We start from the raw sequence: 57,671 nt of genomic DNA on the forward strand, positions 1-57,671 counted from the left end.
GAGCGAAGTTCCTCCAGGCGATACGTGCGAAGGGCTTCCTGAGTCGACTCGCGCTCGCGAAGCGCTCGGACGCGTCAATCGAGGGATTCGACTTCGACCGGGATGCGGTCCCCACCGTCGTCCGCGACCCAGTCGGGAACGGCCTGCAACCTGACGGCCGCACTCCGACGGTCGGATTCGACCCGCCATCGGACCCCGAAGACCTCGACGCGTGGGGGACCCGCGAGCTCGGTGACGTCGAATCGTACGTCGATGACGTGGTGGCGGCAGCGCGAGGCGACGACCCGGTCCCGGCGCTGCTCGAACTGATCGAGACGGACGAGGACGAGGAGTTCGACGAGTTCCTTGACGACCAGACCGACGACGACAGTGGTGAGGCACCCGGACCGGAGGGGAGGGCTCCGGTGACGGACTGACAACGGCGAGTCGAGCGAGACCGACGGGAACGCGACTGCAGCGGCGACGGATTGAGGACTGCGACGCTACACGACGTGTGGCCGTGCCCCGTTCTTTACTTGTGGGACGGTCGACCGTGTGCGTATGCGAATAGCGTTGATCTCGGACGTCCATGGGAACCTGCCGGCGCTCGAGGCGGTGCTCGACGACGTCGACGACGACGACGCGGTGGACGCGACGGTGTGTGCCGGGGACGTCGTGGGGTACGGGCCGTGGCCGAGCGAGTGCGTCGAGCGCGTCCGCGAGACGTGCTCGGTGGTCGTGCAGGGGAATCACGACCGGACGGTGGAGACGCCCGCGGAGTACAGTCACAACGAGATGGCGATGCGGGGTCTGGAGTACGCGAAGCGCGAACTCTCCGACGCGCAACGCGAGTGGCTCGCCGCGTTGCCGCCGCGGACGACCATCGCTCGCGACCGGTTCCGCCTCGTGCACAGTCACCCGGACCCCGACCAGCTCGGTCGGTACGTTCGACCGCGCGGGTTCCCGGAGATGCGACCGTACCTCGACGACCACGACGGCCTCGTGCTCGGGCACACGCACCTCCAGCATCGCGCCAAGGTCGATGGGAAGCTCATCGTGAACCCGGGAAGCGTCGGCCAGCCGCGCGACGGCGACCCGGACGCGGCGTACGCGGTGCTCGACGTCGAGGACGCGACCGTGGAACTCCGGCGCGTCGAGTACGACGTCGACCGCGTCATCAAGCGCGTCGAGGACGAGGGGCTGCCGCGACGCATCGGGACGCGACTGCTCGACGGGAGCTGAAACCGTCCACGCGAACCGAAGTCGAGAAGCCTTACTGGTGGCCGGCGCGCTCCAGCCGGAGGTATTCGTCGAGGAGTGCGGGGAGGTGCGCGTCGTAGGACGCGCGGACGTCGGCGGTGACGCACGCGTCGCCGCCGCAGGGGTCGGCGATGATGGCACACAGCGGACACTCGACGTCGTCGAAGGCGTCGGCGTCGATCGGTATCGGCTCGACCTCGTCGAGTTGGGCCGCGGCCGTCCGGAGTTCGTCGAGCGAGTACGCGTCGAGGACCGCGTTCATCCGAGCCGCGGCGTCCGGGTCGTCGGCGGTACCCTCGCCGTTCGTCTCTCCGTCGTCGCTCCCCCCGATGTCTTGCTCGGCGAGCCCTTCGCGGAAGGAATCGTCGAGGCCGTCCAGGTTCTTCGCGGCGAGCCCGGAGTCCGGGCCGAGCGCGGCCGTCGGGTCCTCGGCGGCGTCGGGCGTCTCGACGGCGTCGTAGTCGACGGAGTCGAGCGCGGCTTCGAGCGCGTACTTGTCCGGGAATCCGTCGCGGAACGCCTCGCGGACGCGGTCCTCGTACTCGTGCCGGCGGATGAATAGCGTGTTCAGGAGTTCCTTCCCGACGAAGTAGTGCTCCCAGAGCGCCTGATAGCTGTCGACGCCGTCCGGGACGCCCGGATGGTCGACGAGGTCGTCGGTGTCGACGGCGTGATAGTTGAGTTGGCGTTTGGTCTCGTCGCTGGTCGGCTGGAAGACGACCGCGCCGAACGACCCGTGCTGTTCGAACGCCTCGATGAGGACCTTCGGCAGCGGTTCCTTCTCGACGCCGATGAGGTCCTGGTCGGGGACGTCCGTGGTCGCCGCAGCGGGAACCTCGAGGAGTGGCGTCGGTCGGTCGAGCATCGTCTCGGCCGCGTCGATGTCGACGCCGTGCACGCGCTCGCTCAATCGCTGGCGGAGGTCGTCGGCGTCGAGCTCGTGGACGCGCTCGTCGATCTCGTCGTCGAGCGCTTCGAGCGCCTGGAGCGTCGACACGAACACGTGGTCGAGCCACGTGTCCGCGTACGCGTCCACGTCCGTCCCGAGCGCCGCCTGGACGTCGTCGTCCTCGATGGCGTCGGCGTGCGCGAGCAGGTACTCGTCGATGTCCTCGTCCGCGACCCGGTAGCGGTCCTCGAGCGCGCCGGGGTCGATGGGGTCGACGTCGAGACCCTCGACGCAGAGCGCGTCGAAATCGGCGTCCGGGCCGAGCGGCGCGATGGGGTAGGGGACGTCGAGCGTAACCTGGGCGACGGTCTCGGCGACGCTCCGACGCTGCGAGAGCCGGTTGAGTTCGCGCTGTGCGTCGCTGGCCGCCGCGTCGTCGCTGTCGGTGCCAGTGGCGTGACTGAGCGCGTGATAGTACAGGGGGTTGACGTAGAGCGCGCCGTCGCTCTCGGCGTGAACGGCGCCGCGAGCGATCGCCGTCTGCGTCTCGATCTCCGAGAGCAGGCGGTCGTGTATCTCGTCGGCGTCGTGCTCGTCGCCGTACACGGCGTCGAACGTGCTCTGTATCTTCGCGGGGAACTCGGCGTCGTCGTACACCACCGAGAGAATCTGGAGTTTGTCCACGGCCTCCTGGAACGGTTCGACGGCCGCCTCGACGGTCTGAGCGGTGAGCCAGGCGTCGTAGAGCGTCCGCAAGCGGTCCGCCCTGACCGTCGGGTCGTCGAGCGCGTCGTAGAGCGCGTCGATGCTCGCGAGTTTCAGCCGCGAGAGCGAGTTCACGAGGCCGACGGACCACTCGCCGTGCATGAACTCCTCGCGGGAGACGAGCGCGTGGATGAGCGTCATCCCGATGGGGTCGTCGGCGGCCTCGTGCACCCGGAGCGTGTTCGTGGTGTAGTCAGCGCGCGCCATCACGTGCTCCTCGCCGTCCTCGGTGAGCGTCTCCGCCTTGAACGCGTCGCGGAACGCGGCGAACTCCTCCGTCATTCCGTCCGCTCCTCCTCCTCCAGGCGTTCGAGCGCGGCGTACAGGTCCGCGGTCTCGAGTTCATACTCGGTCATGACGTCGTCGAGGACGGTCGCGATCCGGGCGATGTCGTCCTCGTCGAGGCTGCTCTCGGCGGCGCGCGCCGCCGCCGCGGACTTGTACGGTTGTGCGAGGTCCGGTTGGCCGACGCCCCGACTCGCCCCTGCAGTACCCTCCTTCCCGTTCCCGGTCGCCGTGACGCGGTCGTACGGCTGGTCGAGGGTTGCGTCGGGGAGCGCCGCCGGCCCGGAGTGGACGCCGCGGAGGGCGTCCTCGAGCGCGCCGACGAGCTGGTGTTCGACGCGCGCCGGGTCCTTGTCGTCGTCGAGGTACGTCTCGAACTCGGTGTTGGCGAGGGCGTCCTTGGCGATGTCGGGGACGTCCTCGATGTCGGGGATGTCTCGCGTGAGTGCGGGCGTTCCGAACGTGAGCGTCACGATGTCGTCGGCCTGGGCCTCGCTGACGCCGTTGCGCGCGAGGATGTCGCGCCAGACGTCCTCGATGGACCGGTCGTGGTCGTTGTCGGTAGTCATTGGCATACTGTGTTGGTTTCGTGGGGTGACGTGGTGTGATGGCGTGGCGTCGTGTGGTGAGCTGGTGGTGTGTCGTTCGGTTGCGTGGTCGTGCGGTCAGTTCTTGTCACGTTGGTAGAGTGCGGCGAGTTGGACGTGATTCGCGTCCGTGTCGACGGTGACGACGCTGTCGTAGAACGTCATCCGCGCGCTCACGGCCGGGTCGTCGACGCCCTCGGTGTCTGCATCCTTGCGTACGTGGTCTTTGCGTGTGGCGTGACTCGCCTCGGTCGTGAACTCCGCGTAGTCGTCGTAGAGCGCGGCCGCGAGGTACCCGACGAGTTCCGACTTGAACGCGTCCGCGAGTTCGTCGGGTGCATCGACCTCGAGGTTCCGGTACTCGACGTCGGCGAGGACGGCGAACTCGACGTACTGTTTGTCGAACTCGCCGAGGAGGAGCGGCGGCGAGTCGAACGGGTAGTCCGCGAGCCAGTCGGCGTCCTCGTCCGCTGGAGGCCGGCCGAACTGTCGGAACCGAACCGCGACCGCCGGGTCCTCGGCGTCGTCCTCGAGGGTGGCGTGCGACCGGAGTTTGGCGTACAGGCGTGCGGCGCGCGGGTCCGGGTCCTCGTCGTCGAGGACGGCGGACCCGAGGTAGCGCGTCTTCCGGCGGACGTCGTCGCTCGTCGCGTGCTCGAAGTAGCCCGGGGCGAGCGTGCGGATCATCGCGCCGTCGAGCTGGAGTGGGCGTCGGCTCTCGTTCCCGACGGCCTTGACCTTGTTCAGGGCGCCGGCGGTCCGGAGGTCCAGGGCGTCGCTGTCGGTGTTGAGGTACGGGCTGAGGTTGGTGTCGCCCCAGTCCGTGTCGATTCGGTCCTCGAGCGCGCCGAGGACGTCGCTCCCGTCGACGGTGAACTCGCGGTCGTCGACGAAGTCGACGAGGACCGAGAGGACGTCGAACGGCCGACCACCCCCTGGTCGGAGGTGCCAATCGTAGTATTCTTCTCCCTCGTCCCGGACGGTCACGAACCCCATGGCAGCGTCTTGTCGACGGCACGACCTAAAGCTACCTCCCGGTTCGGAGCCGACCGACGACGCGGTCGACCACGCGCTCCGGGACGGGGCTTTTCGGGTCGCGTCGCTCGGTGAGCGCGCACGCTTGGACGGGCCGCGTCCACCTGTCAGTTCGAGCTTGTGCATCGTGTCGAACCATCGCGTCCCCACGACACCCCACCTGGCGTCCACCACCCGACCCAACACAACCATTAAGTGCGGGCCGCTGTCGAGAACGGAAGCGCGACCTGCTCGTCGCCGGACGCCCGAGGTACTTGAACCGAGCGTTGGGGACGCGAGCGAACGCCGGAGCGGTGAACGCGGCGCGTCGACCACGACACGATGCCAGCACCCGACTCGAACCCACGACCGGCCGTGACCCAACGAGCGCTCTCGACGCCGCGTCCGGGGGTGCGTCGCTGATGTACTGCCTCGAGCGCGGCCCCGTCGACGACCGACGACCCATCGCAGTCGTCGCGGCGCTGCACGGCGACGAACCCTGCGGCGCGTACGCCATCGCGGACCTGCTCGCTACCGACCCCGCGTTCCAGCGGCGCGTGAAGTTCGTCGTCGCGAACGAGCGCGCGATGGAAGCCGGCGAGCGCTACGTCGACGACGACCTGAACCGCGCGTTCCCCGGCGATCCACACAGTCGGTCCCACGAGCGCCGGCTCGCCGCCAGGCTCCGCGAGGAACTCGCCGACGCCGAAGTCATCACGTTCCACTCGACGGACGCAGAACCGACGCCGTTCGCGCTCCTCCAGAACCCCAGCGAGACCACCGACGCGGTCGTGCGCGCCACCGGCCTCGAACAGATCGTCGACATCAGCTACGTCGACGGCGGCCTCGAGGACGTCGTCGACGGCGTCGCCGTCGAATGCGGCCCCATGCGCACCCGAGGCGCCGCCGAGAGCGCGCGCGGCATCCTCGAGCGATTCCTCACCGCCCGCGGCGCCCTCCCCGGAGCCGTCGAACCCGTCGACCTCGACGTCTACCGCGTCGACGGCGTCGTCGACCGCGGCGACCTCGCGTTCACCGGCCGGAACTTCCAACGCGTCCACGCCGGCGACGCCTTCGCCGTCGACACCACCGGCGACGACGGCGAGATAACGGCTCCCGAACCGTTCACGCCCGTCCTCATGGCGACCGACGGCTACGACGACATGCTCGGCTTCCAGGCCACGAACGTCGGGCCGCTCAGCGAACTCGAACCGTAGCCGCGTCGGTCGCGAGTCCGAACGAAACCAGTTCGAACGTGACTTCGAGTCATCATGAAAATCGTAAAACTGCCAGTCGATTCGTACGAATATGTTTCTGGATTTTGCTTTACGCCGGGGGTGAAGGGAAGTTCTCGACGCTGAGGGTCCACTCGAGGGAAGACGATGTCACGGGTCGATGGCATATAAAGACAGAGTTGGGTCGGAGGCCGAACGCGAGGACGACTGCGATGGGTGTTGTTCGTCGAATCGTGATGTCCGACGCAGACCCAGAGGTCGAGGACGCGTTCGAACTGATCACGAACAACGCGGTGGAGGCGGTGACGGAGTCCGAACTCCGCGAGCTGGCGGCGGACCCGGAGGGGGAGCGCGCGTACGTCGGCTACGAGCCGAGTGGCGTGCTCCACCTCGGGCACATGCTCACCGCGACGAAGCTCATGGAGCTCCAGGAGGCGGGGTTCGAGGTGGTGGTGCTGCTGGCGGACGTGCACGCGTACCTGAACGACAAGGGGTCGTTCGCGGAGATCCGCGAGACCGCCGAGCGCATGCAGGAGCAGTTCGTCGCGTTCGGCCTGAACCCCGAGCGGACCGAGTTCGTGCTCGGCTCCGAGTTCCAGCTCGACGAGGACTACGTGCTCGACCAACACGAACTCGGTCTGGAGACGTCGATGAACCGCGCGCAGCGGTCGATGGGTGAGATCGCGGGCGACGACGCCGAGCGCGTGAGTCACGTGAACTACCCGCTCATGCAGGCGCTCGACATCAAGTACCTGAACGTCGACCTCGCGGTCGGCGGGATGGAACAGCGGAAGGTCCACATGCTCGCGCGTGACGTCCTCCCGAAGCTCGACGAGCCGGCGCCGACGTGCCTGCACACGCCGCTCATCGCGGACCTCGAGACCGGCATCGGGAAGATGAGTTCGAGCGACGGCGTCACCATCAGCATGGAGGACTCGACGGCCGACATCGAGGCGAAGGTCGAGGCCGGGTTCTGTCCGCCCACCGCGGACCCGGACCCGGAGGCGCACCTGTCGAGCGACGACCTCCCCGAGGGCGTCGAGTCCGCGGACGTCCAGCTCGAGAACCCGGTCCTGCAGTTGTTCGAGTTCCACGTGTTCCCGCGGTTCGACGCGGTGACCGTCGAGCGCGAGGACCGCTTCGGCGGGGACGTGACCTTCGACTCGTACGCGGCGCTGGAGGCGGCCGTCGAAGCCGGCGACCTCCACCCCGACGACTGCAAGAGCGCACTGGCGGACGCGCTCGACCGCCTCGTCGACCCGGGCCGGCAGAAGTTGGCGGCCGCGGACTGAGGCCCGCGGAGCCCTTCGACGCGGCTGTCGCGTCCGATTCGAGCCCGACCGGTCGGGCCGAAGCACCGACGTGCCGGGGCGTCCACAGCGTTCGTATCGGGCCGGGACGAACACCTGCTATCACATCCTTCCACGACTCATGACCCACGAGGACGTTATCGACCGCATCGACGCGGCGCGCGAGCGCGACCGCTCGTTCGCCGGCCTGCAGGCGCGAGCGGCTGCTGCGCGCGCCGCGGCCAGCGCCGACAGGACAGAGACAGCCGCTATCGAGGCCGTCGCCGGGCTGCTCGACGCCGAACTGGACACGCCGGCCGCCGAGAGCGAGCGAATCACGGGCCTCGACGCCATCGCGACGGACGTCGAATCGGCGTGTGTCGACGCGCTCACGGCCGTGCCGCGGGACGACTCCGCGGCGTTGGCGGCGGCGCTCCCGGTGCTCGCGCGAGCGACTCACCGCGGACGCACTGCGGCGGTCCGCGAGGCAGCGGCCGAGGAGTGCCTGCACGCGATGGTCGAACCCGACGCGATACCCGCCGACGCGGTCCCGATCTCCGACCTCGAAGCGGGATTCGCGGCGGGCGAGCGCGACGTCCGCAGGCAGCTGGCGGCGACGCGCCGCGGCGTCGTCGGGAACGGCGGCGTGTTCGAGAAGGCGGCCGGGCAGGCCCCGGAACGCGCCCCGGGGCTCGTCCGCTGGTTGCTGCGGTTCGAGGACTTCGAGCTCGTCGACAACCGCCTCTCGTTCGAGTGGGGGGTCGCGCGGGCGCTGGAGTCGCTGGATGACGAACGCGCGTCGGCGGTCCTCGACGTCGTCCTCGACCACCTCGCTCACGAGAACGCGGACTACCGGCGGACGGCCGCGGGCGCGCTCTCGGAGTCCCACGAGGCGGTGCCCGAGGGGCGCGTTGGGGACGTCCTGGACGCGGTGGGTCGGCGATTCGATGACGAGGCGTTCGGTGTCCAGGAGGACGCGGTGGCGGTCGCGCTGGCGCTCCTGGAGCGCGTCCCCGGGGCAGCGGAGCGCACGTTCGACCGGCTGCGGACCGACGTTCCGGCGGGCGCGGTGGTCGATGGGTTGCGCGAGCTCGACGAGGCCGACCCCGCCGTCCGAGCGCCCGCGGTCGAGTTCCTGCTGGACGCGTGCGACGGCGAGGCGACCGGGCGGAGCGCGTCGCGACTCGGGAACTACCTCCTCGGCGGCGGCACGCATCGCTGGACGGGAGTCGGGCGGGCGCTCGTCGCGGGGGCAGTCGCCGAGGCGGCCGCCGACGACGCGGGTCGGGCACGCGCTTCGAGCCAGGTCGCCGCGCTCGCGCCTGGCGTCGACGGTGACGACGGGAACCGCGTTCGCGCGCTGGCAGCCGTCGCGACCGACGCCGGCGTCGAGCCACTACGGGTGTTCGTCGCGCTCGTTCCACCACCGGAGAGCGTCGACGCCGGCGTCGACCCCGGGGCGTGTCTCCGGGACGTGCTTTCGGCGTGCCTCCGGGCGGCCCGCGCGCCCGACTCGACGACCCGACAGCGCGCGCGACTCGCCGCCGAACTCCTCGCGGACGTCATACGGGCAGCGGAAGGAACTAGCAACGGCGACGACAGCGATCACAGCGAGAGTGAGGCCAGTGACGGCGACGCGACGGCGGCGGTGTGCGACGCGCTCCGTGCGGTCCGGAGTCCCGGGGCCGCGACCTCGGTGTCGGTGGCTGCGCGCACCCGGGTCGTCGCGGCGCTTCCGGTCTCGGCGCGCGTTCAGGACCCGGGGCCGGTCGCCGGACTGCTCGCGCATACGGACGCCACCGTCCGGGAGCGCGCGGTCGACCTCCTCGCGACCGGGCGCGTCGACGCGTCCGGGGACGGGACGGACGAACTGGTCGGGGCGTTCGGCGAGCGACTGACCGGGGACGTCGAGTCGGTCAGAGGGGCGGCGGTCGACGCGGCGCCCGCCGTCGTCGACGGGCTGCCCGCTGGCGCGGCCGGCGGCGTGGTCGACGGGTTGCTGGAGCGGGCGGGGAGCGAGGGCGAGCGCACGCAGCGGCGAGCGATCGCCGCGCTCGTCGACGTCGCGGACGCGGTCCCCGGGGAACGCGTCGAGCAGGTCGCGACCGTCGCGCTCCTCGGCCTGCAGAGCGCGGACACCGACACGCGCTCGGTGGCGGCGGACCTGCTGGCCGCCCTCGGCCCTCGATTGTCGGCCGAACGCGCGCCCGCCGTCGCGGCGGGCGTCGTCGCCGCCACTGAGGCGTACGCGGACGTCGTCTTCGACGGCCTCGACGTGCTCTGGGCGCTCGCCGAGGTACCCGGGACGGGCGACGCGGTCGCTCGTGCGTTCGCTCGAACGCTGGCGGCGAGCCGGGTCGCTCGCGACCACCTCGCGGACGCGTCGGTCGGGTTCGAGGCGACGCCCGCGCAGGTCCGGCGCGTCGTCGACGGCCTCCTCGACCTGGTCGCGGCGGACGACGCCGACGCGAGCGCGGACGCCGCGACCGCGCTCGACGTCGTCGCGACGACCCTCCCGGCGGACCGCATCGACGCGGTCGTCGACGCGCTCGCGACCGCAGCCACCGGCGCGGACGCGGCGGTCCGGTCGGCGGCGTACGACGCGCTCGAATCCGTCGCCACCGTCGCCGCCGACGCCCCCGCGTCCACGTGGACGCCGCTCGGCGCCCTCTTCGGCCACGAGGAGCAGCGGGTGCGTCGCGGAGCCATCAGGGTCCTCACCCGGGTGCTCGACGCTGGCGGTGACCCCTCCGGCGCGGCGGACAGCGCCTGCGACGCAGCCACCGACTCGGCGACGCCGGCCGCGATGTCGGGCGCGGACGGCGACGGGACCGCGCTCGAAGTCGTCCTGGTCGCTGGGCTCTCGGACCCCGCGGCCGACGTCCGCGTCGCCGCGTCCCGCGCCCTCGGCGCGGCCGCGACCGCACCGAACGGGCCGGGCACCGACTGGGCTATCGGCCGGCTCTGTGGCCGCACCGCCGACGACGCGGCGGCCGTTCGGCAGGCCGCAGTCGAGGGCATCCGGCGCGTGCTGGCGGCCGTCGACGCGGCCGCCGCGGACGAGCCCCGGTCGGTCCGGGACGTGCTCGCCGACCGCGTGGCGGAGGACCCGGACGCGGCCGTCCGCGAGGCGGCGGTCGCGGCGCTCCTCGGTCCCGGTGGCGCCATCCTGGACGTCGACGGCGGGCGCGCCCGCCTGGACGACGCGGCGGCCGCACTCGAGGACCACGTGACGTCTGTCCGCGAGACGGCGGTCGAGGCACTCCCGGGGTTCCTCGAGCGGATCGACGCGTCGCTCGGACTGCGGTCGCGCGCGGTCATCCACCTCGAAGAGCGAATCGAAGCCGACGAGTCGTCGACCGTCCGCCGTCGGGCCGCGGCCGCCGCCAGCGACGTCCTCGCGGCCGTCGTCGACGACTACGGCGCGTACGAGTACGGGAGCGACGAACACGTGGGCGAGTACCCGCCGGCGTCGTGGCTTCGGGAGGCGCTCTCGGACGTCGACCCGCGCGTCCACGCGGCGGTCGTCGACCGCCTGCCGGCGTTCGCCCCGACGCTCGACGATCGGACCGCGGGGGTCGCGGTCCGGAAACTCGTCGTCGCCCGACGGGCCCGCGAGGGCTGGCCGACCGACGGGGACCTCGCCGCGCTGACCGCGCTCGTCGACCGCCTCGACCCCGACCGGATGCGGAGCATCGAATCCCACATCGTCGCCGCGCTCAGCGACGCCGAGGGCGAACGACTGAGGACGCTGGCGGTCGCGCTCGCCGCCGCCGTCGAGGGCGAGGGCGGCGTGGAGAACGACGTCGTCGAGACGCTCCTCGACCGCATCGCGACCGCACGGAAACGGACAGGGCATTTCGGGGAACGCGTCCCGTCCCCGCAGGCCGACTCGGCACGCGACGTCCTCGTCGACCTCGTCGAGACGTCTCCCGAGGCGTTCGGGAAGCGCGTCGACGCCGAGACCCTCCGGTTCTACGTCGGACACGACCGCGAGGCGGTCCGGGCCGGCGCCGCCGCCGTCCTCGCCGCCGTCGTCGAGCACGGCGACGATCCCCGGGCGGCCGTCGCGACACGCGACGACCTCCGCGCGTCCCTCACCGTCGACGTCCTCTCGGGCCCGGCTCGACTCGCCGTCCTCGCGGCGCTCGCCGACGGGACGCTCCTCGCGCGCACCCACACCGCCGGAGACGACCGCTGACGGAGCGCCGCGACCCCGGCGCGTCGCTCCACGAACGCGAACCCGCCGTTCGGACCGTCGTCCATATCGAGGGATTCCGCGTCGACCGCCCGGGTCGACCCCCCTGGAGTACTTGAATGGAGCGTTTAGTCGCGAGTGAACACTCGGACCGGGAGGGTGGCGCGAGAGGGTTCGCGTATGTCGACGCAATCGACGACCCGATGCGAGTACTGTGGTCGCACCGACGACGCCGTCTCGACGCGCCGCGGTCGCGGCGCGCAGGCGCTCTGCGACGCCTGCGACGCGTGGATCACCGAGCGAATGGGAGAGATGACCGTCGCGGTCCCAGACGCACCCACTCGCGACAGCCGCGAGCGCGACGCCGACGTCGACGCGGACTCGGGGCGCGTGCTCGCGCTCGACCCCGACGCGGACGCGACGGCGGCCCTGGAGTACTCCAGTGGCGTCAGCTACGAGGTCATCGGCCAGCTCGAGGCCGCCGGCTTCGAGACCGTCGAGGACCTCTGGACCGCCACACGCGACGACCTCCTCGCGGTCCCCCACGTCGAACCGGCGGACGTCGACGCGATACTCGACAGCATCTCGACCCGGCCCACGCGCGGCTTCGTCGAGACCCTCGAGGAACTCGACGCCGAGGACGTCGACGCGCTCGGCGACACCGACGGGGGCCCCGGCGACGATGACGACCCCAGCGACGACGACGCCGAGATACTCTGACTGAACTTTTCCACGTCGAGTTCGACGCGAAAGAGCGAGTGCCCAGTTAGCTTTAGGTGTCAATATGACAAGAATAGAGTGATGCTCGGTCCGCTAGAACGCAGTCACCTCGAGAACAAAGTCCGGATGGTTCCCGAGTACGAACTCGATAGGTTGAGAGACAACTTCCGCTTGAACGGTCACTTCGACGCCATCGACGTGGTCACACGCGAGAAGAACCGTCGAGCGGCAATTCGAGAGGAGGAACGACGACGAGAGGAGGTCCTCAGGAGACAGGAACGGCGAAGCTCGAAAAAATCGGCCGAAACCCAGAGCAGCGAGATATCGCCCATACGGATGGGAGAGGGGCGGACTGGATGGGAGTGTGACGATTGCGGGAACGAACCAGAGAGGAATTATCAGCGTCTGATCTCAGGTCTGAAGGTACACACCGCAGAGTTGCTCGGATTGCTCGATTGGGAGTACACCTACGAAGAGGACACATGGGCGTACGAACAGCATTCGATAATCGAATGCCCGGAGTGCTCCAACTACTACGTCGCCTTCACCGATTGAACCGCTCGGTCGGCCCTCCATCTCAAGCACTCTGTCAAAATTGAGCGGTCGTCGGACGGCTTACGTGTGGCCGCCAGACGAACCGGACTACCTCTCGCGCAAGGTCTCGCCATCGAGCCACTGTTCCAAACTACGGGGCTTGGCCCCGTCGGGGAACGACTATTTAGACCCGGAAACGCCGAAGGCGCGGCCGTGGTGGGCTATCGAACGCAGTCTCGACCCGACTGCGGTCGAATAATCAACCGATCACAGGACATGAACACGCTCTGACTTAAAGAAACTGTTTGGTTACCACCTCGAGACCAGCACCGGGGAGTCGGCGGGCTACGTCTCGTGTATGTCGTGGCACAACCACTTCGAGCCGGAGTGCGAGAGCGGACACGAATCGACCGCGATGCGCGACGACGGCCCCGTCCACCACGGGCAGAGCCGGACGTACGTCTGCCCGGTCTGCGGGCGTGAGGTCCTCGCGTCGAACGTCCCCGGGGAGCGCGAGCCGTCCACGCGCCAGCTCCGCGCCGGCACGAAGCCGGCGACGGACGCCCGGGTCGACCGCGTCGGCGCTCGCGGCAACGGGGGTGGGGTCTGATGCGGACCACCGCGACGGACGCGCCGCGGGACGCCTCGGGCTGGAACTGGGTCGGCGTCGCCCCCGCCGACACCGCCGGCCGCGTGAAGCTCCCGCGTGCGCTCCTCGAGGAGGGCGTGTTCGACCAGCACGACGAGGCCTACTGGGGCCACGAGAAGAACACCGGAACGCTCGTCGTCTCCCCCGCTCCCCTCGAGCTCGAGGACTACCACAGCCTCTCCGAGTCCCGGAGCATCGGGAGCCGCGCCGACGGCCACCGCTGCACCGTCCCCCACCAGTACAAGCCCGGGACCTCCGGGCAGCTCCCCGAGGTCCTCCAGAACCAGGACCCCGCGTTCGACGGCGAGGAGCGCGTGCACTTCGTCTACCACGACGCCGTCCTGGAGCGTGACACCCCGTGGTGCTTCGTACTCCCCGAGAGCGACTTCGAGGAGCGCATGCTCGCGCCCGCCGACTGGCCCGAGACCGTGTTCCCGAAGTCCGAGCGCCTGCTCTGACTGGGGCGCGAAAACTATTTGACTTGTTTGTTTTTAGTATGTCTGCCTGATGGCGACTTTCTGGACACGTGTTCGGATTCGTAGCAATTTAAGCAGGTCCTCCTCATCATTTACTGTATTCGAAATTGCTCGGTCCAGAGACTGAGCAACAGAAGGGTCGGCCTGTTCAACCACGCCATTCCTCTCTAAAAGTGGTATTAGATCTGCAGCATGGGCTTCAAGAAGCGACGGATTACTTCGAGTAGTATCATTAAGGACGTCAACGATATCCGACGGCGAAATATTGCCGCTCTTACTTAATGCAACGAGAGCTTCTGTAATTGCCTCCAGATCGCCATCCAAACTAAGAGTCTCGCCGCTTCGATCTGCACTATTCTCAGTCGGTTCGAGTGCCAAAGCGCACTGCTCTAATCCGCCTTTGATTTTCCTTACTCCGAGCTGGTCGACGACTTGCGGAACCTGTAATAGAATCGCCACATTCTCTGGGTCGTCATGTAGGAGCGAACGAGCAAGTGAAACGACCGACTCGATTTGTTCATTGGTGAGCCAGTTGCGCTCCACGTACCCAGCAAGCACGTTGAGAGCAGTGCTACGGAACCCAGGTTGATTGTCGCCACATGAGATCTGCTCAACCAATGGGTGAACTAGTTGCTGGACGCTTGTTCCTGTCAGTGGTGGGATGCGTTGTTCGGTTTGCTCACGATAAGAGTCGAACTCCCTCGGAATAGAATCATTAAGTAAAGCTATGGTTTGATGTCTAATGTTCGGATTCTCACTCTGGATGCGTTCGACTAATGGAGTTAGCGACGCTGTCGAACCTGTTGCCGGTAATGCCTCAAAGACGTCATCAGGTACGGCAGACGGAGTGCCCTCGGTGTTAGATGCAGCGTCAATCCACAACCCTATAAATTCGATTCCCTCTTCGGGGTCCCCGAATGTTCGCAGAAGAGCTATGGACTCCAACGCGGCCCTGATAGCCCAGGATTCTTCCCAATCTGCATCTGGAATCCGGCTACCCAATGCGTCAATAAACGCGTCAAGGTCTAACTTCTCATGAGAATCGTAGTTAGAAATGATTGCGGCCGCCGCATGAGTAGCTTCCGCACCCGATGCGAGCTCAGTCGCTGAGTATTCGGAAAGGTATCGTTCGGCCAGCCCCGATCCAAGCAAATTCGCTTCTGCGGCATACCGGATTGCAGTATGTGAATGTTTTCTTTGAATATATTTCGAATCGAAAACAGCTTCGAGCAGATCTTCAAATGTATCATCAAACACCGTACGGTCTCGGTCAGTGATGGAAGCAACCTTACAGAGTAATTCACCAGGGTGGTTTAGCTCAACCTCCTCGATATTGCCATACAAAATTTTTCTTTTAAGTTCTCCGATTAAATGACGGCCAGGTCCTCTTTCTAAAGCATCGACAATCACGGGGAATGGTCCTTCCCCTGGCCCTTGGGTAGCTTTAACCAAAGAATCAAAATATAGAATATTTTTCATATTGGTCAGTCCTCCATCAATTTCGTCCCCCAATATTATGCTGTAAAATATAGAGTTAATGAACTGCTCAGTTGTGAGGCCTTTGTCCACAAGCGCTTGGAGCAATCGAATAGCAGCGGTTTTTGCGTGACTAAACGACGCAATCGCTGCCTGAAGCCTCTCGAAAAGTATTGGCAGGTCACGCTCAACCAAGACATCTGCCAAAGTGAGTATATAGAGTGTTTCGAATACCTCTAGATGAAGATCGTCGTTGCTGAATATTTTTATAGTTGATAACACATCAATCCAATCGTTTCGATATTCAGGATTTGACGTCTGTGCTATCGCTCGGCCCAATCCCCAAATAGCTACGGCATCGCGGTCGTCTTTGAACTTTTCTGCGGCGGCGATAGTCTCTTTGAGCCGGTTAACGAGATCGCGAGGTTGGGTCTTCCTGTCCTGGCTGAGTCTATCAGATAGTAAAGTCCTTATATAGCGTCCCCAGAACTGTACCAATGGTTCAGAAGCGGCCTCAAATTTGTCTATTACAGCGTTAGCTTGTTCAACTCCTCCCGTCCCAAGTTGAGGGTGTGTGAGCAAGACAGCTGCAGCGCGGGCGTCAGTACGATCGACATCGTCCGGTGTCGATTCTTTCAGTATACGGTTGATTACTGCATCGCGGGTCTCTTTCAGGACGTTTGAGTTTCTCCTCACAGTATTTGGACTTGCGGCGAAAAGAAGCTGATCGAGTACAGTAACAAGGATTTTTGATGTCGATGGCTGGTGGTCGAAAGTCGCATATCCAACCATTTCTTCCAAACTTGAGTCGACGATATTCCCCTGCTTGATCGTTTTTGAGAGGGCTCGCAAGAGCCGTTCGTCCCCAGCCAAGAGTCCGTTTGCAGCCAATCGGCGTTCGATATCAAATAGTCCAATCTGTCTGACGCAGTGTCGCTGAACCTCCTCGGAAGAACGAGCCATATCGAACAGGCTCGTAGCGTTGCTCATTGAGAAGGACACCTGTTCGCGAAGGACGACGGCGATGTCGGCTAGAAGTTCGGGAAACTCTTCGGCCTCACAAAGTGTCCAAGGTATCTTGGCAAGGGTAGCTTCACGGGTATATATAGTCGATGGCAACTGTCCCTTCCCTCGTGTGATCTCTGCCCGAATACGCTGAATTGCGATGTCTTCTTGTTTGCTTGGATGTCTTACACACATATGGTGTCAGTTTATGTATATTGATTGTTTGTTTCTATGAACTCGAACCTCATAGACATTTAGTAGGATACCGTGAAAAATTCTCTGGCTGTTAGGGATTCGACAGGTGTGCTGCTTTGCCGTTAGGTTCCCGCATAGATGAGGATGGCCGAGGACGCGAGCGCGAGGAGTGCGGCGACGACGGCGGCGGTGAGCGCTATCCGGCGGAGGTCCGAGCGCGCGGTCGACGGTCGGTGGGTGCGCTCGCGGGCGTCCGTGGAGCGGTGGCGGGCGACGGCGACGGCGGCGAGGACGAGCGCCGCTGCCCCGGGGACAGCGAGCGCGCCCGCGCCGCTGGCGGCGTCGAGGACGGCGGCGCGGACGACGCCGGGGTCGGTCGCGGCGAGGTCGCGGGCGGTCGTCTCGACGCGCCAGCCGGCGAGCCGAAGCGGTTCCCCGCCGAGGACGCCCACGAGGACGCCCACGAGGGCGGCGACGAGCGCGATACGGACGCGACGGTAGCGCGCTCGCCACTCGTCGACGATCGCGAGCGACGAGTGCGCGCCGAGGCGCGCGTCCAGGAGCTCGCGGAGCACGTCCTCGCCGGTGTCGTCGTCGACCGCCTCGTCCGTGGCCGCGTCGCGGTACGCGTCGCCGAGCGCCGCGACGGGCTCGACGAGGTGCTCGCGAGCGCGCTCCCGGGCGACCGCGTTCCGCTGGACGTCCAGTCGCTCGCGGGTGTCCGGGAGGGGCTCGACGCTGCTCCCCGCCGGCAGGTCGCCGTCCGGCCGTATCACGACGTCCACGTCGTCGATGGCGTCGACGCGGCCGGCCTTCGACACGGCGATCGTCACTCCGGTGTCCGCGAGCGCGTCGACGAGGAACGCGAAGAACCGCGTCGCGTCGTACGTCGACCGCGTCTCGAAGTCCAGTCCCGCTCCGCGAGCGGGCGCGGGCGGGCCGTCCACACGGACAGGACGGTCACCGTCGGCCGCGTCGTCGCGCTCGGGAGGGGAGTCGCCGTCGTCATCAGGGTCGCCGTTCGCGTCCGCGTCGTCGGCGTCGGCGAGCAGGAGGTCGTCGGCGACGTCGCCGAGCGACCATCCCTCGCCGGGGAACAACCGGCTGGGGAGCCAGGAGCGACCGCCCGCCTGGGCGTCCTCGGTCTCGACGAACCGCCTGACAGCGTCGTGCTGTGGATCCGCGAGCCAGAGCTGGTCCTCCGTGAGGCCGTCGAGCGCCCACCGCGCGCTCGCGGCGTTCTCCCTCGGCGCCGAAGACACCGATAACCCCGACGCGTCGACGCCCTCGAGCGCCGGCCGGACCCGAGAGAGGTCGATTTCGTCGTCGAACGTGCACTCGACGGTGCCCTGGACGGGCTGGCCGAGCCGACCCTCGAAGTACGAGCAGACGACGCCCGCGGCCGTGTCCGCGTACAGCAGGACGACGCCGGGGTCGATGTACTCGAGCGTCCGCGAGTCCTCCCCGAACAGCGCCTCGCCGTCGTTCCGGAACACCTGGACGTCCGGCATCCTACGCACCTCCCTTGATGCGGCGGAGGAGCGACCGCGCGCCGTTCACGGTGATCGGGCGGTCCGGGACGGGCTCGCCGGCCTCCAGGGACGCGTCGTGGTCGAGGTCGTAGTAGACGGGGTGGACGCGGTCGACCTGCGCCTGGTTCACGAGCGGCCCGAGCTTCTCCCGGCCCTCCGGCGACTCCAGGAGGTAGTAGTTCACCCACTGGAAGAAGTCCAGGCGCGTGTCGACGGTCCGGTAGAGCTGGTAGAGGTAGTCCGACTTCGTCACCACCAGCACGACCTCCTTCTCCTCGAGCAGGCTCTCGTCGACGTGCCGGAGGATCTGGACGTACGTCTCCAGGTACGACGACAGGTCGTCCTGCATCCGGTAGTCCTCGTCGCCGTAAGGGACCTCCGGGACGAGGCTGCCGGCGTCGACGATCACGCAGAGCGTGTCCGAGTGCACGATCTGCTTCGCCATCAGGCGCTGGATCTCCGCGGAGTCCAGCCCCTCGGCTTTCTCCGGAATCGAAGGCAGGCCGCGCACGGACTCGTAGACGTACACGACCCACGCCAGCGACAGCTTCCGCGACGGCGCGAACGCCTTCACGTACTCGACGAGTTTCGCGCCGACGTACTCGCCCGCGTAGTCGAGGACGTCCACGTTGACGTACTCCTTGAACAGGGCGCCGTCGAGCGACCGGAACCGGTGGAGGTGCGTCTCGCCCTTCTCGGTCGGCCCGGTGTAGTCGTCGTCCCCGAACCCGTCGACGGCGTCGTCGTCGCCGTGAATCGAGCTCGACAGCGACGTGAGCGGCTCGGACGGGTTCAGGCGCGTGTTCGGCGACTCCTGTTCGGCGGCCTTGTAGAGCGCCGCGGCGAGCATCGTCTTCCCGGCGCGTTGCACGCCGAGAACGAACACGTCGCGCTGCGCGCGATAGCTCGTGAACAGGTGCGCGCCGATGACGAGGACGGAAGCGGCGACGAAGTCCGTGAAGAGGTCCGCGCCGACGAACGTGACGTTCGTGACGGCGGCGGCGGTCTGGAGGCGGCCGTCGGCGAACGACACCGGCGTCGTGTACGACAGGTGGCGTTCGAGGAACCCGACGGTGACGATGGTCGCCACCACCCAGAACAATGCGGCGGTCGCCGCCCGGAACTCGTACGGGGGCTTCCCGTTTCGCAGGCGGCGACCGCCCGCGAGCACGAACGAGAGCGCGAACCCGGCCGCGAGGACCGGCGCGTTCTCGACGGGCTGCAGGGACGTCAGGAGGCCGTTCGACCGGAACCCGACGAACGCGATGGCCGACGCGACCACGAGCAGGACGCCCTGCACGCGCTTGATGTCGTCGAACAACAACAACGCGACCAGGCCAGCGTACGCGCCGAGCCAGAACAGCACGAACTCCAGGTGACTCACCCCGACCAGTTCCTCGAGCGTGACGACCAGCGTCCGACTGAGGCCGCCGGACTGCCACGCCGCACTCACCATCTTCGTCGCCGCCGGCGTCACCACCGCGATGAGCGCCAGATAGACGACGAGGTCTACCTTCTCCCAGAACGCGTCGAGACCCTCGTGGTCTCGCTCGGAAACAGTTGGTTGCTGCATGCACCACTGGCTTCCGGTGAAACCACCCTAAACCGGAGGCTGCGGGTACAGGTTTCGTAATTCGGAGTCGTTCGAGCCGAGGTGTGCTCGAAGAGCGGGTCCTCTGGCCGCCAGTGAAAGCCGTTACCGAGAACTCGCTGGACTGTCGGTCTCGGCCAGCAGTGAAACGACCCGCAGTTTCGATTCGACCGACGAAACTCGGTCCACGTGACGAACCAGCTGGTCGGCTATCGGTTCCGGCAACGGCTGAACGCCCGAGAGTGTCGAAACCAGATCGATAACTGCCTCCTGAGTCCGCTCGATTCCGTCCAGCGCGTTCTCGACGAGCGGACGGTCTTCGTCGGGGTTCGATCGAAGAAGCAGGTCGAGGGCTCTGTTGGGTTCGATAGCACCAGCACGGAGTGCCGACTCGAGCAACTCGAATCCGGCCTTCGACCCGCCTTCTTCGTGAAGGGAATCCTCGAACCGTAACCTGTCGCGGGAGTCCGAGTGGCGGAATGCTCGCGCGCGAAGCGCTCCCAGTTCTTCGGCATACGTTCGTTTTCTCCGAGTCCGAACCCGTGACTTGGCGTGCTCGATGAGTGGGTCGTCCGCGCCCCAGTCCGAGTACGCGGTGACGATGCCCAGTACCTCGGGCGTCTTGGCTAGCTGTGCGGTAATCGTGTCGCTATCCCCGTGCGCGAGTGCGATTGCGTACCCGGTCGCGCCGTACAGGCGGCGTGGTCGTTCCACGGGTGAGTCCGGTGAGCGAACCGCGTTCCATATTCGACGCGAGGCACCCTCCAGGAACTGTGGCGCTCCGTGTCCAGCGACAAACGCGAGCGCTGCTGCCTCCGGTTTGGTGCGGGTGCTTGGCTCGTTGGCCAGCCGTTCGGTCAGGGTGTCGAGCGCTTCCCGTCTCTTGGACCGGTGTGTGACTCGTTCGAGTTCACCGGCAATTCTTGCTGCAGGACGTGTCTTCAGGCCCCCCTCCCCGTCGGTGACCGCCCGCAGACCAGCGAGTTCCGCGGACGAGTACGCGGTGTCGTCCACGAGCACTATCCAGCCGCAGAGTTCGGACGCGACGTCGTCGTTGACCGCTTCGAGGTCCCACTCCACATCGCCGAGAGACAGCTGTTTGACGCGTGATTCCCTCGCCGCTGCTCGAAGCCGTCGCACGGCTTGGACGGAATCGCCGCCATTCGCGACGACGAAGCCGAGCGCTTGCGATGCGCGCTCGTTCGCCGAGGGCCCGCCAGTCCGGACGTGGTCAGCGAGTCGTCCGGCCGCGGAGTCTCGGATACTGTCGTCGAATGCCGATAGCGTTCCGAGTGCAGTCGCGGCTCTGCGACAGCCGGGCGTGTCACTGGCCTGAACGATTTCAGCCAAGCCCGCAGAGAGCGACACGTCGTCGACCTTGAAACTGAACGCGACGAGTAACCCGAGTCGTTTGGCGACCTCGGACTCGATTCGAGCGGTCTCAGGGGCGACGGAATCCATCACTCGTCGGACCGACTGTGGTGGACTGTAGGTGTCGGCAGCGGCGACTACGACGCCGAGGGCTGCCTGTGCTTTCTCGGGCCAAAACGTTGGCTCTTCGAAGGCGTCGGCGATGTGGCGGGCGAGCCCTCGAACCGTTTCGCGTTCGTCGTAGGGGTCGCCGTAGGCCGAGATGTAGCCGAGAACACTCTCCGGATTTGCGAGCGGTAGTCTATCGCTGGGACGAGACTCGTCTCTGAGGGAGGCCGCGAGTTCGTCGACGACGTCGAACGTGTCGTCTGAATCGAGGTAGCCCGTCGCCCGGCCGAGTATCGGGAGGAGTTCTTGATGGCCGATCGACGCTGTTCGGACGCGTGCTGCTAGGGCATCGAGGTCGACTCCGGTTCGCGAGAGTGCGCCGGTTGCGATGAGGTTGCCGAGGACCTCGGCCGCCCGCTTCCACGGGTATGCAGGTCGGGCACGGACATCGCCGCAGAGCCCCTCGACCACGTGACTCTCAGTATCGGCATCCGAGAACAGGGTGAACAAGAGTCCGAGAGTCTCAGCGGCCTCCGCTCGGTCGAAGCTAGTTCCGGTGCTCACGAAACGTCCGAGAGTCTCGAAGATGACCGACATCGACACCTCCGCCTCGAAGTCCGTCGCCCGAGAGACTGCTGCCAGACCGATTGCGCCCCACAATATCTCAGCGTCTCGACCGTTAGCACCGTAGCCTCGTAGTTCGTCGAAGGGTTCGGCCGCCAGTTGCAGTACCGCCACTACTGACGAGCATGTCGCGACGGCTCTGGGTTGGTGTAGAGCGACGAGTGCGAGGAACCGGATAGCAGCGGGAGTCGACTGAACCGTTGAACGAGCGGGCCCCGGTCCACGAAGGTCGTCGATGACGTGTTCGGCGACCGAATCGGCGGTCGTGTGAATGTCGATTCGGTCAATCACGAAGGCCGGTTCACGGAGTGCGAACCCGTCGAGGACGGTTAGCGCGTGGTCGACCACGGACGTAGCCGCTGTCTCGACCATCGTCGTTTCGAGTGCATCGAGAACGACGTGCTTCTCGGACGTATCTAATCGGACCACGAGAGTGTCGATATCGAAGGCGGCGAGCGTGGCGGCGAGGAGTCGACGGCTGTCCGCGAGTACGTCGGACACCCCGAACACGGCGGCCGCTGAATCCGGGGCCGGACGAGTGAGCAGCCTCTGCAACTGGTCGGCGACCGTTGCGGGGAGATGGTGAGAGTCCGGATTCTCTCGCGCGTACTGGAGAGCCCGTTCGCATACGGTTCGACCGTGGAGGACTGTCGACGGCCCGGGATTGTGCGGGAACGCGGTCTCGAGTTCATCGACGATCTCCGGGACGTCCGTTCCGGCCGTATTCGGAGAGCGCCGCGTCATGAATCGTACATCTCGTTTCGTGGCGTTCTATCAAAATAGCACGGGTCCTTCCTCGTGTGGTCCGGTCGGTTACAGGTCGTGTGAGCGGCCGGCCCCGCCTTTTACCATCGGGGGGTTTTCTCCGAGTGCGATGCTCCGACGCATCATCTCGAAGACGAAGCGATGGGTGAGCGTGAACGTCATCGGACGCAACCCCATCGAGAACATGAGTTCGCTGGAGCTCGAGCGGCGCATCCGGAAGCTCGAGCGCCAGAAGAAGGAGTACAAGAGCGATATGACCAAAGCGAAGCAGCAGTACGACGAGAAGATCCACCAGGCTCAGGAGGCCGACGAGACGCGCGTCCCGGAGATCAAGTCCGAGGCGTCGCGGCTCCTCTCGAAGTACGAGGCCATCCGCTCGCAGTGGATGGAGACCCTCGTCGGCCTGCGGTTCATGCAGCAGGCGGCGCTCGGGAAGCAGATCAGCGCGGACGGTCCGGATGCGCTGCCGTCGAACATGAACCCCCGCCAGTTCGAGGGGGCCGCTCAGATCATCGAGAAGAAGATCGAGGATCGCGAGGACGGCATCGACCGCTGGAACGTGGCGGCCCAGCGCATGGAGGGCATCAGCAAGGGCGGGTCGGCGCACATGGACGCGATGGCGGACGAGCGCGTCGAGGCTGCGGTCGACGCGGCTCGCGACGGCGACGACGTCCCGACGCTCGAGGAGCTCGCCGACGAGACGTTCAGCGACGTCGAGGAGACGGTGTCCGAGGCGGAAGCGAGCGCGTCCGCGTCCGCCGGCCAGCGCGCCGGCGAGGGCGAGCGCTTCTGAACTGACCGCGGTTACCCATTTTTCAGTCATGACGCACGATGCTTACCGGATAGAGATACTACGAGAACAGTACGAGGACTCCTTCGAGTCCGCCCAAGAGCACCGGCGGGAGGGCCGCAAGCAGGCGGCGGCGCGAGCCTACGTGGACGCGGCGGAGACGCTCGCGAAGCTCGACGAGGCGACCGACAGCGACCGCGCGCACCAGGTCGAGCGCCTGGAGCGGGCGGCGGAGATCCTCGAGCGCGGCGAGGACCTCGAGGACCACTTCAAGCGCAACCAGGAACCGGCTGGGGACGGGCCCTCGGGTGGTGTCGATGGCCCGCCGCCGGGCGCCGGCGGTGAGGGCGACGAGGAGATGCGCGCGCAGATGGAGTCGTTCATCGCGGAGACGTCGACGACGTGGCAGGACATCGGCGGCCTGGACGACGTCCAGCACGACCTGAAGCGTGCGGTGGCGCTCGGGTCGGTCGCGAACAAGCCGGACGCGGTGTCCGCGACCGAGCGCATCCTCATGTTCGGCCCTCCAGGTACTGGCAAGACGCTGCTCGCGAGCGCGGTGGCTGGGTCGCTCGACGCGACGTTCTTCAAGGTCGAGCTCGGGAACCTGCTGTCGAAGTGGTACGGGGAGTCCTCGAAGCAGATATCGGCCTTGTTCGAGACGGCGGCGGAGTTGAGTCCGAGCGTCGTGTTCCTCGACGAGGTGGACTCGCTCGCGCAGTCTCGAGACGGTGACATGAACGAGACGTCGCGGCGCGTCCTGGACACGCTGCTCGCCGAGCTCGATGGCGTGGACAAGGAGAGCGACGACTTCGTGCTCACGTTGGCCGCGACCAACACCCCCTGGCATCTTGACAGTGCGATTAGAAGTCGGTTCCCGAAGCGCATCCACGTCCCCCTCCCCGGGGTCGACGCCGCCACCGAGATCATCCGCATCCACACCGTCCACGGTGGCGTCGACTTCGACGGCCACCCCAGCGCGTTCGTCGACGACCCCCAACAGGCCCACGGCGCCGACAGCCCCGAGCGCGCCATCGCCCAGCGCTGCGTCGCCGACGGCTACACCGGCCGCGACATGGAAGCCCTCTGCAGCGCCGCCGTCAACAACATGGTCACGCGCCACAACCCCAACCTCGCCCGCCTCGTCGACGACAGCGTCAAACGCCTCCGCTCGCACACCCTCGACGTCGGCGCCATTCTGCCCCAGGACGTCACCCACGCGTTCGCCACCACCTCGCCCTCCCTCCCCGAGGAGGACGTCGCGCGCTTCTACGACTGGAACGACGAATACGGCTCGCAAACCTGACCCCCCAGTCGCACCACGCACCCTTCTTCCGCTACAACGCTCGTAGCCGAACTCCAAGCCTATCGAACCCGCCCGCGAACGACGAGGTATGTCCCAGCGCGACCGCGAGTTCTGGACCAGCGACCACCGGTACGAGGACCTCGCCAAGCAGTTCGAGCGGAACATCGAGATCCGCTACCCCGAGGCGTTCCGGAACTGCTGCTGTGGCTTCCCGTACTGCACGTTCGACGCCTCCACCGTCACCTACTACGAGTACCGGGGCAGCGCCATCTGATGCCGCGGCCAGGACGGAGTCCGGCACCCGGGCCCTGGTCTTTTCTACGCCTGTCCCCATAGACGACTACGATGACCGACCTCCGGCTGGGTGTCCTGGACGGTTCAGAGTGGAGCGGCGAGACCCAGCAATTGCTCTCCGTGGCGGAGACGCTACTGGAGCCGGAGTCCGCGCCGGGTTCCGGGCCAGTGACGGCGCTCCACCGTCGGAAGGAAGCGTGTCAAACGCTCGGTGGGTTCGTCGAGATGGATCAGCGAGTCGGTGTCGCCTCGCTCCCGGTCGTCCGTACCGTACTTCGGGAAGAAATCGAGCGGTCCTTTGACGCGTCCGCCGACGACATGTTCAAGCGACCGCTCTCGAACGCAATCGAGTCGAAGCTCCTCGCGATACTCGTGAACACGACCACACCGGAGTCAGTAGCGGCGTTCGAGGACGACTTCCTGTCCCTCGTGGACCTCCTCGGTCGGGCGCTAGTGGCGGTCGATTCGAGAGAGTCTCGGATCGACTGTATCGAAGGCCTGAACACCGTCAGCTGGGTGTTCCCGGCCGAGATTGTCGAGCTCGTGGCCGTTCCAGCGGTCGTCCGCGAACTGGTCGCACTCCTGCCCGAGCTCTCGACCGAGACGACCCGGCGGACGGTGCTGCACCTGTTGGCCGTCCTCACGACGAGGGACGATGACGTCGTGAACGACCCAGAAGACTTGTTCGCGCGCATCGAAGTGGCCGCTCCGTTCAGCGATTACCGCTGTCAGGCGTTCGCCCTCGCGATAGCAGAGGCACTGGACATCACGACGACGGGGATAGAGTTGAACGTTCGCAACGGGAACCCGATCGCGGTGCTTCGGGAAGCATTTATCAGGAACGACGACCTCGGCGGACGGCGGTTGCGAGCGCAAGCCCTGGGGGAGCTCGTCGCCACGTGTCCAACGTACTACCCGGACGCTCCGTCTGAGTTGGTCGACCGGGTGAGGGTCGGTACCGACAGGTCTCGGTCAACTTTGGCTCGGGCGCTGGGGTTCGTCGTCGTCTCCGACAACGTCGATGAGGATGGAATACCGAGAGCGGTGTACGATGCGTTGCAGCACGACCGCGGCTATCCGCTATCAATCAACACGAGTGCGATAGCAGCGGTGCTCGAACACCAGGACGAGTCGACCTTCCCGGAACGGATGCTCTCCGATGTGGTCGAGGCGAGCGGTGACCGGAGGCGTGAAATAGCCAGGGCCCTCGGGAAGGTCGCGCTCGAGGTGGACGAGGATCAGCAGGAAGTCCCGGAGCATCTGGCGGACCAGATAACGGACGAGAACCCGGTCCGGCGGAGCAAGGCCAGGCGTGCCATCGGGGAGTTGGTCGCTGCAAGCGCCTTCGGTCGTGAGGGCGCGGAGTCGCTGCGAGCGGAGATAGCGGACAAAGACGGATACCGTGATCTCGAAGCGCTCGTGGTAGCGCTCGGAGAGGTGACGACGGAACGCCAGTTCTACGAGGACGCGGTGCTCGATGCAGTGGTCAGCGAGCTACGGGACAGTTCAGGAACGAGACGGCTCGCTGGTGACTACGTTCTCGGCCGACTGGTGCTGGGCGACGCGCCGCTCGACGTCCTCTCGACCGAGTTCCCCGACAGAGCAGACGAGGACTCATTCAAATCGAAATACGGCAACGGCTGGGGAGCACGCCACCTGAGACTCCGGTTCGTCTCGGAAACTGCACCCATCGACGTGGGCGAGTTCGCCAACTTCCTGTCCGAGTGGGATTCGGAATCGGAGCCCTCCAAGTACGAGGTGTTGGACTGGGAAGCACTCGAGGCCCGTGCTTGCGAGGCGGTCCTGGAGGTGTCGCATGCGGTGGTAGCGAACTCCCCTGTTCCACGACATCCGGCATTGAAGACCGACCTTCGGCGATTCGTCACCGACGGCGACGGCGTTCCCGACAGGAGTAGGCTCGCTGCCGTTCTCGTCCTGTCGGTGCTGGAGTGAGCGTCGTCGAAACCGAGTGACGGCTATCTGAGCGGAGGGAGACTGGGTGTGTCAGGGAGAGAGGGTCTTGGCGAAACGTGCACGGCAGCGAGCCGGTGGCGGTGGCCGAATCGGCCTCCGGAAGATTGGTGCGGCGACGAGTTGTTACGCGACGTTCTGGGTGGCGAGGACGGCGCCGTCGGTGGCGTAGTCGACGCCGATGCCCTCGACGCGCCAGTCGGGTTCGAGGAGGTTCTCGCGGTGGCCGGGCGAGTCGAGCCAGCCTTCGACGATCTCGCGAGCGATGACGGTGGCGTCGTCGAGGTCGTCCGGGTAGTGCTTGGCGACGTTCTCGCCGCATTGCCGCCAGTCGTAGCCCGCGCGGTCGTACCGGTCGGTGAGCGTACGTCCGTCGGGAGTCTCGTGGCCGGAGAAGTCGGCGTCGACCATGTGCGTGCTGTGACTGCGGGCGATGGTCGCGAGGTGCGGGTCGGCGTCGAGCGCGTCCAGGCCGTGGCTGCGGCGGGCGTGGTTCGTGGCGTCGTGGATGGCTGCTTCGAGGGCTCGTCGGGAGACGCTCGGGCTGAAGTCGACGGGCATCGCGCGTGCTTCGACGGTGACGTCGCCGCCGCAGTCCCCGCACGTGGTGGCTGGGCGGATGGGTGCGCCGCAGCGACTGCACTCGTGGTCGCCGTCGACGACGACGACGAGCCCGTCGCACGTCCGGTGGTCGTGGTGCGAGCGGCGACTGACGCGCCCGCAGTCTACACAGGTATGCACGGGCGTCAGGACGCTCGTCATTCGTCATCACGGCCGAAGGGGCCGGCGCGAATCGCTTCGACGACGGGCCGCGCGACCTTGCGGGCGCTGTCTCCCACCGCGTCGGCCCGCTGTCGGGTCGCGTCCGCGGCGCGCTCCAGTTCGTATCGTGCGCGCAGGAGCGACAGGTCACCGCGGGGCTGGAGGTCCTCCACCGAATCGGCGTCGACCGTCTGGAAGCCGTCGACGAGTGACTTGCCCGGGGTGCTTGGGCCAGTCAGAAGGATGGTGTCGTCGTCGCCCCGGAACGGGTGTCCGGCGACGTGGTCGGGGCCCGTGTGCGCCCGGAGCCAGCGCCGGCACCGGCGTGCGGCCGTCCGCCAGTAGTGACGCGCGTACAACAGCGGAAGCAGTGGGGTGGGGTGGTCCGCTCTCGAGGGCGGCTCGTCGAACGTCGACAGCTCGTACTGTCTGTGTGAATCCATACCCCGACCGTCGAGCCACAGCTACCTAAGGACGCACGCCGTCTTACAGCGAGCGTAAGCAACGTCGACTCGACATTGCGAGCGGTCGTGGTCGACGCACGGACGCCACCACGGAATCTGTCCGGCGCGTTACCCGTCGAATTCACGGGCGGACCTGAACCTCGCGGTGACACACTTTCCGCGTCCCCCGGAAACTGGAGGGGAGTTATTACGTGCAGTGACGATTGGTGGAGGACGATGACGGAAGTCCAACTGGCTAGATGTGAGGTTCGTTCGGGGAAGGAGGACCGGATTCGTGACTGGTACGAGACGCTCGCCAACGATCGGTTCAGCGAGACGGCAGCATCGCTGGTCAGCGAGGGGACGCTCACCGAGTCGGCCTTCCTCCAACAGAACGAGGGCGGCGCGTCCTACCTCTACGTCCTGATGGAGTGGACGGACTCCGACGACGCGCCCCCATCGGCCGACGAGACGCTGGCTATCGTCGAAGAGCATCACGACGTCCTGGCGGAAACCCTGGTCGGTGAGGACTGGGAGGAGCTAGAGCCCCTCGGCCACATGGTCAACCCCGAGCGGTGACCGCGTCTCCCGCACAGCTGTTGCAGTGGGGGAAGTTGTCGAGACGGGATGCGGTCGACGGGCACGAAGGGACGAGGGTCGGCTACTGGTAGATGTTCGCTTCGAGTCGTTCGTCGACGTCGACGTCGTGGACGGCTTCCACCCGGTCGCCGGTGCTGGTGGCGGCGTCGTGGTCGAGGAGGTGGTCGATGGCGTCCTCGAGGTGGTCCTCGATGCGGGCGCCGACGCGCTCGTAGCCGAAGCGGCGTGCGGCCTCGAGGACGAGGTCGTCGCGGGTCATGGCGCCGCCGTTGGCGAGGAGGACGTAGCACGCCTTCGCGAGTTCGGCGCGCGGGACCTCGGTTATCTCGCGGCGTGCGTCGCTGTCGGGGTCGGCGTCGTCGTGGTCGCGGAGCGGGAGGTCGGCGGCGTCGCGGGGCGGCCAGAGGAAGCCGTCGTGGACGTGGAGGTGGCCGGCGTCGGCCACGGACTGGGCCTGAGCTTCCAGGCGCTCGCGGAGGCGGGGGTCGAGGCGGTCGGCGTCCAGCGCCTCCGCCAGGGTGCGGTACGCGGCCGTCTCGCTGATGGGGCCGGCGTCGGCGACGACTGCGAGGAGGCCGCGCTGGACCTCTCGCGGCGGGACGCCGTCGTCGTCCCCGTCGAGGTCCGGGACCGTCGGTGGTTCGTAGGTCGCGAACGGGTCGCCGCCGTCGGACTGCACGACCTGCGCGTCACCGTCCGCGTCGGCGGCGTCGGGGGTTTCGGCGTCGGTGCCTGGGGCGGTCCGGTCGCGGTCGCTGGGCGGATGGGTGAGCGTCGACGCCGTCGCGGTCTCGTGCTCGGCGTCGGCGTCCCCGTGGACGCGCTCCCTGATGCGGTCGAGTTCTCGCTGGGGGTCGGTCGCCCACGCCTGCGCCCAGACGCGGTGGACGGCCCAGTCGCGGTCCGCGAGGACGAGCTGGCGGAGGCGCTCGCGGTCCCGCGTCGCGTCGGCGTGGCGCGCGGCGGCGCCGTCGAGTTCGACGCCGAGCGCGTACCGCTCCGGGTCGTCGGGGTCGCGGACGGCCATGTCGAGGACGTACCCCGCGGTCCCGAGGTCGACGTCGACGTCGAACCCGGCGTCGGTGAGCGTCTCGTAGACGTCCCGCGCTAGCGGCGAGTCGAACGACTCGGCGTCCTGACACGGAGAGTGGGCGTCCCCGTCGATGTCGCTCGCGCGGGCGTCGGACTCCGTCTCGCTCGCGGCCGGGGTGTCGATTGTCGGGTCGTGGTCGCGGACGTGTGCGAGGTAGCGCTTGAAGTCGGCGACGCCGCGGTGCGTGACGCCGGTGACGTCGACGTCCTCGGGCTGGAGCGAGGAGACGACGGTGACCTGGCGGCGGGCGCGCGTGATGGCGACGTTGAGGCGGCGGTGGCCGCCGCTGTCGTTCAGCGGCCCGAAGTTCGCGGTCACCTCGCCGTCGGCGTCGGGCCCGTAGCCGACGCTGAAGACGATGCGGTCGCGCTCGTCGCCCTGCACGACCTCGAGGCTCTTGACGAAGAACCCCTCCTGGACGTCGTCGCGGTCGACGAACGCGTCGAGCGCCGGGTCCTCGGGGCGGCGGTCGGCGAGCGCGTCGCGGATAGCGCGCTCCTGGGCGCGACTGAACGCGACCACGCCGAGGCTCTCCTCGGGGCGCTCGTCGGCGTGGGCGGCGACGACGTCGACGACGCGCTCGGCCTCGCGCTCGTTCCGACGGGTGTCGCCGCGGTCGTAGACGCCGTCCTCGACGTACTCGAACGCGAGCCCCGTGGTCGGGTCGCCGGGCGCCGGCGTGGGGAACGTGCGGAGGCGACTGTCGTAGTAGCGGTCGTTCGAGAACGCGACCAGGGACGGGTCGGCGCTCCGGTAGTGCCACGTGAGGTAGTGCTCGGGGAGGACGGCCGCGGCCTCGTCGAGGACGCTCTCCAGGTCGGTGCGGCCGCCGGCGTCGTCGACGACGTCGGTGTCGAAGAACGACGTCGGCGGGAGCTGGTTCGCGTCGCCGGCGACGATGACCTGGTCGGCGCGGACGAGCGCGCTCGCGGCCTTCGCGGGCGGTATCTGGCTCGCCTCGTCGAAGACGACCGCGTCGAACTCGATGGCGTCCAGTGCGAGCGACTCCGCGACGGTGCGCGGACTCATCATGAAGCACGGCTTGAGCTGCTGGACGACCTCGCCGGCGTCCGCGAACAGTTCGCGGAGCGGGCGCTGGTGGTGGCTCTTCCCGATCTCGCGCTTGAGGACGACCTGCGCGGCGCTGTCGGCGTGCTCGAGTTCGACGCTCGGACGCCGGCTCGTGACGGCGTGGCGGACGGCCGCGGCGTCGTGCTCGCGGAGCGCGGCGTCGCGCTCGCGGAACGTCGCGAGGTGGTGCGCGTACGTCTCGGCGTTGAACGCGTCGATGTCCGTTGCGTCGTAGAGCGCGTTCAGCCACTGGCGGTAGAACTCGCGTTCGAACGCGCTCGCGACGTGCTCGGGGTCGTGGCCGGCGTCGAGGAAGGCGTCGAGGTAGTCGCCAGCCAAGGTGTCGGCGACGCGTTCGCGAGCGTCCTGGAACGCGACCCAGTCCCGGAGGCGGTCGAGGTTCGCGCGGAGCGACTCGAGGACCTCGCGCTGAGCGGCCCACGACGCCTGGGGGAACGCGGTGCCGTCGGCGTCGAGGGCGTCCAGCGCGACGAACGACGCGAGTTCGTCGCGCGCGCGCTGGAAGCGTTCACGCTCAACGGTGAGTTCGAAGCGGAGGTCGTCGGCTGCAGGGATTGCATCGTCGTCGAGCCAGCCGTCGGCGCGCTCGGGGTCGACGACGCCGGTGTCCGCGAGCGTTCGCACCCAGTCCGCGACGCCCTGGAGGCGCTCCCAGTCCACGGCTCCCTGCACGCGCTCGACGTCCACGCGCCCCCAGCCCAGTTCCGTGTCCTCGCCATCGCCGTCCACGAAGGGCGTGAGGTAACGGGCGTCCACGTCGACCTCGGCGATGGTGTCCTCGGCGGCCTGCAGCGCGCGGAGGCGGCGGGCGTCCTCGCGGAGCGCGTCGAGGTCGGGGTCGTAGCCGTCGCGCGCGTGACTGACGAGCCGGCGCTTCAGGCGCCGGTAGCTCGGCCGGACGAATCGGAACAGCCCGTACGCGCTGAGGGCCTCGTGGAGTTCGCGGCCGTCCTCGTCGAAGATGCTGGACGCGTATCGCTCGCGGAGATGGGACTCGTGCTCGGCGCGCTCGATGGCGGCGGCGGCGAGTCGCCCGACGGGACCGTCGGGCGCGTGGAACGCGGGGTCGAGGAGGTCGTCGGGGAGCGAGTCGACCGGGGCCGCCGCGAGTCGGTCGAGCGCGCGTTCGACGTCCTCGATCGCGCTCGCGTCGCGGAGGTCGACGCCGAGGGTCGAGGAGAGTCGGTCGGCGAGGTCGCGCATGGCGTCGACGGCGGTGAGCTGGGCGTCGATGGCGTCGGCGACGCGCTCGCGGGTGTCGACGCGCCACTCGTCGACGGTCGTCGCCCGCCACGGGTGCGAGTCGTGGTCCGCGATGGCGTCCTCGAACGCGGCGAGTTCGCGGAGGGCGGCGATGGCGTCGTCGACCGCCGTCTGCCCGACCGCGAGCGGGTCGTCGACGTCGACGTCGACCCTGGGTTCGTCGCGGCCGGCGGCGACGATGCCCAGCGCCTCGTACGGCGTCACCGCGAACCCATCGGGTGGCGTCGTCAGGCGGTCCGCGTGCGCGTCGAGCGTCTCCGCCGCATCGTCTCGGCGCTCCCGGCACGCCTCCCGGGCCGCGGGCGGATCAGTGTGGTCAGCGCGGAGTTCGCGGCCGAGCGCGTCCAGGACGTTCGACTTGGTGGCGTGCTGGCCGTGAGCCTCGAGGCAGAACCGCCCGAGGCCGACCTCGTCGAGCCGCGACTTCACGACCCCCAGCGCCGCTTGCTTCTCGCTGACGAACAGGACGCGTTCGCCCCGCGCCAGCTTCGCCGCGACGACGTTCGCGATCGTCTGGCTCTTGCCCGTCCCCGGCGGACCCTGGAGAACGAAGCTCTCGCCGTCGAGGGCCGCGTCGATGGCCGCTTGCTGGCTCGGGTCCGCCTCCAGTACCTGCGTGGGCGAGTCGTCGGCGTCGCCAGTCGCTCGCTCGCCGCGCCCTGGGTCGGCCTGGAGGGCGTCGAGGGCGTCGGTGTCGCCGGCGATGGCGCGGACGAGCGGGTCGCTCGCGATGGCGTCGCGGTTCCGGTCGAGGTCCTCGTAGAGGCTGACCGTCGCGAAGTCGAAGATGCAGACCGCGAGTTCGCGCGAGACCGTCCAGTCGGGGAACGAGTCCGCGATGGCGGCGACCGCGTCGAAGGCGGCTTCGAGGTCGTCGACGGCGACGTCGCCGTCGCCGGGGAGGTCGAGGTCGCGTTCTGCCTGGACCTTCCGGCGGAGCGCGGGGTTGACGACGAGCGGGTCGCCGTCGTACGCCACGACGTGCGCGTGGACGTCCTCGGCCGTCGCCGGACGGTGCTCGAGTTCGACCGGCAGGAGGAACAGCGGCGACTCGTAGGGGTCGTCGTCGCCGGGCTCGGTCCACGCGAGGCGGCCGACGGAGAGGAACAGCGTGTCCGCGCCGCGCTCGCGGAGGTACTGGCGGTGATAGCGCGCGATGGATTCGAGCGACTCGGTCGCCACCTCGGGCGCCCGGGCCGCGACCGCCGCCCCCGCGTCCACGCTCCCGTCGTCGGCGGACCCGCGCGCGACCGCCGGGTCCGTCCGTGCCGTCTCTGGCGGGTCGTCGGTCGTCGCTTTCCCGAGTTCGACCGCGCCCGTCTTGCGGAGACGGTCGACGACGGGCCCGGCAGCCGCCGCGAGCGGGAGCGACTTCGTCTTCGTCGGCGAGAAGTCAACGAGCGCGTTCCGGCGCGTCAAATCCAGGAGTTGCTCCTGCCACCCCTCGACGACGGATTCCACGTCCGCGTTCGACTTCACGTCGACGTCCTCGGAAGCGTCCGCGGTCATTCCGCCACCGCCTCCGAGCCGGTGTCGGGTCGCGATTCCTCCGCCGGTCGACTGTCGAGCGTCGCGAGCGTCATCTCACCCGAAGGTCGCACGGCCAGCCTTTAGGTGGCGTTCGCGACGCACAACTCCTGTAACGGCCCGCTGCGGGTAGCCGCCGCGACCCGCTACACGCCCTGTAGGCACGCTCAGGGCCCTATCCCGCTAGCGGCCGACCGTCCTCGTGAGTCACTCATGCACGAGAGACCACGTGATTCGGCGTTCTACGAGACGATCATCGAACACCTCGTCGACGACTGCCCGTGGGTCGCCGTCGACGGCGAGATCAGGCCGAGCGAGGTCGCCGCGACCGCGGCCGACCCCACGACCGTCGCCGAACTCCAGTTGACGCACCTCTACACCGACGCGGAACTGTACTGCAAGCTCCCGGACCCGGGCGAGGGCGCGGCCGCGCACCTCGTCCTCTACCAGGGATTGGACCGCGCCATCGACGGCCGCGGCGACGCGAGCGACGACGGGTTCGTCGAAGCGCTCGCCACCGCCCACGAGACCATCGCCAGCGTTCACGCGAGCGAGTACGTCACGCCCGCCGCCGACCCCACCGTCGTCCTCGAAGCCCACGTCCCCCACAGCTACACCGAGGGGAAACTGTACTCGATGATGACCGCCATCACGGCCACCGCACTCCGCGTACAACGCCTTCACGGCGACCTCAGGGCGACCGTGAACGCCGTCTCGAACGTCGAGTCCGACGGCGGCCACCGGCGCTCACCCCTGGCCTTTGAATCCAGCGTCGGGTCGGCGTGCCAACGGTAGCTTCGCCACACACCCAGTCCTCCACACGCGGATGCGCACCGACCTGGCGGCCATCGAGGTCGCGACCGACCAGTGCGAGACGGTTCCGCTTCGGCGACGCCTGGACGAGACCTGAAGCAGGGCGTTCGAACCGTCGACTGACTCCATCACCACCACGAATGGGAGTCGCACTCCAGACGGCTTCGTTCCCTTCGAACCGAACCTCTGCACCGATTTGTAACGAGTGTTTGCAACAGCTGTTACAAACGCAGCTCTGTGAGATATGTCGAATTCGTCGCGCCGTCGAAGCCACTCGCCAAGGGGTCGTCGACGAGAATCGGCTCGCGGGGGCCGGCCGGTGTCGCTGGCGGGTGCCAGCGTCCCCGCGAGCGCGAGCCAGCGAGTGTCACCGTGGTGTCGGCTGGGACAGCGTGCCGGCCGGCGTGTCAGTGCTGCCGTGGCGGGCGGTTCGTCGCCGACCCGGTCGGCCACGAGCCCCATTCCCCCTACCGTGGGCGACCGGGCGGCGCAGCGAGCGGTGCATGGGTCGTCGGTCCGTCCGACCACCCACTCGAAACGAGGAGAGCGTTCGCAAAAGAACGACGCCGGCGTCCACGGGACGTGTAGTCGGCTGGGGTGGGAAAGGTCGGCGACCAGCACGCTGAAGCGGCGGGCTCGCGTGCGTCAGGACAACGAGATGCATCGACTCCCACCCTACCGGGTCGGTATGCGGCCTCGCGACTGCGGGGCGCTCGTGGTAGCCACCGTCCTAGCCGTCTGGAGGCGAGCAGGATGAGGGCGTTCGATGCGTCCGCCGTGGGAGACGTCGCCGGCATCGACCTCCCGGTCGACGACGAGGTCCGGGAGCTGGCGGCGACGATAGACGCCGGGGTCTCGACGTCGAGCGCGGTCGGCGAGCAGTTCGAGGTCATCCAGGCAGCGACGGATCTCTGGGGGCGTGCGACGGAGGCGCCGGCGAGCGTCCGAGCGGTCGCGCCGACGCTCGAACGCGCGCTCAGAGCGCCCGAGCGCGGCGGCGGTGACGCCACCGTGACGGACCTCTACGTGTCCGGGGTTCGCGAGCGGCGCCGCGAGACCGTTTCAGCGACGCTGGAGTCGATCGCTGGGCCCGCGCTCGTTCGCGGGTACGAGGCGAGCGAGTACTCGCTGCGCGAGTCGGTCGGTGCGCTGGGTGAGACGCTGGTGGCGACGACCACGCCCGTCGTCCGCAAGCAGTGTCTGCGGACGCTCGCCGCGGTCGCTCGTGCGCGACCGGGCGTCGTCCGGTCGGGGCTGGACGCGGACGCGGTCCGGGTCGCCGTCGAGTGGCTGCACGCCAACGAGGACGCCATGCAGTGGGAAGCGACCGCCGTCGCGGAGCTCCTCGTCGTCGCGCTGCCGACGCACCCGTCGGTCTGGGACGCGGCGCCGGTCCCGGTTGTCCTCGAGCGGTTGCTCGAGCACGAGGCGGCGGTCCCGCGAGCGCTCGCCCAGGTCCTGCGGTCTCGTGCACCCGAGGGCGTCGACGTCGCGTCGAACGAATCGACGGACCGTCAGTCGTTCCCGGCGCTCCGACGACTCGCCGTCACTGACTCGCTCGACGAAGAGAGCGAGCGTCGCGAGCACCTGCGAGCGCTCGGTCGCTGCATCGCACTCGCCCCGGACCTCGTCCCGAACCCACCCGGAGCGCTCGTCGAGCGCGTCCGCATGGCGCCGCGAGAGGACCGCGCGGTGGCGGCGACCGCGCTCGCCGAGGTCGTCGCGCACTCCCGGACAGACGAAAGGCGAGTGGAAGCGACGCTGGTCGACCGGATTCGCGCGGCCGAGGACGACGCCAGGGACCGTCGCGTGCGAGCGCTAGGCGAGGTCGCCGTCGCGTGTCCCGAGCGCCTCGAGTGGGTCCCGGACCGGTTCCGCGAGCGCGTTGGCGCGGCTCCGGTGCCCTCTCGGAGCGCGGTGCGAGCAGTCGGCGAGACCGTGGTCGCTGCGAGCGACGGCGAGCGCGTTCTCGACGCGCTCCGTCGCCGCGTTCGGACCGAGACCGGTCCAGCGGCAGAGCGAGCAACGACCGCACTCGGCGAGTGGGTCGCGCACGTCCCCGGCGTGGTCGACGCCCCGGTCGAATCGCTTGCCTCGACCGTCCGGGATGCGAGCGAGGACGAGCGCGTGGATGCGGCCGCGGTCCTCGGTGCGTCCGCGGTCGTCGCGATCGACGGCCTGGCCGTTCGCGAGGTCGTCGACGGTTCGGAGTCGGTCCGCGCGGCACGCGTTCGCGGCGAGCGCGCCCTCGCTGGAGGCGTCGATGCCGTCGAGTTGGACGCGGAAACGAGGGCGCGCGTTCGTGGGTTGCGTGGCCGCCAGCGGCGGTATGCGACGCGAGCGCTCGGCGTGGCGACCGGGTCGGGACCCGCTACTGGCGGGTCGGTGACGAGTGCGCTCCGTGAGGCGGTGACAACGAGTCCGTTCACCGACCGTCCGACTCGGCTCCGGCTCCTCGGCGAGTGGGTCGCCGCGACCCGAACCGGCGACCGAGGTGACGGACGAGCGACCGGCGCGCTCGCGGAACGCGTTCGCGAGACGACCGGACGGGACCGCGAGCGCGCCGCTCGCGCCCTCGGCCTGGCGACGATGGAGTGCGATAGCGACGGAGGCGGGGGCTACGAGGGCGTCGTGGCCGAGGTCGTCGCGAGGCTGACGGTCCGCGACGAGGCACGGTCCGCGACGCGTCGCGCAGTCGAGCGTGCGACGGTCGCGGGGACGGCGACCCGGGAATCGCTTCCGTCGGGTGTGCCCGCGGGCGACCGCGACTGGTCGGTTCGCGCGCTCGGTGAACTGGTCGCGGTCGCGCCGGGGTCGACGCCGTCCGGCGCTGCGTCCCTCGCCGAGACCGTCGCAGCGGCTGCTGGGTGGGACCGCCAGAGTGCGGCGCGCGCACTCGGCGTGGCGGTCCTCCTCGACGCGCACGGCGCGGCGGGCATCAACGCGTGGACGCGAGACGGGCTCGCCGCGGCCGTACCGGACCGCGGCGCGCTGATGTACGTCCTCGGCGAGGTCGCCGCCGTCCACCCCGAGCAATTCCCGGGGGTTCCGGACGCGTTCGTCGCGAGCGTCCGCGACGCAACCGAGGACGTACGGACGACGACGGCGCGCGCGCTCGGCGAGTACGTCTGTCAGCCCACGCTGAGCGAGCCGAGTTCGGCGCGGGCACTCGGAGCGGCCGCGGCAGCCGCGTCGGGAGACACTCGAGAGACGCTGACGTGCGCACTCGGCGAGACCCTCGTTGCGGTCCCAGAGGTGAACGCGGACGTCCCTGCATCGCTCGTCGACGCCGTCGCGGCCCCAGTCGACCAGGACCGGCGGGCGCTCGCACGTCTCCTCGGCGAACTCGCCGTCAGCGACGACCCCTGCGACGTTCTCGAGCGCATGGCCCCCACCAGCGAAGACGACCACGTGTTCGAGCGCGCACGCCGCAGCCGCATGACCCGAGCGCTCGCCGCCACGGACGCGATCGACGTCGACGACCTCCTCGGCGCCGTCCCCGTCGCCGCCCTCCTGTCCGTCGACGGCCCCACGGGAGCCGGGGAGGGCTTCCAGAACGACGACGTGCCCTTCGACCCCACGTCACCGATACGGAATCCCCTCCTCGGCGCGCTCACCGCGACCCTCGAACGCGACGGGACGGCCGCACCGGACGACCTCTCCCGTCGACTCGACGCCTGGCTACGCGACGCGACCGACGCGGCCCCCACCGCCAGACTCCACGCGATGGCCGCCCGCAGCACGCTCGACACCACCGCCGCCGGCACCGACCCGTAGCACGAGCACGTCCCGTGTCGGAGACGGCCGAGTTCTCGCGAGCCGCTACACTGATTGGGACCCGGAGAGTCGAGCCGACCGAAGGCTTCGGTCGCGGGCGCGCGTCGCCGTCCCCAGACCGAGGTCGCCACCCCTCGTATGTCCGACGCGAACGACCGGGCGGCGGACGTCCGTGATTCCGTCGCCGCGCTCGAGACGCGCCTGCGCGCCGACCCCGGGAGCGTCGTCTCCACCGTCATCGAGCGTCGCGAAGCCGTCGGCGAACTCCGCTCGCTCGTCCGGTCGACGGACGTCACCGTCCACGACCCGGAGCCGCTCGCTCCCGAGACCGTCGGGTCGCTCGTCGACGCGCTCGTCGACGCGTTCGAGCACGCCCACGCCGTCCAGACCGGGTCGCGAGCGACCGCACTGTTCAACGTCACGACGCACGCACGCGACCTCCAGACCGACGTGCTGGCGACGCTTGCCCGCCTGCTCGACGTCTCCGCGGATGGTGCGCCGCCGATGCCCCGTGTCGACGGCGGGTCGCGGCCGCCGGCACTCGCCGGCGAGGCCGACGGGCGTCGTCGACTCGAAGCGCTCGCGGCGGCCGGTGCGAGCGCCCTGTCGGCACCACCGTCACACGACGCCGTCAAGCCCGCGATATCCCTGCTCGGTGCGGTGAGCGTCCTCGACCCGGCAGCTGTCGGGTCGCGCGAGGACGTCGCCTCCGTCGCCCCCACGCTCGCGGGTGGCTTCCGGGCGACCGACGCGACCAACGTCCGCCTCCCAATCCTCCGCGCGCTCCACGCCGTCTGCGAGCACCACCACCCCGGAGTGCCGGCGCGACCGGACCTCGTGAACGTGGTCGACACCGCGCGAGCGGCCGACGACCACGTCGTGCGCGCCGGCGGCCTCGCCCTCGCAACCACGCTCGAAGGACGGCCAGGGTCCGACGCGACCCAGACGGCGACCGGGACAGTGACCGTCGAGGACGGCGACGTCGCGGCGTTCCTCGACGCGGTCGTTGCAGGCGTGGACGCCAGCGGGCCGCCGCTCCGCTACGCGGCGCTCGTCGAAGCGATCGACAGCGGCGTCGTCGCGAGCGTCGACGAGCGCAGCTTCCAACGCCTGGTCGACGTCGTCGCAGCGGACGAGGAGCTGGTCGACATCGGCGGCCCCGTCCCCATCCCCGTCGACTCGTTCGAGGAGCTCCGCGAGCAGGCGGTCGCCGCCATCGACCACCTCGTCGACGCCGACTGCGTCCCGTCGTCGACGACCGTCGACGCCGCCGAGGTCGTAGGCGCGCTCGCGGCCCGCGACCGCGGGCACGAGACGTACGCACGAGCGCTCGCTCGACTGGCAGAAGCCGACCTCGTCGAGCCGGACCCCCAGCGGCTCGCGGCCGCCGTCAGGTCGCTGACCGACGACACCCACCTCCGGCTCCTCTCGACGACCGCGCTCCGCCGGCTCGTCGACGCCGACCTCGCGGCCAGACGCGACGTCATCCGGCTGCGCGACCGACTCGTCGAGGCGATCGCGACCGAGCGGAGTCACTGGGCCGCCGAGGCCCTCGGCGAGCTCGCCGCAGACTTCCCCGCCGTCGACGTCAGCGACCCGCTTCCGGTGGCGTCGCTCGTCGCCGACGTCCGCGCAGTGTCCGGGTCGAAGTCGGTGCTCGCCGCGAAGACGCTCACGGTCCTCGTCGACGCCGGCGTCCGCACCGAGGCGATAGACGTCTCCCTGCGGACGCTCCGACGCGCCGCTCGCGCGCCCGAGATGGGCGACACGGGCGCCGTCCGGTCGCTGCTCGAGACGCTCGCCGACGAAGGGCTCGCGCCCACGCTCCCCGACGCGGTCCGCAGGCAGTACGCGTTCCTCGTCCGCAAGGACCCCGGACTGACGCCCGATGACGGCCTCCGAGCCATCGAAGCCAGCGCCAGCGAGGTCACCGGGACGACCGAGGGCCTCGAGGAGGTGGCGAATGCGGCCGCGGCGGTCGTTCCCCGGGCGAGTGCCGACGCGTGCCGGCACGCTGCCGCTATCGTCGTCGCGTGTATGCCCCCGGCGGCAGACGGCGTCGACCTTTCGGGCGTCGTCGAGTCACTCGCCGCCGCGGTCCCGGCACTGGGTCCGAGCGCTCGCAATCATCAGTACGAACTCCTGGTCGACCTTCTGGAAGCCGGGGCCAGCGGCGTCGATGCGATTCCAGTGTCGGCGGTCGTGCGGGACGTGCGCGAGCGGACCATCGCGGACGATACCGCCGTCGACCTGCTCGCCGTCCTCGTCGCCCGGCAGGCGAGCGAGGTGTCGGGGTCGCGCCTGGAGTCGACGCTGTGGTTCGCGCTCGAGGAGGTGACCGGGGGCGCCGACCAGGCCGTCGAGGCGCTCGTCGAACTCGCCAGGCAGGACGCCGTGCCAGCGGCGCGCGTCGCGAAGGGGTTTACCGCGGCCGTCCGAGCGGACGACCGCCGGCCGGCGAGTGGCATCGTCCGGCATCGAGCGCTGGGCGGCCTCGGCGTCCTCGCGACGACCGGCGAGCTGTCGACCGCGCCATCCGCCTTGCGGACGACGCTCGTCGCCACGTTCCTCGAACACGGCCGCGACTCGATGGCTGGCGTCCTGGAGACCCTTGTCGAATCGAACGCCTTCCCGCCGGCCGACCTCGCCGCTCGACTTGCTCATCGCGCGCCCGCGACGCGAGCGCTGACCGCGCCGTCCTGGTTGGACTCGCCAACGCCCGGGACGCTCGCCCTCCTCGAAACGGCGACCGCACGGGACCCGGACGCCTTCCAGCGGTACGCGCCAGCACTCAGACGGCTCCTCCGCGGTGACGCGCTCGACCCCTCCGAGCGGGTCACCGTCATCCGTATCCTGCAACGGCTCACCGCGACCGCCAGCAACCCACGAACCGCCACCCCCATATAAACAGAGAGTTCAGAGCGGTGGGCAACGACCGATCGGTGATGGTGGCACCACACTGTCGAGATATGGCAGCAAGCCAGGATGCGGACGGCGAGGACAGCACCGACATCGAGAACGCGGCGGACGCCAACGGCGACGAGGACGGCGGGTTCGACGTCAAGGCGCTGCTCGACGCGCAGTTCGAGGCCATCGAGGAAGACGGCGAGCAGATCGTGGAGCTCGTGAAGGCGGCGCACTTCCGCCTCGGCGTCGACGGCGACACGAGCGAGGAGGTCCAGGGTGCGCTCCGCGCGCTCATGCAGGAGATTATGAGCGAGCACGACGAGGTGTCGACCGCGGAGGTCGTGGACGCGATGTGGTCCGAGCTCCTGTACATCAGCAGCAAGCTCCAGGAGGACCCCGAGGAGAACGAGGCCGCCGGCGACCGCGAGGCCGACGCCGACGCGGACGGCGAAGGCGACGGCGACGAGCAGGCGAGCCTCGACGACATCGCGGCGATGGCCACCGGCGACGACGAGGGCGACGGCGAGGTCGGCGAGTCCGGCGCCAGCCACGACCCCGCGTTCCAGTAGCGAGGGTCGCGCGCCCCCTCGGCCGCCTCACTTCTCGTTCTGCGCGACCGCGGTCGTCGGGAGCGACGCGAGTGCGTCGACCGCGGTGACGCGCGTATCTGCTGGGTGGTCGCTGGACGTTGCGAGCGCGTCCCGGATATCCGTACGGACCGCGGCGACCGCCGTCGCGTCACCGGGGTCGCGTGCGGTCGCGAGTGCCTCGAGCAGGGTCGCGTCGAGGCCTCCCGCGTCGTCGCGAAGGCGCGTGCGTCGACCGGTGTTCTCGGTCGACGCGCTGTCCACGGTGAGTGCCTCGACGAGTGCTCGTGCGGGTAGGACGCCGGCCTCGGCGGCATCGGCGACGATCCGTGCAACGGCCGTACCAGAGTGGCCGTTCGGCGGCGCCTCGATTCCCTCGAGGAGATCCTCGGCCAGCGCCGTCGGGTCTCGAGCGGCGACAGCGACGCCGAGACCCCAGGCCCCCAGGCTTCGCTCGTGTTCGCTCTCGGACCGAACCCGGGCGGCGAGTGTCGGTATCGCGAACGCGTCGTCCACGGCGTCCGTCACGGCAGCGGCGGTCCCGAGTGCGCGAGCCGCGAGCCTGCCATCGGACGCGCCACCCGACCGGACCGCGTCCCGTAGTCGAGACTCGAGTCTGGATGGGACGCCTTCGTCGCCGGTCGTGGCGGCGATAGCGAGGCCGAGCGCTTCCGCTGCCAGCGGGCCACGCGAATCGTCCCGCCCCACGAGGTCCACGAGCGCGGCCGCCAGGCCGTTACTGGACTCCGCTGTGGTCCTGATCGAGTCCGTGAGTGCGACGCGATCGCCGAGGGCGCGTCCAATCAGCGCTCGTTCCACGCCGACGTTCGCATGGATGCTCCTGACGAGTACCGCCGTCCTCTCGGGTCGACGACGGAGGTCGGCGAATATCATTGCCGCGCTGACTCGTGTACTCGGGTCCGTCGGCGCCGTGACGCCGTCGACTAGCGACGGCGAGACCGGTGGGTTCGGGTGGTCGTCGATAGCAGCGAGCGTCTCCGCGAGGGCCTTTCCGGACCGGATCTTTTCCATGTCAGTTGCGGACGTGACGCGACCGCAGAGTGCGTCGACGACGTCGACCGATGGGTCGTCGCGTTCGGCGAGCACCGCTTCGCCCACCGCGCGAACACACGACGTCCGCTGTGTCCCCGTCCTTCTGCGAGCGTGCGCTACCAGCCACGACGGTGGGGTCTGGGTTCCCAACAGCGTCGGCGGAGCGGAGAGGACGAGTTCCCCGAGCGCCCTGACACTGCGTGCCCTGTCGAGGTCGGTACTCGCCGCCGCCAGGTCTTCGAACACGTCCACGAGATTCACCGAATCATCGCCGCGAGCGAGCGCCTCGCCGAGAGCTCGAGTCAGCCGACGTCGCCGCGACCCGGACGCCTCGGCCGCTCGCTCTCGGAGCGCCACCGAGTCCTGACGCGTCCGACCGCGGGTTGCGGTAGCCTTCGGCGCGTCGGCCGCAATCGCTGTTTCGGCGAGCGACCGCGCCGTGCGGTCGCGGTCTATCCCCGCCGCGCGCCGAACCCGGGCGGCGAGCGCATCGTAGATCGCCGGGGTTTCCGGCGACGCACCCCCGAGGAGTGCCTCACCGAGCACCCGCGCTGCGCGACGCCGGCTCTCGTCGCCGGCATTGCGAACGCGCTCGGCCAGCGTTCCGGGACCCACCTCGCGGTCGGGCGCGAGGTCGACGATTGCGATGCCGAGCGCACGACACACCGCATCTCGCTCGGACTCCGGGACGTTCCCGAGTGCGTCCGAGACCGCCGAGACTGCCGCTGCGTCGGCGTCCGTGCCAGCGACCAACGGGCCGACCTCGTCGTCGACGCTATCCAGGGGTTCGCCGGACGTGGGATTCCCGCGACGTGAGCCGTCGGGGACCCCGGTCGAGTCGGCGACCGTCCAGAGGGCGCGGGCGGCCCGGTCGCGTGGCGTGCTGCTCGTCGCGTCCCTGACGCGCCGGCCGAGTGCGGCGGTGAGCGACCGCTCGGTCGTCTCGTAGCCGGTGGCTATCGCCTCGCCGAGAACCTGCATCGCGTGGTCGCGGTCCGCGCCCGTAGCGCGCTCGACGCGATCGACCAGGCGTCTTGGGACAGATGCGTCGATGCGACCGGGTGCGACCACGGCGATGGCGCCGAGCGCTTGCGCGGACTGCACGTACTCGACGCCCGTGGTGTGAGCGACCCGGTCGGCGAGCGATTCGACGCCGACCGTCGGCGATAGCGATGCAGCGAGTGCCTCGCCGAGCGCTCTTGCAGCACGCTCGCGCTCGCTGTCGTCCGACGCGCGGACGCGAGCCACCAGTTCGAGCGGGAGTTCCGCCGCAGGTTCCTCGGCGTCGGCGCCACCGTTCGCGTGCCTGACGGCCGTCGCGACGTCACCGTGGCCAACGACCGCAGCGGCTTCACCGACCGCTCGCGCGTACCGTTCGCGTTCGGTTCCGACGCTGTCCTGGACCACCGCTGCGAACTCCTCGAGCGAATCCATCCGTGCGCTCAGGCCGTCCGCGTGTCCCTCACTCGCGTCCGAATCCTTCCGTGGAGCGACCGTCCGTTTGGCCGCGAGTTCGTAGGTGACGTATCCAGTCATGCGAACGGACGCAGCCGGTGTCGGGGCGGAGGCATCGAGGCGTCCGCGAACGCGATTCACACGTTCCGCGTTCGGGTCGTGTGCGATGACCGCGAACGCGAGCGACAAGGTGGCGGTCTTGGGCTCCGACGGGGTCGACGCCAGGCAGTCGTCGAGGAGCGCACGCACGGTGTCGTCGAGGGCGTGCGCGTCAGCGAGCCCCTCGATGACGGTCTCGGGGCGTGCCATCGCCACGCTCCCAAGCGCCTCGACCACTGTGTCGTGGTATCGGTCGTGACGTCTCTCACGGAGTACCAGTGCGAGCGTCTCGACTATGGATTCCAGCGGCCGCCCAGCAGCCTCGTAGGCCGTCGCTAGTTTGGGGTCGCTCACGGCGCCGACCGCGTCCAGTGCAGTGGCGAGCGTCCGCTCGGCGACGTCCGCGAGCAGCAGCGACTCGACCGTCGCTCCCTCGCGGTCCATCGCCTCGCGAACGACCGCCAGAACGCACGGCGCCAACCGACGCGCAGCCGCCGGCGCCTCGGTCGCGAGGTCGCACACCCGCTCGCACGCTTCGCATGTTTGGATGACCTCCCGGAACCCAACTGCCGACCCCGAGAGCAGCCCGTCGCTAGCGAGACGGGCCGCAAGTTCATCGACGTCGACCGTCGAACCCGAGTCGGCCTCGCCACCGGACGAGTCGGTCGAGCCGAGTTCCTCGCGACCCGCTGGTGGGTCGCCGCACGCGGGCCGGTCGCTCAAATCGAGCGGGTCACTGGAGTACGTCATGCGTATCGTCGCCGGAGAGTGCGCGCGCTCGTACTGCTTTCTCCGGGCGCCGTCGTCTTAACCGTTCGACCGGGAGTCCGCCACCCCGGAGCCCGCCACGGGCGAGGGCGTTCGCTCTGGTCGAGTGTGCGCTCGTCGCGACGTCCACCGACGACACGCAGTGTAGCTCGACGCCGGTTCTTGAGTCCCGAAGGCGCTACAAGGGGTACAATGAGAGACCCTTCGGAGCGTCAAGGGCGAGGACTCCGACTCGCGGGCGGTGGCGCGTGATGGGCGAGCGCGAGGCGGTCAGTGGCGAGAACTCAAAGACTGTTAGGCGAGTGCGTGGAGGTCGTCGGCGAGCGCTTCGAGTTCCTCGCGTTCGTCGATGGCGCTCAGCCAGCGGTCGGGGAGGTCGCTGGCGCCGAAGCGAGCGCCGGCGACGGCGCCGGCGATGGCGCCGATGGTGTCCGCGTCGCCGCCGCGGTTGACCGCGACGACGATCGCGTCCCGCGCGCTAACGGCCGTGAGCGCGTCGTGGAGTGCCGTCTGGAGCGAGTGCACGACGTACCCCGACGACTCCAGCGAACTCGGGCGCTCGCCCGCGGCGATAGGTTCCAACGCGTCGACGAGCTCGGTCGGGGCGTCGTCGACCGCGTCGAGCGCGTCCCGGAGTGCCCGTGCGGGGTCGTCGACCGCGGATTCTGTGTCTTCGAGGAGGCCGGCGATGGTGTGGTTCAGGATGGCGGCCCCGGCCGTGCATCGTGGGTCGGCGTGCGTGATCTGCGAGGACTGCCGGCTGACCTCGGCGAGCCGGTCGCGGTCCGCGGCGTACGGGATGGCGAGCGGCGGGCACCGCATCACGCTCCCGTTCCCCGCGTTCTGCCCCTCGGCGCTCGCCTCCCACACTCGCTGCCCGGCCTCCTCCCACGCGTCGCCGTCCCGGAGGCGGCGGAGCGACCGCGCCGTCATCCGCCCGACGTCGAACGGCCCCGCTTCGTACCACTCGACGAACCGCGCCGCGACGTCCGCCGGCTCGAACCCGCCTTCCGCGACGACACTCCGCGCGATGCACAACGCCTGATCCGTATCGTCCGTGATCGTGCCAGCCGGCTGATTCCACGTCCCGTGCCCGACCATCTCGTCCAAGTGGCCGTACTCGGCGCTGATCGCAGTCGGTGAGGAGAACTCGACCGGACGACCGAGCGCGTCCCCACACGCCAACCCCAGCAGTACGCCGCGTGCAGCGTCGCGATTCATACCACCAGCGACACCGAGCAACCCCAAAAACACGGGGGATGCCTACACTCGTCGTGACCGGCCGTCGGTCGCGTGACCGAATCGTCGGTGACGGGACAACCGCCGTCCAGAATCGGTCGATCGTCCGGCAGGGGAGGAGTAGTCAGAGATTCGTCCCTCAGGGGGTCGTCCGGCAGGGGGGTCGTCCGTCAGGGGGGTCGTCCGGCAGGGGTCGTCCGTCTGCGGGTCGTCTGTCAGGACGTCTCCCAGTGGAGGACGTTCCGGACGTCCGTGGATAGGCAGCGCGAACTGCTTGGGGTCAAGGTCCGAGGGACTCGATGTGCCCCGCCTGTAGAGACCGCCATCGGCCACTGAGAGAACGCGATCGACAGGCGTCTTAAAACGTGGTGGCGAAGAGCTCGTCGCAAGTGCCGAAGACGACGTCGGGAGTCATGTCGAGTTCGTATTCGTGATAGACGCCGCCGCCTCGCCCCTCGTTGACCTGATTCTGGGTGAGGAATCCGAGCATTGTGAGATCGCTGAGGTGGTTCTGGACGCTCTTGAGCGTGGAGAGAGGTTCCTGCTCGCGATCGACGGCCACCTCCTGGTAGACCGACATCACTTCTTTCGAACGGGCTGGTGTGTCGCCGCGGTTTTCGATGCGCGCCATGGCTTCGAGGACGAGCTGGGCGTGCGTGGATTGGTCGGATATCTTGTCTTTCAGGCGGCCGCGTCGGACGGCGTCGCGGGCGGCGTCGATATGGTGTTCGGTGACAGTGGAGTCGTCGTTACGCTCGGCGATCTCGCCGCCCTTGCGAAGGAGGTCAAGGGCTTGGCGGGCGCTGCCGTTGTCTTTGGCGGCGAGGGCTGCTGCTAGCCGGATAGCGGATTCGTCGAAGCCGTCGTCGACGAGTGCTTTTTCGGCGCGGTCGCGGAGGATATTCTGGAGTTCGTTGGCGGTGTACGTGGAGAAGGCAATCTCGTCTTCGTTGAGGGCGTCGCGGACCTTCGAGGAGAGGCGGTCGCGGAACTTGTAGTTGTTCGAGATTCCGATGATACCGATTCGGGCGTCTTCGAGGTCGCCTTTGGCGCGAGCGCGAGGGATGTCGTAGAGGAGGGTGTTCGCGTCTTCGAGGTGGTCCAGTTCGTCGAAGACGACGAGATGAGTGCCGCCGACGCGTTCGAGTTGGCTGTAGAACTCTTCGAGGGCGTCGCTGGTGGAGAGACCACGTTTGGGGAAGTCGGCGGCGTGTGCTGGGAGCAGTTGGTTGACGAGAGCACGGACTGTGGAGAAGACGGTTTCTCCGTTGCAATTGAATCGGTGAACGTGGACGTCAGAGGTTTCGTCCCGAGTTTCGGCTTCGGCTTGCAGCTCGTTGAGAACGTACGTTGTGACGGCTGTCTTGCCGACCCCGGCTTTGCCGTAGAGCATGACGTTAGTGGGGTTTCGACCGAATAGGACGTCTTTGAGAGTGTGTTTGTACTGACCGATTTCGTCGTCGCGTTCGAGGATCTCGTCGGGCTGGTATTCCTCGGCGAGGACGTCCTTGTCGTCGAAGATGGTATCGTCGATGTCTTCGAAGAGACTGCCCATCGGTTGTTTGGTTTTCAGACCAATACCACTTAAAGATTGGTTTCTTCTGTTTCTTCTGTTCTAGTGAAAGTGCTAGTGAGAGAGAGTACGTTTCGTCTGTTAAGTCGTGATAGGGGGGGACAAAAGCTCCAATAATAGTGTATTGCCGCTACCCAAAAGCATATCATTTAGTTAACTTCGAACAGACGAAATGCACTCTCTGTGGCATGATACGCAAGACCAATATTGTCACCACAACAGACGAAACGCACTCTCTCCAACCATTCCCTCCACTCCGATTCCGAGAACAGACGAAATCCACCCTCACTCTCCACCAACCCACCCCATCCTACAAACAAGAACAGACGAAACGTACTCTCTCTCACCAAACTCGAATGGAAGCCTCCACGATACGAACCACGGTCCACTACTCGATCATCCCGCCAGAACAGACGAAACGTACTCTCCTCACCCCATCCACAACCGAAGCAACACGCTGAGTCCCTACAGTGAGCGTTTCGACGAGAGTCACGCGACGGCTGCAAGCGTAGTCAGGACCTGACCGATCCGAGAACTACAACATTCGTGTCCATACACACAGTCCTTTGCACCCACAGCACAGATAGAACTGTAGATACGTGGACCACTCAGGCGTGCCCCCGTTCCGCCCTCGAACACTGACCCCACGAGCACATCCTCTCGCTGTACCCTCGGTCACTGTGCACTCCGGGGAGGAGAGCGAGCGATGACCGACGAGAGCCGCTCACTGCCCGACGTCGACGCCGTCGTCGACGTACTCACCACGGCACTCCCCACGGACCCCACTCCATCGGAGGTTCGTACACACCGGCGCGCGTGCAAGGACGCACGACGCTTGCTCGACGCGGACCCGACGCTCGCCCGCTCACTTGCGGTTCCACTCGCCACGACCCTCAGGGACGATCTCGTCCACCGAGACGTCGCGGGGGCGTCGGCGATGTTCGGTATCGGCCTCTACGCCCGCGAAGCAGCGACGGCAGCGGCGAGAGCACTGGAGGCGATTCCGGTCTGGCGACTCGTCGACACCGACGCTCTGGAACCGTTCGTCGCAGCAATCGCCACGGTCGCTGCAGCCACGGGGCAGGACCGCGGGCGTGTCGCTGCCGCCACGGCACTCGAACGCGCGAGCGTCTACGCGCCCACCGCTGTCGCCACCGTGCTCGACGACACCGGCCTCGGCGACGACCTCATCGACGCTGTCACCCCGCTTCCCGACCCGACCGCACTCGACTCAACGACCGCCCGCCTAATCGTCGCACTCGTCCACACCGACCGTACAGCAGCCCTCCCCGATATTGGGGCTCTCATCGAATCCGGATACGACGAGTCAGACGACCGCGACGACCCAGCGGTCACCACACGACTCGACCCAGCGGTCGCCACACGACTCGCGGTGCTCGACGCGACGACGTCCACGGCCCGTCCCCGAGAGTCCAACGCGAGCGACGAGGTCGACGGACCGATCGCCCGTCTCCGCGAGCTCGCACCAGGACTGAGCGAGGACGCTGGCGCGCTCGACAGCGATGCTGGAACCGCGGACGCCCCCGTCGACCCGAAGCAGACCGATGCCTCCGTCGACGATGCATCCGCCGATGACGCGCTTTCGGACGACACGCAGACCGGTGACGCTCTTTCGGACGACACGCAGACCGGTGACGACGACGCACCGTCTGTCACGCCGCCACATCGACCGGGGTCACTCATCAACGACGACGACGACGACACACCGCGAACCGCCACCTCGGAAGACGACGAATCCGAGAAGGGGACGATATCGTTCTTCGACGAGGAGGAACCGACCGACGCCGGGGACGCATCTGACTCGCGTCTCGACGTCGAGACGGTCGTTGAACCGCTCGCGCTCGTCGTCGCGAGCGACCGAGCGTCGACGGCCACCCGCTCGGACGCGTTCGACGCGCTCCTCGCAGCCACCGACGAGACAACACGGGGTGCCTTCCACGAACTGGGCGTCCTCACCGCTCTGGACGCTCTCTCGCCGCCTGCTCGGAACCGGCTCCGCGAGACCGTCGTCGAACACCTTGAAGCCGCGCACTTCTTCGGTGCGCGCGCAACCCGCGGCCGACGCGTCGCGTTCATGGAGCACCACGACGTCCGCCCCGCAGCCCTCGCCGCCCCAGACGAACGGGCACCGGTCACGCCGCTCGTTCTCGAGACGGACCTCCTGACGACCGGCGAATACGAGCGCGTCGCCGAGACGCTCATCGATGCGATCAGCCACGATTCGGTCTCGGTCGACGAGCGGCGAACCCTCGGTTGGCTACACGTCCACGGCAGCCTCCCCGAACCACTACTCGCGCGCTTGCGGTCGACGCTCACTGAGCGGCTCGACGGCGACGAGGACGACCGGGACTGGGCGCTCGAAACGGTCACCGGGCTCGCTGGCTACGGGATACTCGACACCGACACCGCCACAGACGTGCTCGACGCGACGATCGGCGTTGTCACGGCCACGCCCGTCGCAGACGTGCCGGGGAACGCCGGCCGCGCCGTCAGCGCCCTCCTCACCGCCAGCGAGCTGACGGACGCACACGTCACGCGACTCGTCGATCGGCTGCCGGACCTCCTGCAGGCCGACGCCGTTCCACCGGCGCGAACTGGCGCGCGCGTGCTCGCCGCCCTCGCCGCAACCGAGCGTCTCCCCAGTGACCTAGTCGCGGACGTCCTCGGCGTCACGGTTCAGCTCTGCACCGTCGACGTCGGGTTCGCCGAGCGCGTCTCCCTCAGGGTCGCCGCCGTCCACGCACTCCAGGGCCTCGCGACCAACTACCACATCCCCCGGGAGTACCGCGAACACGTCCTCGGCGCCCTCTCCATCGTCGCCCGCGGCGACGAACGGCGCGTCGACCAAAGCCGTCGCGCCGCACTCGAGAGCTACCGCGTGATCACCGACGAGATGCCCCTCCCCGAGTTCGACGCCGACATCGTCCTCCCCGTACTCGAGACGGCACTCGTCCAACTCCTCCCCGGCGAGCGCTTCGAGGAACCTTCCCGCGACGGCACCGGCCCCGGCCCCCAACACTCCCGGTTCACCACCCGCGCCGCCGAGACCCTCCGCGACGTGGTCGACACCGGCCTCATCGATGCCGAGCTGTTCGCTGGCGTCCTGTCTACCGAGGCCGCCGACGCGACGTGGCTCAAGAACTATCCGCCCGCCGTGGTGCGCATGAATCAGGCACCGCAGCTCGGTCGGTTCCTCGCACCCGACAACCCCGCGGTCCCACCGTTGCTCGCCGCCGTCGCCACCGCCACGACCCAGCACCCCGACGCGTTCACGGACGTCCGCCCGACCCTCGAGCGGTTCCTCGCACGCACCGACCCGAACCCGGAGACAACCGCGAGCGTCTTGGACGTCATCTCCCGACTTCCGGCACCCAACGCCACGGCCAGCACGATCCGGCGATGACCGACGCCGAGCAGCGACGGTTCGCACGGCAACGATTCGTCGATGGAGAAATGAGACGGTGAACGACCGTTAGAGAGCGTCGCGAGCGGCTGTTCGGACGGCTTCGGGGGTTCTCGGGTCGGTCTCGAGGTCGTGGAGGGTTCGCTCGACGGCGTCGGGGATGGTATCGTCGTGGAGGTAGCGGTTGTGGAGGGCGTGGATGCAGGCGACCCGAACGTCGACGTCCGTGACGGCCTCGAGTGCGTCGAGGAGGGCTTCGCCGGTGTCCTCGCGGTATCTGGAACCCGTGTTGGTGTCGCTCTTGAAGTGGCCACGTTGGACGACCGCTCGCTTGCGGACCTCGGTGGGGAGGTTGGACCGGTGGATTGTGTCGGTGAGTGCGCTGGCAACGGCGTCGCCCTGCCTGGGGAGGAGCTTGACGAGTGCGAGCTGTCCGGCAGCGGTCGTACTGCGGTCGAGGTAGGTCCGGAAGGTGCTCGCTGTGAGTTGGTCGTCGAGGCCGTATCGAACCTCGCGGCAGACGTCCTCGTGGGGTTCGTCAGCGAGGTGGTCCAGGAGGATGTCGTCGGTGCCGTCGAGGTCGCAGCCGCCAATGGCGGTGACGACCGCAGTGCGAACCGTCTCATCGTCGGTGTCGAGCGCGGTGGCGAGGGCCTCGAGCGCGTCAGGAGCGCTGATTCGGCCGAGGCTCAGCGCCGCGATCGGACGGAGCTCGCGGGGGCCAGCCGTAAGTGTGTCGCGGAGTGCTGGAACAGCGGCGACGGTTTCGTGGTGACCGAGGAGGGCGATAGCGCGACGGCGGTCCGACACTGACCCGGAGTCGAGGATGTCCAACCAGACTGCTGGGTCCTCGGCGTCGAGCCCCTCGGTTTCCTGATGATGGCTGTCGGTGGCGGTGACCCGCGTGGGGTCGAGGGCGATGGCGTGGACGGTGTAGCAGTCGCCGCGTTCGACACCGACCTTGTGACCGTTCCGGCAGACCGTATTCACTGCATTGCCGGGCGGCCCGCAGCATCCGGTTTCGGCGGTGTAGTCGTAGTCCGTCCCCACCACGTTTTCGGGGTTGAGGACTGGCCAGCCGGTGTCGTCGTCGGGGACGGCGTAGTCGGCGGTGTCGTTCGTGATCTGGAAGCCTTGCGGGACCATGTCGGGGTTGCCGGTCTGGTCGGAGAACTGGAAGTCGTCGGGGTCGGTCTGGAGGAGGGTGGTGTCGGTGAGGGTGACGACAGAGTGTGAGATCCGACCGTCACATTCCGCGCAACGATAGACGACCATGCCTTTGCGTGGTCTGTGAGGGAACGTAAGGAGTGGGGTGGTGTGGGTGGGGATATCGGGGTCCGTGAGTTGGACGTCGTTGTGGTATTGGAATAGTGGCCTTGTTGAAACCCTCAGTCGGTGACGGGTTTCAGTAGTCCTGCTGAATACAACACGCGAAGGAGCTATGAGAGATCTCCGCGTCAGCAATTGTCCGAAGTGGTAGAGACAGGCGAAGAATCTTCCAATGTCGAAGACAGACTGGTTCTATAAATGATTGAAGTTCAGCTCATCGATAATTTCGGGGGTTGGGGCTATATGTTCGCCCCGGACGATATCGAGATAGAAGTTGAGAGCGAGGGACGAAGGAAATCGCTCACGCTTTCTGGACAAGATCTCTTGCTAGTTTACGATCGGCTGTCTCAACAGAAGCAGGACGCTGTCGTCCTTGGGATGGGCCATACACTTGGAATCTCGTTTCCGGATTCCAGCAGGGTTCACATCCAATTCAGCGAGATAGAGATGACTGCCTCACGAGCTCAATTGAGTGATGAAATTGAGGCTCTCTTACAGTCGGTGTTCGAAGAGAACGATTCAGTCAGTACAGGCGCTGAGCGGACACAGGCGCTGTCTGATATGCAGGGGTGGCTCGATGCGAGGGATGCAACGTTAACAGTCGAAGAGCTGTACCAGACACTCTGTTAGCTGGTTTTAGATTCTAAACGGTGTTAGAGAGACACGACACTCCGTACTGAATCTCTCTCAGTTCAGACTATCCTCCCAAGGAATATCCGTTCAGTACGCAGTTCTAACTAACGGCTGTTTCAGCGGGGGAGATGTCGATGGAATAGGATTTCAACAGAGCCGGAATAGTTATCTGTTGGGCCGGTTGTGGTGGTATGTATCATTCTAAGTTTACTTGTTAATATTTTAGTCTGATACTTTGTAGTCGGTTCGTGGCATGTGGAAGTCGGTCGGTGAGATGGCGGGTTCCCCGGAAGATACCATATATTTCCTAGAAAAACCAAACACTATACATATAGAAGGGAGGAGCTGGAAGTGAGGGGAGCTATCTCGTGGACTTGGTGGTTCCGAAATAGTGATCGTCGAGTCGATATGCGATGTAGCTGACACCAACAGTCAGTGCGATCGTGATGGTCATCCCGAGGAGACTTGTCGGGTCTGGGGCGATTGCTCCTGCGCCGGCGGCCCCGATGAGGAGGCCGAGTACGATGATGGCTATCGTACGGAGGGTATCGAGCACGACCGACCATCACGCACACAGACACATAATTTTCCTGTTGGGACAACAATCAGCATGATGACTTGAACTCGGCGCGTGCTGGTCGATCCCCCAGCCACCCCCACAAAATGACCTCGATCCCCCAACAACCTGTCGTGGTCTCTGGTAGCAACCAGCGGGCCCCATCTGAACGAACCGCCTTACGATTCCTGAGGTAGATCGCTGCACTGAAATCGGAGGCCTCGTCGTCGTGGAGGTCGGTGAGTGGATGTCGCCCGTAGGCCTATACGTTAGTAGTACGTACTAACGTGTGTGGCGAACTCGTTGAAGCACTCCGCCGATGGCCTCGCGCTCCAGATCACGAAGGCGGCCCGCGCCGCCGACCTCGTCGAGGAACGCGACACACCCGACGGGAAGACGCCGACCTACAGGGCCGAGACGCGAGTGCATGCGTTCGCTGGCCTCCTACTGGTCGTCGACACCGAGCGGGTTCCGGACGATGAGGAAGCAGAACTGGTCGCGGCGACGGCTCGCGATACGCAGACTGCGTACCAATCGATGACCGCGAAAGTGCAGATTGCGGGCAACGGCTACCAGCTTCAACTCCCGCCGGCCGCTGACGCAGGGCTCCGCAAAGGTGACAGACCCGCACTCAGAATCGCCCCAGGCGTCCTCGTCATCGCCAACGACGACATCGACGGCAGAGTCCGACCCACGCGAGTCGCCGAAGACCTGGTCACGATACGGCGCGACCAAGCGGACTGAGCGATACCGATAGCCGGCAGGGCACTCCGAACGCCAACGTTTGTAGTCCCATTGGAGTACTTATTGGTTCCTGGCGACCGTATAGATTGAAAGAGCAATGACGGGTGACGCTGACCCCGACGACCTGGAACGGTTCGTCTCGGCACAGGAGCAGGTTATCGGTAGCGTGAAGCGGGAGCTCCGGGGCGGACGGAAGCGCTCGCACTGGATGTGGTTCGTGTTCCCCCAGATCGCTGGGTTGGGACGCAGTGAGATGGCCCAACGGTACGCCATCGATTCGCTCGAGGAGGCGAAGGCATATCTCGCGCATCCAGTCTTGGGACCGCGGCTCCGTGACTGCACGGAGCTCGTGCTGGATATCGAAGACAAGACGGCGAACGAGGTATTCGGGTCGCCAGACGACCTGAAGTTCCGGTCGTCGATGACGTTGTTCGAGATCGCTGCGGATGACGGCGCGCTCTTCGCCGACGCATTGGAGAAGTACTACGACGGTGACCGGGACGCCAAGACACTCGAGCTGGTGGACGACAACTGAGAGCACGGGAATCGGGGAGCGAACCTCGGAACCCCGAGCGAGGGTCGCACAGTACCGGACGCGCGTAGGTTTTGGGTTCTAATCGGTGGAGAGTTTCGCCAGAAGAGACGGCGGTTGCGACCTGCCTATCGAGGGTGCTGAGGCGGTCCGTGGGAACCAGTGCAAGACGAAAACTGGACCAGCTGGGACGAGTTCCCGTTGCGAGTTCGGCCCTCGTTCGTTATGGCGGTTCGTCGAGGGTGACGGTCTCGATGCCGTCGTCCATATCGGTGGGGCCGCCTGTCACGTACTGGACGTCGCGACGTCCCCAGAGTGGGTCGGTGTCACGTCGTGTGGGGACGTCGGCTGGCGGTGCAGCGATGATCGTCCTCGGTACCGAGATGGTCTTGCCCGGTTCCCAGTCGTATGCGAGTTCGCCGGCGATTCCGATCCTGGCTGGCGTCCCATGCGGGGACTCTTCGGGCATCGTGATGCTGAACGCTGCCTCGTGCGTTCCCTCTGGAAGGGGGTCGGTGATGTTCCAGAAGGCGAGTGCTGGCCCGGATTCGGGGCGGATGACGTCGCTCGTGGCGCCGACAGCGTTCCCGTCAACGCGAAGCGTGCCGTCGAGCGCCGTCAGTCCGGGGTGCAGAGCTGGCCGTTCAGTGTCGGGGGCTGCAGCGGATGCGTCCCGCGAAGGGAGTGAGACGGCGGGACACCACTGCAAGAGGTGAGTGTCCGCTGGAACACGGGTCGTCGTTCCCGCCGACACAATGTATGCTACCGCAACCGGGACGACATCGTCCATACCACTCGCTCGGGCGCTCTCGGCATGAACGTGTTGCACGTTCGGGCTGCAGGTGGTTGCTGTCGATAGAACACCCGAGCGTTCTTCCGCAGTCCGGTGTTCGGTGTCGTATGGTCGGCGACTGGAGTCCGACGTTCGATGGCATCAACGGAGCGCAGTCGTTCCTGGACGTCGACCGGGAAGCGTCCACTGCCGAGATAGAACAGGCGTTCCACCGAGCATTGGAGGAGTCCGACAGAGCGACCGCGATCGAGGCCCGTGAACTCGTTCTCGCAGACTCACGCTACGTCGGGCAGGCTGTGGCGAGAATACTCTGCGAGCGGCTTCACCCCGACGACGTGACTTCCGTGCTGGACGCACAATCACTGCTCGGCGGCACGGCACCACCAGCGGACGGTGCAGCTGGCTATCATAGCGGTGTCGCGCGAACCGCAGACCAGACCGTCGCTCGCCTCGAGGAACTCCGTGACTCAAATCCCGACGTGACGAGCGAGAGCATCCAGACCGTTCGCGTGGCGCAGTACGCGCTCCGGTATCGCGACGTCGAAGCCGGCCGGAAGTACGTTCTCGGCAGTGATGCGAATGCGGAGGACGAATCGGGGTGGCGGGGACCGCTCTCCCCGAGTTGGAAGTACAGCGTGAACACAGGCGATGGCACGGAGTTCTACGTCCACGGCGACCGACAGATCGAACTTCATCAGGAAGAGGATGGAGCCCCGTACTCGACGCGGTTCCTCCACGACGGAGAACTCGTCGAGGAAGCGAGGTTCCATCGGTACGGCGAAGCAAACCGGATGGTGAAACGCTGGGTGACCGACCCTCCGGAAATCGAATAGGCACCTCCTGCAAAGAAGCATAGGGCATCACTGTAGGCTGGGTTTCCGACTGTTTCGCGAGTCAGTGAGGAAAGCGCGCTCGGGTCGTCAGGTGCGTTTATTGAGTTCGTCGGTGAGCGCTTGGAGTTCGTCGCGTTCGTCGATGGCGGTGAGTCAGCGTTCGGGGAGGGCGCTGGCGCCGAAGTTGGCGCGGCGACGGCGCGAGCGATAGCGCCGCTGGTGTCGGTGTCGCCAGCGCGACCACTGTGGTAGCGATAGTCAGTGCTGTACGTTCGCACCACAGAGTTATTATCACCAAATGGGAATGAAGCCGTATGGATCGTCGTGCCCTCCTCCCCGGTGGCGTTGCCATCGCCGGGACGCTCGCTATCGTGATCGGGGTTCACACGGAATTACTGACCATGCGGCCGGGTACCGCCGGGACCATTGAGACTGGATGGGGCGGGAGTCTCAACCACGAGGAAGAACTCCTCGCGGGGTTGAGTGTCGTGGCCACCAGCAGTGCATTCGCCGCGATTCGCTGGCGGCGGGCGGCTCTCCTCGCGCAGGCGGTCGGCGGTGTCGTCCTGTTCTATGCACTCAGAGCGGTCGTGGGGTACTCGTTCGATCCGACACTGGGTATCTACACGGGCCTCCCCGTGCTCGACGGGACCAACGGTCGGGTCATCTTCGGGGCCGAACCGTACCTGCTGGTCCTCGGCGGTCTCCTCTTGATTGTCGCGGGTGTACTCGGGTTCCGCGGCTGGCCCCGTGCTGGAGACCCAGATACGGTCGCGGAGAACACAAGGGACCACAGCCTCTCGGAGTCGGCAGAGACGTAGGCTGCCGCCGAATCCGAGGGAAGCAACGCTAGCGAAGACATCGAAAC

40 protein-coding genes (1 of these 40 only partly in view) are annotated in these 57,671 nt (G+C 67.5%); 24 read left to right on the plus strand and 16 right to left on the minus strand.

Annotation, left to right across the window (positions count from 1 at the left end; translation table 11 throughout):
* Together VYJ16_RS18300 and VYJ16_RS18305 are read left to right on the plus strand one after the other, a co-directional pair.
* Positions 1-416: the 3' portion of a hypothetical protein gene (locus tag VYJ16_RS18300; RefSeq protein ID WP_336351764.1), read on the plus strand. Its footprint begins 265 nt before the window's first position; 416 of the gene's 681 nt are visible here — the last part of the coding sequence; the start codon falls outside the window, past its left edge; it ends in the stop codon at positions 414-416.
* A gap of 124 nt (positions 417-540) precedes the next feature.
* Positions 541-1,221 carry a metallophosphoesterase family protein gene (locus tag VYJ16_RS18305; RefSeq protein WP_336351765.1) on the plus strand — a complete coding sequence of 227 codons (681 nt, stop codon included), beginning with the start codon at positions 541-543 and terminating at the stop codon, positions 1,219-1,221.
* Between the two features lie 31 nt (positions 1,222-1,252).
* Here the strand turns inward: VYJ16_RS18305 and VYJ16_RS18310 are convergent, their stop codons facing one another.
* The 3 genes from VYJ16_RS18310 to VYJ16_RS18320 form a co-directional block, all read right to left on the minus strand.
* Entirely contained in the window at positions 1,253-3,175 is a 1,923-nt protein-coding gene (locus VYJ16_RS18310; protein WP_336351766.1) for a hypothetical protein, read from the minus strand.
* A complete protein-coding gene (locus tag VYJ16_RS18315; protein ID WP_336351767.1) occupies positions 3,172-3,747 on the minus strand; it encodes a hypothetical protein in 576 nt (191 codons plus the stop codon). The genes VYJ16_RS18310 and VYJ16_RS18315 overlap by 4 nt, the downstream gene beginning before the upstream one ends.
* Before the next feature lie 96 nt (positions 3,748-3,843).
* Positions 3,844-4,761 (minus strand): hypothetical protein, encoded by a 918-nt coding sequence (locus VYJ16_RS18320; protein WP_336351768.1) that lies wholly within the window; start codon positions 4,759-4,761, stop codon positions 3,844-3,846.
* 440 nt (positions 4,762-5,201) lie between these two features.
* Here VYJ16_RS18320 and VYJ16_RS18325 point away from each other — a divergent pair, with 440 nt between their 5' ends.
* The 7 genes from VYJ16_RS18325 (at position 5,202) to VYJ16_RS18355 (ending at position 13,862) form a co-directional block, all read left to right on the plus strand.
* Positions 5,202-5,996: a M14 family metallopeptidase gene (locus VYJ16_RS18325; protein ID WP_336351769.1), complete on the plus strand. Its 795-nt coding sequence runs from the start codon at positions 5,202-5,204 to the stop codon at positions 5,994-5,996.
* A 254-nt stretch (positions 5,997-6,250) separates the two neighbouring features.
* A complete protein-coding gene (locus VYJ16_RS18330) occupies positions 6,251-7,306 on the plus strand; it encodes a tyrosine--tRNA ligase (RefSeq protein ID WP_336351770.1) in 1,056 nt (351 codons plus the stop codon).
* Positions 7,307-7,445: 139 nt separating this feature from the next.
* A complete protein-coding gene (locus VYJ16_RS18335) occupies positions 7,446-11,504 on the plus strand; it encodes a serine/threonine-protein kinase (protein WP_336351771.1) in 4,059 nt (1,352 codons plus the stop codon).
* Between the two features lie 177 nt (positions 11,505-11,681).
* Positions 11,682-12,221 carry a hypothetical protein gene (locus VYJ16_RS18340; RefSeq protein ID WP_336351772.1) on the plus strand — a complete coding sequence of 180 codons (540 nt, stop codon included), beginning with the start codon at positions 11,682-11,684 and terminating at the stop codon, positions 12,219-12,221.
* A gap of 81 nt (positions 12,222-12,302) precedes the next feature.
* Positions 12,303-12,776 (plus strand): hypothetical protein, encoded by a 474-nt coding sequence (locus VYJ16_RS18345; RefSeq protein ID WP_336351773.1) that lies wholly within the window; start codon positions 12,303-12,305, stop codon positions 12,774-12,776.
* 337 nt (positions 12,777-13,113) lie between these two features.
* Positions 13,114-13,365 carry a hypothetical protein gene (locus tag VYJ16_RS18350; protein ID WP_336351774.1) on the plus strand — a complete coding sequence of 84 codons (252 nt, stop codon included), beginning with the start codon at positions 13,114-13,116 and terminating at the stop codon, positions 13,363-13,365.
* Positions 13,365-13,862: a hypothetical protein gene (locus tag VYJ16_RS18355; RefSeq protein ID WP_336351775.1), complete on the plus strand. Its 498-nt coding sequence runs from the start codon at positions 13,365-13,367 to the stop codon at positions 13,860-13,862. Before VYJ16_RS18350 ends, VYJ16_RS18355 begins: the two co-directional genes overlap by 1 nt.
* Before the next feature lie 33 nt (positions 13,863-13,895).
* Here the strand turns inward: VYJ16_RS18355 and VYJ16_RS18360 are convergent, their stop codons facing one another.
* From VYJ16_RS18360 to VYJ16_RS18375, 4 genes are all read right to left on the minus strand, one after another.
* On the minus strand, positions 13,896-16,556 hold the full coding sequence (locus VYJ16_RS18360; RefSeq protein WP_336351776.1) for a hypothetical protein: 2,661 nt from the start codon (positions 16,554-16,556) through the stop codon (positions 13,896-13,898).
* A 122-nt stretch (positions 16,557-16,678) separates the two neighbouring features.
* Positions 16,679-18,067, minus strand: a complete 1,389-nt coding sequence (locus VYJ16_RS18365; RefSeq protein WP_336351777.1) for a hypothetical protein — start codon at positions 18,065-18,067, stop codon at positions 16,679-16,681.
* A gap of 1 nt (position 18,068) precedes the next feature.
* Positions 18,069-19,661 (minus strand): hypothetical protein, encoded by a 1,593-nt coding sequence (locus VYJ16_RS18370; RefSeq protein ID WP_336351778.1) that lies wholly within the window; start codon positions 19,659-19,661, stop codon positions 18,069-18,071.
* 123 nt (positions 19,662-19,784) lie between these two features.
* Complete coding sequence (locus tag VYJ16_RS18375) at positions 19,785-22,526, minus strand: hypothetical protein (protein WP_336351779.1); 2,742 nt, start codon at positions 22,524-22,526, stop codon at positions 19,785-19,787.
* Positions 22,527-22,656: 130 nt separating this feature from the next.
* Between VYJ16_RS18375 and VYJ16_RS18380 the strand changes: the two genes are divergently transcribed.
* The 4 genes from VYJ16_RS18380 to VYJ16_RS18395 all read left to right on the plus strand — a co-directional run bounded on the left by VYJ16_RS18380 (position 22,657) and on the right by VYJ16_RS18395 (position 26,890).
* Entirely contained in the window at positions 22,657-23,340 is a 684-nt protein-coding gene (locus tag VYJ16_RS18380) for a hypothetical protein (protein ID WP_336351780.1), read from the plus strand.
* 28 nt (positions 23,341-23,368) lie between these two features.
* Positions 23,369-24,643: an ATP-binding protein gene (locus VYJ16_RS18385; RefSeq protein WP_336351781.1), complete on the plus strand. Its 1,275-nt coding sequence runs from the start codon at positions 23,369-23,371 to the stop codon at positions 24,641-24,643.
* A gap of 88 nt (positions 24,644-24,731) precedes the next feature.
* A complete protein-coding gene (locus VYJ16_RS18390; RefSeq protein ID WP_336351782.1) occupies positions 24,732-24,917 on the plus strand; it encodes a hypothetical protein in 186 nt (61 codons plus the stop codon).
* Positions 24,918-24,988: 71 nt separating this feature from the next.
* Positions 24,989-26,890 carry a hypothetical protein gene (locus tag VYJ16_RS18395; RefSeq protein WP_336351783.1) on the plus strand — a complete coding sequence of 634 codons (1,902 nt, stop codon included), beginning with the start codon at positions 24,989-24,991 and terminating at the stop codon, positions 26,888-26,890.
* 144 nt (positions 26,891-27,034) lie between these two features.
* Here the strand turns inward: VYJ16_RS18395 and VYJ16_RS18400 are convergent, their stop codons facing one another.
* Positions 27,035-27,670, minus strand: coding sequence for a CAP domain-containing protein (locus VYJ16_RS18400; protein ID WP_336351784.1), 636 nt, complete (start codon positions 27,668-27,670; stop codon positions 27,035-27,037).
* On the minus strand, positions 27,667-28,113 hold the full coding sequence (locus VYJ16_RS18405) for a hypothetical protein (RefSeq protein ID WP_336351785.1): 447 nt from the start codon (positions 28,111-28,113) through the stop codon (positions 27,667-27,669). The genes VYJ16_RS18400 and VYJ16_RS18405 overlap by 4 nt, the downstream gene beginning before the upstream one ends.
* A 237-nt stretch (positions 28,114-28,350) precedes the next feature.
* On the opposite strand from VYJ16_RS18405, the gene VYJ16_RS18410 reads away from it, so the two are divergent.
* Positions 28,351-28,692 (plus strand): DUF6176 family protein, encoded by a 342-nt coding sequence (locus tag VYJ16_RS18410; RefSeq protein ID WP_336351786.1) that lies wholly within the window; start codon positions 28,351-28,353, stop codon positions 28,690-28,692.
* 82 nt (positions 28,693-28,774) lie between these two features.
* Here the strand turns inward: VYJ16_RS18410 and VYJ16_RS18415 are convergent, their stop codons facing one another.
* The gene (locus tag VYJ16_RS18415; RefSeq protein WP_336351787.1) at positions 28,775-33,670 is read right to left on the minus strand and encodes a DUF4011 domain-containing protein; all 4,896 of its coding nucleotides are present in this window, start codon (positions 33,668-33,670) and stop codon (positions 28,775-28,777) included.
* Between the two features lie 231 nt (positions 33,671-33,901).
* Between VYJ16_RS18415 and VYJ16_RS18420 the strand changes: the two genes are divergently transcribed.
* The 4 genes from VYJ16_RS18420 to VYJ16_RS18435 all read left to right on the plus strand — a co-directional run bounded on the left by VYJ16_RS18420 (position 33,902) and on the right by VYJ16_RS18435 (position 41,754).
* Positions 33,902-34,483: a hypothetical protein gene (locus VYJ16_RS18420; protein ID WP_336351788.1), complete on the plus strand. Its 582-nt coding sequence runs from the start codon at positions 33,902-33,904 to the stop codon at positions 34,481-34,483.
* A 771-nt stretch (positions 34,484-35,254) separates the two neighbouring features.
* A complete protein-coding gene (locus VYJ16_RS18425) occupies positions 35,255-38,278 on the plus strand; it encodes a hypothetical protein (RefSeq protein WP_336351789.1) in 3,024 nt (1,007 codons plus the stop codon).
* Positions 38,279-38,416: 138 nt separating this feature from the next.
* Entirely contained in the window at positions 38,417-41,185 is a 2,769-nt protein-coding gene (locus tag VYJ16_RS18430) for a hypothetical protein (RefSeq protein ID WP_336351790.1), read from the plus strand.
* Positions 41,186-41,247: 62 nt separating this feature from the next.
* Entirely contained in the window at positions 41,248-41,754 is a 507-nt protein-coding gene (locus VYJ16_RS18435) for a hypothetical protein (protein WP_336351791.1), read from the plus strand.
* A 27-nt stretch (positions 41,755-41,781) separates the two neighbouring features.
* Here the strand turns inward: VYJ16_RS18435 and VYJ16_RS18440 are convergent, their stop codons facing one another.
* The 3 genes from VYJ16_RS18440 to VYJ16_RS18450 form a co-directional block, all read right to left on the minus strand.
* Positions 41,782-45,129: a hypothetical protein gene (locus VYJ16_RS18440; RefSeq protein ID WP_336351792.1), complete on the minus strand. Its 3,348-nt coding sequence runs from the start codon at positions 45,127-45,129 to the stop codon at positions 41,782-41,784.
* 312 nt (positions 45,130-45,441) lie between these two features.
* Positions 45,442-46,368: an ADP-ribosylglycohydrolase family protein gene (locus VYJ16_RS18445; protein ID WP_336351793.1), complete on the minus strand. Its 927-nt coding sequence runs from the start codon at positions 46,366-46,368 to the stop codon at positions 45,442-45,444.
* A 376-nt stretch (positions 46,369-46,744) separates the two neighbouring features.
* Complete coding sequence (locus VYJ16_RS18450) at positions 46,745-47,941, minus strand: Cdc6/Cdc18 family protein (protein WP_336351794.1); 1,197 nt, start codon at positions 47,939-47,941, stop codon at positions 46,745-46,747.
* Positions 47,942-48,665: 724 nt separating this feature from the next.
* Here VYJ16_RS18450 and VYJ16_RS18455 point away from each other — a divergent pair.
* A complete protein-coding gene (locus VYJ16_RS18455) occupies positions 48,666-51,383 on the plus strand; it encodes a hypothetical protein (RefSeq protein WP_336351795.1) in 2,718 nt (905 codons plus the stop codon).
* 69 nt (positions 51,384-51,452) lie between these two features.
* On the opposite strand, the gene VYJ16_RS18460 is transcribed toward VYJ16_RS18455, so the two are convergent.
* A complete protein-coding gene (locus tag VYJ16_RS18460; RefSeq protein ID WP_336351796.1) occupies positions 51,453-52,847 on the minus strand; it encodes a HEAT repeat domain-containing protein in 1,395 nt (464 codons plus the stop codon).
* A gap of 63 nt (positions 52,848-52,910) precedes the next feature.
* Here VYJ16_RS18460 and VYJ16_RS18465 point away from each other — a divergent pair, with 63 nt between their 5' ends.
* Positions 52,911-53,342, plus strand: coding sequence for a hypothetical protein (locus VYJ16_RS18465; RefSeq protein WP_336351797.1), 432 nt, complete (start codon positions 52,911-52,913; stop codon positions 53,340-53,342).
* A 364-nt stretch (positions 53,343-53,706) separates the two neighbouring features.
* Here VYJ16_RS18465 and VYJ16_RS18470 read toward each other — a convergent pair whose 3' ends face one another.
* Positions 53,707-53,901 carry a hypothetical protein gene (locus VYJ16_RS18470; protein WP_336351798.1) on the minus strand — a complete coding sequence of 65 codons (195 nt, stop codon included), beginning with the start codon at positions 53,899-53,901 and terminating at the stop codon, positions 53,707-53,709.
* 303 nt (positions 53,902-54,204) lie between these two features.
* Here VYJ16_RS18470 and VYJ16_RS18475 point away from each other — a divergent pair, with 303 nt between their 5' ends.
* Together VYJ16_RS18475 and VYJ16_RS18480 are read left to right on the plus strand one after the other, a co-directional pair.
* Positions 54,205-54,645, plus strand: a complete 441-nt coding sequence (locus tag VYJ16_RS18475; protein ID WP_336351799.1) for a hypothetical protein — start codon at positions 54,205-54,207, stop codon at positions 54,643-54,645.
* 97 nt (positions 54,646-54,742) lie between these two features.
* Entirely contained in the window at positions 54,743-55,180 is a 438-nt protein-coding gene (locus VYJ16_RS18480) for a DUF1810 domain-containing protein (RefSeq protein ID WP_336351800.1), read from the plus strand.
* A gap of 220 nt (positions 55,181-55,400) precedes the next feature.
* Here VYJ16_RS18480 and VYJ16_RS18485 read toward each other — a convergent pair whose 3' ends face one another.
* Positions 55,401-55,967, minus strand: coding sequence for a hypothetical protein (locus VYJ16_RS18485; protein ID WP_336351801.1), 567 nt, complete (start codon positions 55,965-55,967; stop codon positions 55,401-55,403).
* Between the two features lie 221 nt (positions 55,968-56,188).
* Between VYJ16_RS18485 and VYJ16_RS18490 the strand changes: the two genes are divergently transcribed.
* Positions 56,189-56,803 (plus strand): hypothetical protein, encoded by a 615-nt coding sequence (locus VYJ16_RS18490; RefSeq protein ID WP_336351802.1) that lies wholly within the window; start codon positions 56,189-56,191, stop codon positions 56,801-56,803.
* A 314-nt stretch (positions 56,804-57,117) separates the two neighbouring features.
* A complete protein-coding gene (locus VYJ16_RS18495) occupies positions 57,118-57,624 on the plus strand; it encodes a hypothetical protein (protein WP_336351803.1) in 507 nt (168 codons plus the stop codon).
* The last annotated feature ends 47 nt before the right edge of the window (positions 57,625-57,671 follow it).

Source organism: Halorubellus litoreus, from assembly GCF_037081675.1.
GTDB lineage: Archaea > Halobacteriota > Halobacteria > Halobacteriales > Natrialbaceae > Halorubellus > Halorubellus litoreus.

Excerpts from the sequence above, each read along its gene's own strand:
- VYJ16_RS18305 (WP_336351765.1), top strand. The coding sequence starts at position 541 with ATGCGAATAGCGTTGATCTCGGACGTCCATGGGAACCTGCCGGCGCTC.
- VYJ16_RS18310 (WP_336351766.1), bottom strand. The coding sequence starts at position 3,175 with ATGACGGAGGAGTTCGCCGCGTTCCGCGACGCGTTCAAGGCGGAGACG.
- VYJ16_RS18315 (WP_336351767.1), bottom strand. The coding sequence starts at position 3,747 with ATGACTACCGACAACGACCACGACCGGTCCATCGAGGACGTCTGGCGC.
- VYJ16_RS18320 (WP_336351768.1), bottom strand. The coding sequence starts at position 4,761 with ATGGGGTTCGTGACCGTCCGGGACGAGGGAGAAGAATACTACGATTGG.
- VYJ16_RS18325 (WP_336351769.1), top strand. The coding sequence starts at position 5,202 with ATGTACTGCCTCGAGCGCGGCCCCGTCGACGACCGACGACCCATCGCA.
- VYJ16_RS18330 (WP_336351770.1), top strand. The coding sequence starts at position 6,251 with ATGTCCGACGCAGACCCAGAGGTCGAGGACGCGTTCGAACTGATCACG.
- VYJ16_RS18335 (WP_336351771.1), top strand. The coding sequence starts at position 7,446 with ATGACCCACGAGGACGTTATCGACCGCATCGACGCGGCGCGCGAGCGC.
- VYJ16_RS18340 (WP_336351772.1), top strand. The coding sequence starts at position 11,682 with ATGTCGACGCAATCGACGACCCGATGCGAGTACTGTGGTCGCACCGAC.
- VYJ16_RS18345 (WP_336351773.1), top strand. The coding sequence starts at position 12,303 with ATGCTCGGTCCGCTAGAACGCAGTCACCTCGAGAACAAAGTCCGGATG.
- VYJ16_RS18350 (WP_336351774.1), top strand. The coding sequence starts at position 13,114 with ATGTCGTGGCACAACCACTTCGAGCCGGAGTGCGAGAGCGGACACGAA.
- VYJ16_RS18355 (WP_336351775.1), top strand. The coding sequence starts at position 13,365 with ATGCGGACCACCGCGACGGACGCGCCGCGGGACGCCTCGGGCTGGAAC.
- VYJ16_RS18360 (WP_336351776.1), bottom strand. The coding sequence starts at position 16,556 with ATGTGTGTAAGACATCCAAGCAAACAAGAAGACATCGCAATTCAGCGT.
- VYJ16_RS18365 (WP_336351777.1), bottom strand. The coding sequence starts at position 18,067 with ATGCCGGACGTCCAGGTGTTCCGGAACGACGGCGAGGCGCTGTTCGGG.
- VYJ16_RS18370 (WP_336351778.1), bottom strand. The coding sequence starts at position 19,661 with ATGCAGCAACCAACTGTTTCCGAGCGAGACCACGAGGGTCTCGACGCG.
- VYJ16_RS18375 (WP_336351779.1), bottom strand. The coding sequence starts at position 22,526 with ATGACGCGGCGCTCTCCGAATACGGCCGGAACGGACGTCCCGGAGATC.
- VYJ16_RS18380 (WP_336351780.1), top strand. The coding sequence starts at position 22,657 with ATGCTCCGACGCATCATCTCGAAGACGAAGCGATGGGTGAGCGTGAAC.
- VYJ16_RS18385 (WP_336351781.1), top strand. The coding sequence starts at position 23,369 with ATGACGCACGATGCTTACCGGATAGAGATACTACGAGAACAGTACGAG.
- VYJ16_RS18390 (WP_336351782.1), top strand. The coding sequence starts at position 24,732 with ATGTCCCAGCGCGACCGCGAGTTCTGGACCAGCGACCACCGGTACGAG.
- VYJ16_RS18395 (WP_336351783.1), top strand. The coding sequence starts at position 24,989 with ATGACCGACCTCCGGCTGGGTGTCCTGGACGGTTCAGAGTGGAGCGGC.
- VYJ16_RS18400 (WP_336351784.1), bottom strand. The coding sequence starts at position 27,670 with ATGACGAGCGTCCTGACGCCCGTGCATACCTGTGTAGACTGCGGGCGC.
- VYJ16_RS18405 (WP_336351785.1), bottom strand. The coding sequence starts at position 28,113 with ATGGATTCACACAGACAGTACGAGCTGTCGACGTTCGACGAGCCGCCC.
- VYJ16_RS18410 (WP_336351786.1), top strand. The coding sequence starts at position 28,351 with ATGACGGAAGTCCAACTGGCTAGATGTGAGGTTCGTTCGGGGAAGGAG.
- VYJ16_RS18415 (WP_336351787.1), bottom strand. The coding sequence starts at position 33,670 with ATGACCGCGGACGCTTCCGAGGACGTCGACGTGAAGTCGAACGCGGAC.
- VYJ16_RS18420 (WP_336351788.1), top strand. The coding sequence starts at position 33,902 with ATGCACGAGAGACCACGTGATTCGGCGTTCTACGAGACGATCATCGAA.
- VYJ16_RS18425 (WP_336351789.1), top strand. The coding sequence starts at position 35,255 with ATGAGGGCGTTCGATGCGTCCGCCGTGGGAGACGTCGCCGGCATCGAC.
- VYJ16_RS18430 (WP_336351790.1), top strand. The coding sequence starts at position 38,417 with ATGTCCGACGCGAACGACCGGGCGGCGGACGTCCGTGATTCCGTCGCC.
- VYJ16_RS18435 (WP_336351791.1), top strand. The coding sequence starts at position 41,248 with ATGGCAGCAAGCCAGGATGCGGACGGCGAGGACAGCACCGACATCGAG.
- VYJ16_RS18440 (WP_336351792.1), bottom strand. The coding sequence starts at position 45,129 with ATGACGTACTCCAGTGACCCGCTCGATTTGAGCGACCGGCCCGCGTGC.
- VYJ16_RS18445 (WP_336351793.1), bottom strand. The coding sequence starts at position 46,368 with ATGAATCGCGACGCTGCACGCGGCGTACTGCTGGGGTTGGCGTGTGGG.
- VYJ16_RS18450 (WP_336351794.1), bottom strand. The coding sequence starts at position 47,941 with ATGGGCAGTCTCTTCGAAGACATCGACGATACCATCTTCGACGACAAG.
- VYJ16_RS18455 (WP_336351795.1), top strand. The coding sequence starts at position 48,666 with ATGACCGACGAGAGCCGCTCACTGCCCGACGTCGACGCCGTCGTCGAC.
- VYJ16_RS18465 (WP_336351797.1), top strand. The coding sequence starts at position 52,911 with ATGATTGAAGTTCAGCTCATCGATAATTTCGGGGGTTGGGGCTATATG.
- VYJ16_RS18480 (WP_336351800.1), top strand. The coding sequence starts at position 54,743 with ATGACGGGTGACGCTGACCCCGACGACCTGGAACGGTTCGTCTCGGCA.
- VYJ16_RS18485 (WP_336351801.1), bottom strand. The coding sequence starts at position 55,967 with ATGGACGATGTCGTCCCGGTTGCGGTAGCATACATTGTGTCGGCGGGA.
- VYJ16_RS18495 (WP_336351803.1), top strand. The coding sequence starts at position 57,118 with ATGGATCGTCGTGCCCTCCTCCCCGGTGGCGTTGCCATCGCCGGGACG.